Source organism: Gemmatimonas sp. (genome assembly GCF_021298855.1).
Lineage (GTDB): Bacteria > Gemmatimonadota > Gemmatimonadetes > Gemmatimonadales > Gemmatimonadaceae > Gemmatimonas.
Genome location: NZ_JAJTHI010000045.1, coordinates 1 through 57,671, shown reverse-complemented (window position 1 = coordinate 57,671; position 57,671 = coordinate 1). Strand labels below are relative to the sequence as shown.

Genomic DNA, 57,671 nt, shown 5'->3' with positions numbered 1-57,671 from the left:
CGAAGCGCAGATTCTGCGTGGACGAGAGCTGCGTGTTGAGCAGCAGCGAGGGGAGCACGTCGGTGTTGTCGAGCACCGCGCTGGTGGTGAACCCGCCCTGGGTGGAGGCATCCACGGTGATGCGCGCCTGCTCGAGCCGCGCGCCCGCGATCATGCGCACCCGCGACCCGAGGCCGATATCGGACATGAGATAGCCGGCCGCCGTGCGATCGCTCGCCAGGTAGGAGCCGGCCTGTCCGATGGGCTGCACGTTGATGAGGGCGCAGTTGTCACACGCCTGGGCCTCGCCGAAGATCACATCGGGCGTCTGACGCACCACGCTTTCGCCGGCGCGGCTGATGAAGGCGAAGATGGGGGCGTCGGCGGTGCGATCGGTGGTGCGCAGGTAGGCGCCCACCTTGAGCGTGTTCTGCTTCGCCACTTCGCCCAGATTGATCGTATGATCGACCTGGCCGGTGACGTTGTTCTCCTGCAGGTCGAAATAGAGGCGACGGGCGCCATCGAGCGACGCCAGAATCTGATACGGCCCCTCGGGGGTGCGCGCATACACCACATCGGAGCGGTCGGGCTCGCGCCGATCCGTCTGGCCGAACGTCACGGCCCAGGCGGTGCGGTTGCGATCACTCAGCTGGTGCTCGCCCGATCCGGTTACGGTGGCCACCCCGCGTTCGACGTAGCGCAGGGTGGTGCGCTGAATGCTGTCGTTCAGGTTTTCGTCGAAGCCGCGGTCGGTCCGCGCCTCGTTGTCGGCGCTGCGGGTGACCGTCGTGTTGAGGGCGAGGCGCGAGTTGCGCCCCACGAGCGTCGACAGGTTGGCGATGCCGCCCCACGACGCGCTGGCGCGCCCCGTCTGCCCGCGCACTTCGGTGAGGGGCACGACCGTGTTGTTCGCGCCCTGGTTGCCAATGGCATAGCGCTCGTCGGCGCGCACTTCCTCACTGTAGCCGTAGTTGCCGCTCAGGACATACCCGACACGCTTGCCCAGGATGTTGTTGCCGCCGGTGGACATGCCGAACGAGCCGTTCACCCCGCCATTGCGGAGCGACGGGCTCCACACGTTGCGCTGCTGACGCGCCATCTGGTTGTACTGGGACTGCGACACATTCCCCAGGAAGTTCGCGCTGGCGATGGCCGCCGGCATGCGGCGGTTCGCCGACGCATTCCCGAACAGCTCGCCGCCGGCGCGCGGGGCAAAGGGCAGGGTCTGCCCCAGCACGCGATCACCGAAGCCGAAGCTCGTGGAATAGTTCACCTGCCGGCGCGCGGGGAACTCACGGGTGCGGATGTTCACGTTGGCGCCCGCGAAGTCACCCGGCATGTCGGGGGTGAAGGTCTTGGCCGTGGTGACGTCCTGCAGCAGGCTCGCCGGGAACAGGTCGAGCGGCACGACCTTGCGCTCGGGCTCCGGACTCGGAATGCGCGCCCCGTTCAGCGACGCCGTGGTATAGCGCTCGGAGAGGCCGCGCACCTGCAGGTACTTGCCGTCCTGCACCGTCACGCCGCTCACGCGCTGCGCGGCCGCGGCCGCGTCGCCGTCGGGGCTGCGCGCGATCTGTTCGGCGGTGATGGCGTTCACCACGTTCGTGGCGTTCTTCTGCGCGTTGAGGGCGTCGTTCACCGACCCCTTTTCCTTGGTGGCCGTGACACTGACCGCCGCGAGCTGCACGTCGGCACTGCGCAGCGAGATGTCCTGCTCCAGCGCGCCGTTCGCCGGCAGCAGCAGTCCGGTGACGGTCTTGGGGCCGTAGCCGATGCGGCGCACCTGCAGCGTGAGGGTGCCAGCGGGCACGCGCAGCAGGGTGTACCGGCCATCGACCGCCGTCTGCGTGCCGAAGGCGGTGCCCACCACCTGAATCTGCGCCGCAGGAATCGGCTGGCCGGTGACGGCATCCACGATGCGCCCGGTGATCTTGCCGGTCGCCGCCTCCTGCGCGGGGGCAGAGGCAGGAAGAAGAAGAAGAACGGACCCTGCAGCGGGAACGACGGCCACCGTGGTCGCCAGCATCGCGCGACGCGCGGCACGGTATAGCGCGTGTACGGAAATCCGCATGGGATATTCGGAGCTTTGAGGAAGACAGGTCGCGAGGCGCGTGGTGCGCTCCGGACACTGAGCAAGCTCCGTGACTCAGGTTTCGATCATTCGACAGTCGTGCAACGAATTGGTCACGGCCGGTCGTGACAGCCAGGTCCGGACCCGGTCAGCGCGATGGGGCGGTATCCGCGGGCGGGCGATCTGGTGCGAGACAGGTCCGCGCAGTATTGTCGCCCGAGTATGGTCCCGACTGATCCCAATCTTCAGCGGCGCCGGGTCGCCTCCCCGCCGCCAACCGATCCCCAGACACGCGCCGAGGCGCTCACGGTCGCCGCCAAGGCGCTTCGCGCGGCCGAGCACGTGTGCGTGCTCACGGGCGCCGGCGTGTCGGCCGAAAGCGGTATCCCCACGTTTCGCGAAGCGCAGACCGGCACCTGGGCGCAGTTCAGCCCGCAGGAGCTGGCCACGCCTGACGCCTTCGCGGCCCACCCCACACGGGTCTGGCAATGGTATGCGGCGCGGCGCGCCATGGTTCGGGCGGCACAGCCCAACCCGGCGCATGTGGCGCTCGTCACGCTCGCGTCACGAGTCGCCCACTGTACGCTGGTCACCCAGAACGTTGACGACCTCCACGAGCGGGCCGGTAGTCGCGACGTGGTTCGGTTGCACGGCTCCCTCATGCACGCGCGGTGCAGCGCGGGGTGCGCCGGCTCGGTGGCGGTCAGCGACGAGCAGCGCGCCGACGTGCCGACCTGTCCGCAGTGCGGGGCGCTCCTGCGCCCCGATGTGGTGTGGTTCGGGGAAACGCTCCCCATGCCCCCCTTCGAGGCCGCCCGCAACGCCGCCGTGGCGTGTGACGTGTTCATCTCGGTGGGCACCTCCAACATCGTCGAACCGGCAGCCTCGCTGCCGTGGATCTCGGCGACGCACGGGGCCACGGTCATTGTGGTGAATCCCACCATGGAGGGGCAGCGCTCGGGCCCCAGCATCCTGCCCATCGAAGGGCCGGCCGGGGTCATGCTGCCGCGGCTCATCGCTGAAGCGTTTGCCGGTCGCCGCGCCAGACGGCAGGCGGAATCGGCCTGAACGCGGCCGCGCTGGCGGCGTCGCGGCGGGGCGCGAGGTCGCCAGCGGTCCGGTCAGGCGGGCAGTGGGGTGGGGAGCCAGACGGCAATGGTCGTGCCCACCCCCACCGTGCTTTCAGCCCGGACGCGTCCGTGGTGCGCCTCTGCCAGGTGGCGCACGATGGAGAGGCCGAGGCCCGTGCCGCCGGCCTCGCGGGACCGACCGGGATCGGCGCGGTAGAACCGCTCGAAGATGCGCGGCAGATGTTCGGGACCGATCCCCATGCCGGTATCGTGCACCCCCATCCATACCCCGTCCCCCTCGCGTTCAGCAAACACGACCACCCGCCCCGCGGCCGTGTGGCGCAGGGCGTTCTCGGCGAGATTCACCAGTATCTGTCCCGCCGCGGTGGGATCGCACCGGATGAACCGGGCGTTGGGGGCCACGTCGATGCCCAGTGATACTCCCTTGTCATCGGCGCGGGACTGCAACGGGGCGAGGGCATCCGCGGCGAGCTCCTCGACGCGCAGCTCCATTGGCGCCGGACGCCATCCTCCCGACTCGATGCGGGAGAGGTCGAGCAGGTCATCGACGATGCGCTGCATGCGCTGCACGTTGGCCTCCGCCATGCCCAGGAACTGCCGCCGCAGGTCGGGCGGGACATCGTCGTCCTGCAGCGTCTCCACGAATCCGCCAATGATCGTGAGCGGCGTGCGCAGCTCGTGGGACACATTGGCCACGAAGTCGCTGCGCACCGTCTCGAGCCGGCGAACCGGGGTGAGGTCGTACATGGCAAACACGGCGCCCCCGCCACTCAGAGCGCGTACCGTGAGCGCCAGCGTGCGACCGGCGAGCTGGATTTCGCGCACGATGGGCGGGGCCCCCGACAACACCAGCTGCAACGCTTCCTGCAGCTGCGGTTCCTGTGGCAGCTCGTTGGCGGGGAAGGGGAGCGGCTGACGCAAGTTGAGCAGCTGACGTCCGCGCTCATTGATGCGCACCACCCGCTTGCGCGCGTCCACGGCCACGACGCCTTCGTTGAGCGACTCCGTAAGCGCCACCAGGAGCGCTTCCTCCGACTGCATCTCCCAGAGGCGCGTTTCCATCTGCTCGGCCACGCGGCGCAGCGAATCGGCCAGGTCCCCCACCTCGCCGCCACTGATGGACCGCGACGGTCGGGCGGTGAGATCGCCGCCGGCCAGATCCTGCGCCATGTCGCGCAACTCCTGCATGGGGCGCGTCACCTGCCCGGCGAGTCCGCGCGCCAACAGCAGGGCCACGATGAGCGCGATGCCACTGGCAATGAGCACGTCGTTGCGGATGGCCCGCAACAGCGCCTCATCGGCGGCCGCCTCCAGGCTGGCGCGGTCGGCCGGTTGGGCCATCCCCACGGCGACGGTATCCTGCAGCTCCAGCCGGTGCCGTACCCGCCACTCCACAGCCCCCAGAATGATCGCCACCAGTAGCGTGGCGACCACGGCGCTCTGCAGCAGCAGTCGCTGGGTGAGCCGCACTCAGTAGGCGCGCGGCGCCGCGGCGCGCAGGCGGTAGCCGAATCCGCGCACGGTCTCGATGAGGTCGCCGGCGGTGCCCAGCTTGGTGCGCAGTCGCTGCACGTGCATGTCGACCGTGCGGGTCTGAATGTCCGGGGCGGCTTCCCACACGGTTTCCAGCAGGTGCCCGCGTCCCTGGACGCGCCCGCGGCGCTCGGCCAGGGTGAGGAGCAGCTTGAACTCGGTGGGGGTAAGCTCCACGGCCTCGCCGCTCACGTTCACCGTCATGGCCGCCCGGTCGATGTGCAGCGGCCCAATGACCAGGGCATCGGTGTTGCCGGACGGCTGCACGGACCCGGTCCGGCGCAGAATGGCCGCCACCCGCAGCACCAGTTCGGCCGGCGAGAACGGTTTGGTGAGATAGTCATCGGCACCCAGCGACAGGCCGCGGATGCGATCAGGTTCTTCCCGGCGGGCCGTGAGCATGATGACGGCGATGTCGCGCGTACTCTCGTCGAGGCGCAGTTGCTCGAGCACGTCGAACCCCGACATGCCCGGCAGCATGAGGTCGAGCACGATGAGCGACGGGCGCTCACGACGCGCCAACTCGAGTGCGTCCTGCCCCGACGACGCCGTGGAGACGCGATAACCGGTTTTCGCCAGGTGGTAAGCCACCAGGGCGACGATCTCGGTTTCGTCGTCCACGACGAGAATGCGATCAGCGGTGCTCGGAGCAGGGTTCATGCACGGGTCAGTAGGTGCCGGCGTCGGCCGGTTCGGCGTCGGCGCGCGGCACCCGCGACTGGGCGCGGGTGTGCAGCCGACGCTGGATCTTGGCCACGATCATCTCGATCGCGACCGTGTTGCTCCCTCCCCGTGGGACGATGACGTCGGCGTACCGCTTGCTGGGTTCGACGAACTGCAGATGCATCGGCTGCACGGTCGTGAGATACTGGTCGAGCACCGATTCGAGCGTGCGGCCGCGCACGGCCGTATCGCGTCGGATGCGGCGAATGAGGCGGATATCCGGATCGGCATCGACGAACACCTTCACATCGCACTGCGCCCGGACGTTGGGGTCCGACAGGAGCAGGATGCCGTCGATCACGACGACGTCCGCCGGCTCGATGCGCCGGGTGCGACTGCTGCGGGAGTGCGTGGCAAACTCGTACACCGGCATGTCCACCGCTTCGCCGCGGGCGAGCGCCTCGAGGTGAGTCGAGAGCAACTCCACGTCGAAGGCATCGGGATGATCCCAGTTGACGTGATGCAGCTGCTGCAGGGTCAGGTGCCGGAAATCCCGGTAATACGCGTCCATCTCCAGGAAGGCGACGGAGGCGTTGGGGAGGGCTTCTGCCACCTTGCGAGCCACCGTCGATTTCCCCGAGCCGGTGCCGCCCGCGATGCCGATGATGAGCGGTTTCATGAGCGGAGTGACCGGGTCGTCCACGAGGGATGTCTCAAGCATGGACCGCCGTCGTTTCCGGACGGTTACGGCGGTGTAACGAGTAGGTATCGGCAACCGGGGCCGATCGGACCGTGCCACGGGAAGTTCGCGGCGGCAGGGGGGACCCGGCAAGGACGGATTCGGACCGCCGCGTACGCCACTCCAAACGACCCGGGGGACCGACTAGCATTCCCTGATGGGACGTCCATTGTCTTGGCTGTGTGCCGTACTGCTGCCCGCCGGGGGGCTGGCCTCGCTGGCCGCGTTGATGATCGAGCCGCTGGCGGCGCAACGGGCCCCGCGCCGCGTCGAGCTCACGATTGCCGCCACTACCGACGTGCACGGGCGGTTGCGTGGGTGGGACTACTACGCGGGGCGCGCCGACCCGGCGCACTCCCTGGCGGCGGCCGCCACCATTGTCGACTCCGCCCGGCGGGCCAATCCCGACGGCGTCGTGCTCGTGGAAGGGGGCGACATCCTGCAGGGCAACCCGCTGCTCTACGTGGCGGCGCGCGTTCGGCCCACGCCGGTGCACCCCGTCATCGCCGCCATGAACGTCATGCGCTACGATGCCGCCGTGCTGGGGAACCACGAGTTCAACTACGGCGTGCCGCTGCTGCAGAAGGCGATCGCGCAGGCGGGCTTTCCGTTCGTGGCGGCCAACGTGCTGGACGCGCAGGGGAAACCCTGGGTGGCCCCGTATACCATGGTCACGCGACGCGGCGTGCGGGTGGCCATCATCGGGGGGACGACCCCCGGCTCCATGGTGTGGGATCGCGAACATCTCAAGGCCGCGGGGCTGACGGTCACCGATATCGTGCCGGCGGTGCGTCAGCGTGTGCAGGAGGCGCGCCGCGCGAAGGCCGATGTCGTGCTGGTGCTGCTGCACTCCGGGTTGAACGAACCGGCGAGCTACGACACGGTCGCCACGGGGCTCCCGTCCGAAAACGTGGCGGCACGCATTCCACGGGAAATCGACGGCATCGACGTCGTGGTCTACGGGCACTCGCACCGCGAGCTGGTGGATTCCACCATCAACGGGGCGCTCGTCATGCAGCCCCGCAACTGGGCGGGGTCGGTGGGGCTGGGCACGCTCACCCTCGAGCGGCGCCAGGGCCGCTGGAGCGTGGTGGCGCGTACCGGGCGCGCCGTGCGGGTGGCGGGGCATCGCGAGCACCCCGACGTGCTGGCGGCGGCGCGCAGCACACACGAGGCCACCGTTGCGTGGGTCAATGAGCCGGTGGGGCGTACGAGCGTGGCGTGGCGCGCCGACAGCGCGCGCGTCACCGACGCCCCCATCACGGACCTCGTCAACGAGGTCATGCGACGCACCACCGGCGCCGAGCTGTCGGCCACGGCCGCCTTTTCCCTGGAGGCGGCGCTCGATACGGGCGCCATCACCCAGGCCGAGCTGTCGCGGCTGTATCCCTACGACAATACGCTCCGCGCCGTGCGCATCACCGGCGCGCAGCTCCGGGACTTCCTCGAACATGCGGCGCGATACTATCGCACCGTGGGGGCCGATGGCCGGGCCGCCGGGGGCATCCTCGATCCGTCGGTACCGGGCTACAACTTCGATGTCGTGAGTGGCGCGGACTACACGATCGACCTGCGGCGCCCGGTCGGCCAGCGCATCACCCGTCTGCAGGTACGCGGGCGCGAGGTGCTCCCCACCGACAGCTTCACGATGGCCCTCAACAATTACCGGCAGGGGGGCGGCGGCGGGTTCTCCATGTTGGCCGGCGCGCCGCTGGTCTACGACCGGGACCTCGACATCCGGCAGCTGGTCATCGATGAAGTGCGCCGGGCCGGCACGCTCGATCCCGCCGCCTACGCGCAGCGAAACTGGACGTTGGAACCGGCGTCGGCCCGCGAGCAGGCCTACGCCGAGCAGCAGCCGGGGCGCGCGGCCAGCGCCCCTTCCGGATCGCCGACCGTGCGGGTGATCGCCATGAGCGATTTTCACGCGGCGTTGCGTCCGCAGTTCGATCAGGGCAACGCCCCCGTGGGGGGCGCCGTGGCGCTGTCGGCGGCCATTCGGCGCGCCCAACGGGAATGCCAGCCCCCCGCCTGCCAGCATGTGGTGATCGATGCCGGCGACCTGTTCACCGGCTCGCCGGCCTCCGACTGGCACGGCGGACGGCCCACCGTGGACGTGGTGAACCGCCTCGACGTGGCCGCCGGTGCGCTGGGCAATCATGAATTCGACTTCGGTCAGGACACGCTGCGCGCGCGCATGCGCGAGCTGCGCCACGCCATCTTGGGCGCGAACGTGCGTGGCCCCGACGGCGAGCGGCCCGCCTGGCTGCGTGCCGACACGATCGTCACGCGTGGCACGGTGCGAATCGGCATCGTGGGCGCCGCCGGAACGCACACCCCCAACACCGCCAGCCGCCGCAAGGTGGGGCCGCTCACCTTCCTCGACCCGGTCCCGGTGTTCGTCGAGCGCACCCGCGCGTTGCGCGCGGCGGGCGCACAGGTCGTGGTGGCGGTCATTCACGACGGCGGCCGCTGTGAGCGCGATCGCCCCACCGACTGCAGCGGTGCCGGCATCGATATTGGCCGGCGCCTGGGCGAGATGGGGGCGGATCGCCCCGACGTGTACGTCATGGGACACGCCCATGTGAACCTCTCGCTCGACTTCAACGGCATGCCTGCCGTCGAACCCACATCGAGTGGCCGTGGCATCGTGGTGGTGGACGTGCCGGTGGGTGGCGGACCGGCACGCACCGAGGTACGCCCGGTGCGCGGTGATGAGGTGGCCGAGGCTGTGCCGGAGGTCGATTCGATCGTGCGCATGGCCATGGAGCGCGTACGTCCGCAATTGCAGCAGCCGGTGGCCACGTTGGCCGAGCCCATGCGGCGGGCCGGTGCGCAGAACCCGGTGGGGAACATGCTGGCCGACGCTGTCCGCGCTGCTGCCGGAAGCGACGTGGGGATGTGGAACAATGGCGGCGTGCGGGCCGACCTTGCCGCCGGCCCACTGAACTACGGCGGGATCCACTACGTGACGCCGTTCGGCAATCTCGTGGCACGCGTCCGCCTGCGCGGGCGTACGCTGCTGCAGCTGCTCGAAGCCACGGTGGATCGCGGTCGGCCGGACGCACACGTGAGCGGAGTGTCCGTCGAATACGACCCGGCCCGTCCACGCGGGGCGCGGGTCGTGCGCGCGCTCGACGCGGCAGGGCGCCCCATCGAGCCCGATCGGATCTACACGGTGGCCATGAACGATTTCATGGTGGAGAACGACTTCAGCGGGCAGCTGGCCGGAGCCATCGCCACCGAGTTTCTCACGGTGCGCGATATCGACGCCGTACGCGCCTTCCTCTCGCAACAGCCGCAACCGGTGCGTGGCGACCCCACCGAGCGGGTGCGTCCCATCACGGCAGGGAGCAATTGATGTCCAACACGGATGTCCGTGTGTTCGTGAACGAGCGTGGCGTGTCCGTGCCCGCCGGAACGGTGGCACTCGATGCGGTGCGCGCCCTTTTCCCCGACGATGCGGACGGCCTGGCAAGCGGACGGCTGCGCCTCACCGACAGTCGGGGACTGCCCATCGCCGCCGACACGCCAGTGGTGGGCGGCGCGATCTTCCGGGTCGTGACGGCGCGCGAGCGGCTGAGCGACGGTACGCCATGACCCCGACGCTCAATCCCGATTTCGTCGCCCACGTCCGCGCGATGCCCAAGGCCGAGCTGCACTGCCACCTCGACGGCTCCCTGCGTGCGGCCACGCTGCGCGAACTCTCGGCCGCCCGCGGGCTCGCGCTGCCGCATCAGCATGACGCAGCGCTGGCCCGCTGGATGCGCGTCGACGATGCGCACGACCTGGCGGAGTACCTCGCCCGGTTCGAGATCACCCTGGCGGTCATGCAGACGGCGGATGAACTCCGGCGCATTGCACGGGAACTCGTGGCCGATGCGGCCGCCGACGGCATCCGTTACGTGGAGGTGCGGTTCTGTCCCGCGCTGCACACGCGCGAAGGCCTCTCGGCCGATGCGGTCATGGAGGCGGTGCTGGCTGGACTGCAGGCGGGGGAGGCACCGGGGGGCGTCGTGGCGCGGCTCATCGTGTGCGCGCTACGCAGCCTGCCGTGGCCGCACAGCATGGCAATGGCCGAACTCGCCGTGGCCTACCAGCGACGTGGGGTCGTGGCCTTCGATCTGGCGGGTGGTGAACGTGGCAACCCGGCGCGGGCGCATGCCCCCGCCTTCGAGTACGCACGGCACAACAACCTGGCCGTCACGGTCCATGCCGGCGAGGGCGACGGCGCCGCATCCATCCACGAGGCGGTGCACCAGTGTGGGGCCAATCGCATCGGACACGGGACGCGGCTGCGCGAAGACCCGGCGCTCGAGGCCTATGTGGTGGACCGACGCATCGCGCTCGAGGTGTGCCCCACCAGCAACGTGCAGACGCGGGTCGTGCACGTTTTTGCCGAGCACCCCATCGAACGCTATCGCCAGCTGGGCGCGCTGGTCACGGTGAACACGGACAACACCATGATGAGCGGGGTGTCGCTCACCGATGAATTCGTGAGCTGCGCCGTGCACCTCGGCTGGAGCCACGAGACGCTGGCGCAGGTGGCCCTCCAGGCCTTCGATGCCGGGTTTCTGCCGTACGCGGAGCGACAGGCGCTGCGCGCGAGCGCCGAACGCGACCTCGCCCGCATGACATCGCCCTGGCCAGCGCTCTTTCTACCGGCCGGCCATCAGGTGGATGGTGCCGCATGACGACCGCCAGGCAGTCGGCGGGGGGCCCGCACGCGCAGGCCGCGGCGGCGTTCATTCGCGAGCAGGGCGGGGGCGACTGGGAGGCCCCCGTGGCCGGCATCGTGCTGGGGTCAGGGCTCGGGGGGTTGGCGCACCGCCTCGAGCAGGCGCGGGCCATCCCGTTCTCCCATATCCCCGGCTTTCCGGTGGCCACGGTGGCCGGTCATGCGGGGCAGGTGCTGCTGGGACGTCTCGCCGGCCGGCCGGTGGTCATGCTGGCGGGTCGATTCCACATGTACGAGGGGCACCAGGCGTCTCTCGCTGCGTTCCCGGTGCGCGTGCTGCACGCGCTGGGCGCCCCCGTGTACATCGCCTCCAACGCCGCCGGTGGGGTGCGCCGTTCCTTCGCGCCGGGCGATCTGATGCTCATTGCCGATCACATCAACCTGATGTTCCGCAATCCCCTCACGGGGCCCGTCGAGCCGGGTGACGAACGATTCCCCGACATGTCCGATCCGTACGATCCGGCGCTGCGTGCACTCATGCGCGAGGCGGCATCGGCGGTCGGTGTGCCGCTGCAGGACGGGGTGTACTGCGGACTGCTGGGACCGACGTACGAAACACCGGCCGAGGTGCGCATGCTCGAGCGCCTTGGCGCAGATGCCGTGGGCATGTCCACGGTGCCCGAGGTCATCATGGCGCGCGCCATCGGCCTGCGCGTCGTGGCCGTCTCGTGCATCACCAACAAGGCGGCCGGACTGTCGGCTGACCGGCTCAGTCATGCCGAGGTGATGGAGGCGGGGAAGGCCGCCGGCGGCCAGTTCGAGGCCCTGATTACCGAGTTCGTGCGGCGACTCCCCTGACGTTATCGCCGCGGAGCCGGTGAGCGGGGGAGCGCCGCCAACCGTTCCTTGAAGGACTGGAAGCTGCGCGAGTCGCGCGTGAGCGAGCGCAGCACCACCGGGTCAATGCGGTCGATTTCCTCTTCGGTGGTGCGAATGCGGCTTTCTTCGATGGGGTGCGACGCGAACCACGCTTCCACCGATCCCGGATTGCGTTCGCGTTCCCGCAGCAGAATGCGGAACATGCTGGGCATGCCGCGCGGATCGATGCCGGCCCGCGTGACGTACTTCACGCCAAAACGATCGGACTCGGTTTCATCGTCCCGGCTGAACTTGGCAAAGCCGGCCTGCGCCAGCACCGAGACCCCCGTCCCGGCAAGGCCCTGGCAGAAGGAGGGGGCCAGAATGCAGCCGATGCTGAGGCCGTAGTTGGCGCGCTGCGCGGCGGCCATCTGCTTCATGCTGTGCCGCTGCGTCACGTGGGCGATCTCGTGCCCCAGCACGCCGGCAAGCTCCGACATGTTGGTGGTGCGCTCGATGAGCCCGCGGTTCACGTAGATGTGCCCCCCCGGCACGGCGAAGGCGTTGATCTCGGGCTGGTCGACGACGTTGAAGCGCCAGGTGAGACTGCGATCGTCCACGACCCGCGCGATGGAATCACCCAGCACGTTGATGTAGCGCACGATCTCCGGGTCGCGCACCATGGGCAGCTGCTGCTCGATCTGCTGCGCATACTGGCTGCCCATGGCCACCTCCTGGGCCGTGCCGGGAACACAGGCCCCCACGGCCAACAGGGCGCCCACGGCCGCTGCGCGGCGCACACGCGTGGTCACCCTGCCGGTGTCGGCACCGCTACCCCACGCCCCGTTTCCCGCCATATTCCCTCCGCCGTGGCACTTGCCGCTGTTCCGCGCGGCCCGATGGCCGCTGCCGAGCCTCTGTTACGTACTACCCGCGAACTCCGCGAGTTGCCCCCATTTTGGTGAAGCTACTCACACTTGCGCGTGACCTGCAGCGTCGGAAGGGCCGCGAACGGCAGCACCGGTTCGTGGCCGAAGGCGTGCGGACGGTGGAGGCGCTGCTCGCCTCCCCGGTCACCGTAACCGGCATGCTGGTCACCGACGCGCTGCCACGACAGGCACGCGGATTGGCGCTGCAGCAGCAAGCGGAAACGCGCGGGGTGCCGGTGCACGTCGTGACGGAGGACGAACTGGCCAGTGCGAGCGACACCGACGCGCCGCAGGGAGTGCTCGCGGTGGCCGATATCCCCGCGGCGGCGACCCTCGCTCCAGGCGCCGGCGCGCGGTATCTGGTGCTCGACGCCCTGCAGGACCCGGGCAACGTGGGCACCGTGGTGCGCACCGCCGCCGCGCTCGGGGTCACTGCCACCATCGCCCTCCCCGGGACGGTCGACTTCTGGAACGCCAAGGTCGTGCGCAGCAGTATGGGGGCGCTCTTTCATCATCCCGTGGCCACCATGGGGTGGAATGATCTGGCGGGGTTCCTGGCCCAGCATCGGGTGGCGCTCTGGGCTGCCGATCTCGAGGGAGACCCGCTCCCCGAGGTCGCGGCCGGTGCGCTCCCCGAGCGGCTGGCGCTGGTGGTGAGCAACGAGGGGGCCGGGCTGTCCCCCCACGTGGCGGCGGCGGTCGATCGCCGGCTGCGCATTCCCATGGCTGCCACGGTGGAATCGTTCAACGTGGCGGCAGCCGCCGCCATCGTGCTGTACGCGCTGGGCGTGGCGCAGGCGGGCGCTCGGTCGTCCTGACGGCATGCACGCATCGCCCCCGTTTGCCCCCGCCGTCGCCGATTCGGCCGCCCTGAGCGGTCTGTCCACCGGCCCCGCGCTCGCGTCGTTCCCCCTCGCGGAGCTGTTGCTGGTTCTGCTCTCGGCCTTCGTGGTGGGCGCCTGCTTCGGATCGTTTCTCAACGTCTGCATTGCGCGCTGGCCGCTCGAACTGAGCGTGGTGCGTCCGCGGTCGCGCTGTCCGCGCTGCGAACGGCAAATCCGCTGGTTCGAAAACATCCCGGTGCTCAGCTGGCTGCTCCTGCGCGGCCAGTGCGCCGGCTGCGCGTTGCCGATCTCCGTCCAGTACCCGTTGATCGAAGTGATCGTGGGACTGGGGTGGACGGCGGCGGTCTACCACTTCGGGGTCACGCTCGAAGCCGTGCGGGTGGCCACCTTTGCCACGCTGCTCCTGGGGATCGCCGTCACCGACGCCAAGCATTACCTCATCCCCGACGGCTTCACCGTCTCGGGGCTGCTGCTCATGCTGCTCTTTGCCGTCGCCAACGTCTTCGTGGGCGAACCCTCGCACTTCGTCTCGCCCTGGCCGGCCATTCTTGGCGCCTGTGTCGGAGCCGGTGCCATCACGATCATCGGGTGGCTGGCGGAGGTGATCATGAAGCGCGAGGCCATGGGGTTCGGGCAGACGACGCCCATGGCGGTGGTGGGGGCGGCCCTGGGGGCCGAACGCTCGCTGCTCACCATCATCACGGGGGCGTTCGTGGGGGCCGTCACGTTCCTGCTGATCGTGGGACCCATCGTGAAGCTGCGCACGAGTCGGCGCGGTGAGGCGTTCGCCTTCCCGGACGTCCCTTTTGGTGTCTTCCTTGCGCCCGGTGCGTTGCTCACCTTGCTTTGGGGTGATGCGCTGATCCGCTGGTACGTCGAGCGCGCGTTCTCCGCCTGACCTTGCCCATGACCCATTCGCTCCGCCTGCCGCGCATCCGTGCGGCGGCGTTCGTCCTGGTTGCCTCCGTCGTCGCGGCCTGCGGCGACACGCCGAAGAACGGTGAGGGCCCCTATGCCGACCTCGTGGCCGAGTTCGTGCCCAAGATCGAGCGGGAAATGGGGCTGCCCTTCAAGACGCCGCCCAAGGTGGAGCAGCGCTCGCGCGACGAGGTGGCGGCGTTCGTGCGCAAGCAGCTCGAGAGCGAGCGTGGGCGCACGCAAGTGGCCGGACAGGAGGCCGCGTACAAGCTGCTCGGCCTTGTGCCCGACACGATGCAGCTGGGCGTGCTGCTGCAACGTCTGCTGGAGGAGCAGATCGTAGGGTATTACGACCCGGCCACCAAGGTGCTCTACGTGGTGGAAGGGGCGCCCGACGCGCTGCTCAAGCAGACGGTCTCGCACGAACTGGTGCACGCCTTGCAGGACCAGTATGTGAAGGTCGATTCCATTCAGGCCCAGGTGGACGACGGGGATCGCCAGGTGGCGGCGCAGGCGGTGCTGGAAGGCCAGGCGGTGTTCATGCAGTTGCGCATCGACGCCAATGCCGGGCCCATGCTCAAGGCGCCTGGTGGCTGGGATCGCATCCGGGACATGATCCGCGAGGGCTCGGTGGGGATGCCGGTCTTCGCGTCGGCGCCGCGCGCCGTGCGTGAGGGGTTGCTCTTCCCCTACCTCGGCGGGGCTGACTTCGTACGGCGCTTCATCAACGTGCGGCCGGAGAAGGAACTCCTGACCGACCTGCCGGTCTCCACCAAGCAGATCCTCAGCGACTCCGCGTACTTCGGTGGCGGGGCATCCGGGCGTGACCTGCCCGCGCGGGTCACCTTGCCGGCGCCGCGTGCGGGAGAGGTGATCTACAGCAACACCTTCGGCGAGTTCGAAACGCGGCTGGCGCTGGTGCAGCACATCAAGGACGACGAGCTCGCACGGCGCGCCGCCACCGGCGTGGACGGAGACCGCTATGCCGTCATTCGGACGGCGCAGGGCAACGCCCTCGTCTGGGCCTCCGTGTGGGATTCCCCGGCGGATGCGGCGGACTTTCTGGATGCCATGGGCGACGCGGCGCGTCGGCGCTATGCGCTGCCCAAGCCGGAAGTCACGGGCGGAAGTACGACGCGCCGCTACGAGGTGGCCGCCACACCGGTGCGCGGCGCGCGCACGGTGACGTTGAGCGTGGAACAGGTGAACGGAACACCCGTAGTGGTCTACATGGACCTTCCTGCCGCCGTTTCGGCCCCCATCGATCCGTCCCGCATCGTGGTGGACCCCCCGGCCGGCGGCCGCTGACCACACCGACCGGGGACGGGCATGACGTGCCCATGACCAATCCTGCTCCGCTGGGCCCCCCCACGGCCGACCACACCCTGCCGGCGGCGCTGCGCATCACCCCCGACGACGAAGTGCGTCGCGTGCGCCTCGCGCAAATGAAGCGGGCCGCCACCACGATGCTGGTGGTGGTGGCTGCGGTGTTCGTCGCGGCCCGCGTGTACGAGGCGCAGTATCCGTGGCTGGGCTATCTGCGCGCCTTCGCTGAAGCGGCCATGGTGGGGGGCATTGCCGACTGGTTCGCGGTGACCGCCCTCTTTCGCCACCCGCTGGGCATTCCCATTCCGCACACCGCCATCGTGCCCGCGCGCAAGGATCGCATCGGGACGGCGCTGGGCAACTTCGTGCAACGCAACTTCCTCACGCGCGAGGTCGTGGCGAGCAAGCTGGGCGCCATGAAGCTGGGGGAGCGGGCGGCGGCGTGGGTGGCCCGGCCGGAGAACAGCCGCCGCCTGGCGCGCGCCGCCGCGCACGGTCTGTCCGGTGCGGTGGGAGTGCTGCGCGACGAGGAGGTGCAGACGCTTGTGGACCGCGGCATCGTGGCCCGGTTGCGGCGTCTGCAGGCGGCGCCGCTGGCCGCCAAGACGTTCGAGCTCCTCACCGCGGACGGACGGCATCAGACGCTGCTCGACGATGCTCTGCGGCTCGCCGCGCGTTTCCTCGACGAGAACGAGGAGATGATCCGTGCGCGCATCCGGCAGGAGAGCCCGTGGTGGGTGCCGGGCGCCGTGGAGAACCGGTTGGGGGACAAGATCGTGAGTGGTGTGGAGGCGACGCTCGTGGCCGTGGCCGCCGATCCGGCGCACCCGCTGCGGAAGCGCTACGACGAGGCCGTCGAGCGCTTCGTGCAGAATCTGCGCGAGAATCCCGCGACCATTGCCCGTGCCGAGCAGATCAAGCTGGAGCTGCTCGACCACCCCGGCGTGGCCGAATTCTCACGCGAAGTGTGGGGCGACGTGAAGTCGCGTCTGGCGCAGTACGCCGAACGGTTGGCCACCGAGACGGAAGCCGAGCCCGATCAGCTGGAACGGTGGTTGGCGGGGCTGGGCGAGAAGGTACTCGCCGATCCCGCTCTGGCCGACAAGGTGAACGGCTGGGTGGTGGAGCTCGTGACGTACTCGGTGGAGCAGGCGCGCGAGGAGGTGGCCGCGCTGATCGCCACGACGGTGGCGGCGTGGGACGCCGACGCGACCTCGCGCAAGATCGAACTGCAGATCGGTCGCGATCTGCAGTTCATCCGCATCAACGGCACGCTGGTGGGCGGCCTGGTGGGACTGCTGCTGTATGTGGTCGGTCAGTCGCTGAGCTGACCGGCCGACCACCGGTCAGCGCAAGTCGGCAGGTACCGCCCGCGATTTGCGGCCGGTCGGCGTGGCGCGGCGCTCCACCTGATCGGCCGGGTGCCTGGCCGGGTGTGGCAGCAGCGCGAGATGCAGCACCTCGTCCATCGTGCTGGCAAAGGTGAACGCCATCTTCTCGCGCACCTCCTGCGGGACATCGCGCACGTCTTTCTCGTTCCCCTTGGGCAGAATGACTTCGCGCAGTCCGGCCCGATAGGCCGCCAGCACCTTCTCCTTCACGCCACCGATCTCCAGCACCTTGCCGCGCAGTGTGACTTCGCCGGTCAGCGCCAGGTCGCGCCGTACCGGCCGTCTCGACAGGGCGCTGGCCAGAGCGAGCGTGACGGCGATGCCGGCGGACGGACCATCCTTGGGCACGGCGCCGGCGGGGAAGTGCAGGTGCATGTCGCTCTCGCGGAATTCCGCATCGGCAATGCTGAGGGTGGCGGCACGCGAGCGAACGAACGAATAGGCAGCCTCGGTGGACTCCCGCATCACGTCGCCCAGTTGCCCGGTCACGGTGAGCTTGCCCACGCCCGGCATGCGCAGGGCTTCGATGGTCATCAGTTCACCACCGGTGGCCGTCCACGCCAGGCCGGTCACGGCGCCGATCTCCGGCTCCTTCTCGGCTTCCTCCTGCGTGAAGCGCGGCGGTCCCAGCAGCTCCTCGGCCCGCGCGGCACCGATCTCCCAGGTGCTCTCGTCGCCATCGGCCTTGGCGCGGGCCCGCTTGCGCATGAGGGTGGCGATGCTGCGCTCGAACGTGCGCAGCCCGGCCTCGCGTGAGTAGCGACTGGTGATGAAGCCCAGCACCGTCTCGGAGAAATGCAGGTCTTCCGGGGTGAGCCCGTGGTCATCGAGCAGGCGCGGAATGAGATAGCGCTGCGCGATCTCCACCTTCTCCTCGATGGTGTAGCCGGCGATGCGGATGACCTCCATGCGGTCGCGCAGCGGCCCCGGGATATCGAACAGATTGTTGGCGGTGCAGATGAACAGGGTGCTCGACAGGTCGAAGGGCAGATTCAGGTAGTGGTCGACGAACGTCGTGTTCTGCGACGGGTCGAGCACCTCGAGCATGGCCGCGGTGGGATCTCCGGAGGGCCCGCCGCTCGACATCTTGTCGATTTCGTCGATCATGATGACCGGATCGCGCACCTCCACGCGCCGGAGCGCCTGGATGAGCATGCCCGGCATGGCACCCACGTAGGTGCGCCGATGTCCGCGAATCTCCGCCTCATCGCGTACGCCACCCACGGAGATGCGGTAGAAGGCGCGGCCGATGCTCTTGGCAATCGCCTCGCCCAGTGAGGTCTTGCCCGTGCCCGGAGGCCCCACGAGGCAGAGAATGGGGCCCGTGGGATCGCCGCCCCGCAGCTTGCGGACGGCGAGGTACTCGATGATGCGCTCCTTGGCTTCATCGAGGCCGTAGTGCCGCTCTTCGAGCGCGTCTTCCACCTTGGCGAGCAGAATCTCCTCGTCGTTGCCGCTGCGCGTGTGCCACGGCAACGCCAGCACCCAGTCCAGATAGGTGCGAAGCACCTGGTACTCGCTCGAGGCGGGCGACAGCATGCGCAGGCGTTCCGTCTCGCGACGTGCCTCGGCGGCGACCTTCTCCGGCAGGTGCGCCTCGTCGATGCGGCGCAGCAGGTCCACCGACTCCTTTTCGTTCGGATCCGCCTCGCCCAGCTCGGACTGAATGGCGCGCAGCTGCTGGCGCAGGTAGAACTCGCGCTGGTGCTGCTCGATCTTGATTTCCGTCTGCTTCTTCACGTCCTCCATGACACGGGCGCGCGCCACCTCGCGCTCGAGGCGCGAGAGGATGAAGCGGATGCGCTGGCCGATGTCGAGGCGCTGCAGCACCTCCTCCTTGTCGGCGATGCGCAGGTTCATGTTGGTGGCGGCGAGATCGGCGAAGCGTCCCGGGTCGGAGACGTTCATCTTGAGGATCTGCGGCACCTCGTTGGGAATGCGATCGACCAGCTCGGCGAGCGTTTCGGCGGCGGTGACCGTGCGCGCCACCAGCTCGTCGAGTTCGGCCGGATCGGGGGGCGTTTCCCGGGCGCCCTGCACCCGCGCGATGGCGAACGGTTGCACCTGATCGATGGCGTCGATCGTGATGCGGCGGAGCCCCTGCAGCGTGATCTGCACCGTTTCCCCGGGCAGGTTGATGCGCTCGTGGACACGCGCCGCCACCCCCACCCGCCCCACGAACCGCTGCGGGTCGATGGCGTCGTCCCCGTCACCGGAGGCCACCACCAGAGCCACTACCAGCCCCGATTCCTCGTGTGCCCGCAGCAGCGCCAGGTTTTCGGGGGCCCCCATCTGCACGGCGATCGTTCCCAGCGGGTAGACGAGCGTGGAGCGCAGGGCCATGAGCGGGAGCGATGGCGGCAGCTCGGCCCGGAGGATTTCCTCCTTGCGCTGTCCGCGAGGCATCGTGATGGCAGGGTACCGCGGGTTCTGTGAAGACACGGGCTGGCAGGAAGAGTGACAGCGTGATCCGGGAGCGGGCCAATCTAGGGCGCCGAAAAACGGGAGCAACGCGTGATTCCGACGCAAGTTGCGTCACCGGTGGCCCTCTCCGTCACCCCCCGGGAGAAAATGCGGTGCCCGGGGGCACGGACGCGCCGGGAATGCGTCAGGGGCGGCCGTGGGTCCGCCAGCCTCCCGGATCGATTACCTTTCCCGTCTATGTTCGACGAGCTCACAGACAAACTCGGCAACGTCTTCGCCAAGCTGCGCGGACGAGGCGTCCTGACCGAGTCCGATATCAAGGAGGGGATGCGCGAGGTCCGCCGCGTCCTGCTCGAGGCCGACGTCAACTTCGCCCTCACCCGCGAGTTCCTGGAGCGGGTGGAGAAGCAGGCGGTCGGCGTGCTGCAGCTCAAGACGGTGCAGCCGGCGCAGCAGTTGGTGAAGATCGTGCACGACGAGCTCACCGCCATGCTGGGCGAACGGCGCGAGGGGCTGCGCATGAGCACCGTGCCTCCCACCATCATCATGATGGTCGGGTTGCAGGGGTCGGGCAAAACCACCACCGCCGGCAAGCTGGCCCGCAAGCTCAAGCTCGAGGCCAAGAGTTCTCGGCTGGTGGCGGCCGACGTGTACCGGCCGGCCGCCATCGATCAGCTCGAGACGCTCGGCAAGGCCCTCGACGTGCCGGTCTATGCGGATCGCACCACGCAGGATGTGGTGAAGATCGCCAAGGCGGGCATTGAGCAGGGCACCCGCAACCGCGATCGGGTGGTCATCGTGGACACCGCCGGTCGCCTGCAGATCGACGCCGACATGATGGACGAGCTCAAGCGGCTCAAGGCGGCGATCAAGCCCGACGAAATCCTGTTCGTGGCCGACGGCATGACCGGTCAGGAAGCGGTCAAGATCGCGCAGGGCTTCAACGAGGCGCTCGATATCACGGGCGTGATCCTCACGAAGCTCGACGGTGACGCCCGCGGCGGTGCGGCGCTCTCGATTTACGGGGTGCTCAAGAAGCCCATCAAGTACATCGGGGTGGGCGAGAAGCCCGACGCGCTCGAGGAGTTCCACCCCGAGCGCATGGCCGGCCGCATCCTGCAGATGGGCGACATCGTGTCGCTCGTGGAAAAGGCGCAGGAAGCGTTCGACGAAACCGAGGCCAAGAAGCTCGAGAAGAAGGTCCGCAAGGAAGGCATGGACCTCGAGGACTTCCTGTCGGCCATGCGCCAGATGCAGAAGCTGGGGCCCTTCGAGAATCTCCTCAAGCTGTTGCCCGGGGTGAACTCGAAGATGCTGAAGGACGTGAAGATGGACCCCAAGCGCATGAAGCACATCGAGGCCATCGTGCTCTCCATGACGCCGCAGGAGCGGAAGAAGCCCGAGATCATCAACGGATCACGCCGCGCGCGCATTGCCAAGGGGTGCGGGCGGCCGGTGAACGAGGTCAACCGCCTGCTCGAGCAGTTCCGCGAGATGCAGAAGATGATGAAGAAGATGGGCGGCATGCAGGGTGGCGGCAAAGGCGGCATGCCGCGCCTCCCCTTCGGCGGTGGTGGGATGTTCGGGATGCGCTGACGCGCATCCCGACCTCAGCCCTCGGCCGGCACCACGCGGTCCAGCCCAGGCCACGCCGCCAGGTTGTACACCACGAGCGTGCGCAGGTAGTGACGACCCGCGTCACCGTGCGCGGCGAGCACCGCCTCGGCGCCCTTCTTCACGGCATCGGCGTCGGCATAGGGCGCTTCCAGATCCTCGGGGAGCACCCCGTTCTCATGGGCCACACCCATGGTGTCGAGGAACGTGATCTGGTACTGCGGCTCGAGATCGACGTAGAGCAGCTGGAGGAGCTCCAGTTCATCCTGCGGCGTCAGGGCGCCCAGCCGGAGCGCTTCCTTGCCCACCTTGTCGGCGGGCCATGAGACGAGTGTCGACGCGCGGAAGCCGCCGCCCTTGGCCGCGATGCGTTGTGCGTACAGCGCTTTCGCGCTCTTGTGCCTGGCCAGGGCCTGCAGCACCAGCCACTGCCGACGCTCCATGGGGAGCGCCTTGAACGGAGAAGGAATCTTGGGCATGCCCCAACTTACTTCGACGGACCGCCGGACGCGCCTGGCCGCGACAGGCGTTCCATCACACGCTGCGCGATCTGGTCCGCCAACTCGTCACCAGCCAGCACCGGCGTGGACATGCGCCCGAGGATGGGCGGCGGGCCGGCCGGCACCCCCGACTGACGCCGCTGCGCCAATGCATCGGCCGCCTCCTGGCAGTCCACGCCGGTGGCGATCTCCCGCAGCAGCCCTTCGTGGATGTCGTACACCAGGCCGTGCAGCAGGGGGCGCTTCCCCTTGGCCCACGCATTCTGCACGATGGGCGTTTCCGACAGGTGATAGAGCTGCTCCAGCACGTTGAGCTCCACCACGCGGTCGAACCGCGCCTGCTCATCCTCGATCTGCATGAGCTCCGGCCGGTTCCAGCGCACCACGTTGCGGATGGGCTGCAGCCACAGGTCCACGAGCCCGTAGCTGGCGGTGCCCATGGCGGCCTTCACGCCGCCGCAGTTGTAGTGACCGGTCACGATCACGTGCTTCACGTCGAGCACCTCCACGGCGTACTGCAGCACGCTCATGGCGTTGAGGTCGCTCGGGAGCACCACGTTGGCGATGTTGCGGTGCACGAAGAGCTCGCCCGGCTCCGTGCCCGTCACCACGTTGGCAGGCACGCGACTGTCGGAGCAGCCGATATAGAGGAATTGCGGTTCCTGCTTCGCCGCCCGCTTCTCGAAGTAGTCCGGATCGGCCGCCTTCATGGCCGCCGCCCATTCGCGGTTGTGCTGAATGATCTTGCGGAAGTTTTCCATGGCCGATCCGGTCAGTGGGCAGGCGTGAGGGCGGTCTCGGGAATGCCCACGAGCCGGTAGTCGATGTTGCGGGAGCGTGCGGTGTCGCGGAACTCGAGCAGCGCTTCGAGCGCGTCGTAGTCGAAGCGCGTTGTCTTGCGCCCATCGATCTCCACGCGACATCCGGCCGGCAGCGCGTCGAGCGTCTGCATGAGGTTCGACTTGCTGAGGAACGTGACCTGATCGGGGAGCACGTAGCGCGTGAGCACGGCGCCGGGCGGGCTCACCTTGGTAAGGGCCGGCCGACGCATGTGCTCCGCAATGATGAACCCGATGCCCACCACCAACCCCACGGCAATGCCGCGCAGCAGGTCGGTGAACAGGATGGCCACGATGGTGACGGCGAACGGAATGAAATGCGACCACCCCAGCCGCCACGCGCTCTTCCAGAGGGACGGCGTGGTGAGCTTGAAGCCGGTCACGAGCAGCACGGCGGCCAGCGCCGCCAGCGGAATGCGGTTGAGCACCGGGGCGAGCGCCAGCACCGCGATGATGAGCCACACGCCGTGCGCGATGGCCGAGAGACGCGAACGCGCACCGGCATCCACGTTGGCGGAACTGCGCACGATGACCCCGGTGACCGGAAGCCCGCCCAGAAAGCCGGAGAGCATGTTGCCGATCCCCTGTGCGAACAGCTCACGGTTCGCGGGGGCGTCGCGCTTGTCCGGGTCGAGCTTGTTGGTGGCCTCGAGACTGAGCAGGGACTCGAGGCTGGCCACGATGCCCAGCGTCGCCGCCAGCATCCACACCTGCTGGTCACGCAGGGCGCTCCAGTCGGGACGCGCGATCTGCGACAGCACACCCCCCACGCCGGTGGTGGGCAGGGTCACCAGGTGCGTCCCGCGAATGGCAAAGGTCGGCTCCAGCGCCAGCAGCAACTCATTGAGCCCCACGCCAATGGCGACGGCCGCGAGGGGAGCCGGAAGGAGTCGGATCTGCTTCATGGGGGAGCGCGGCCACCATACCATGAGGGCCACACCGATGCAGGCCACGGCGATGGCGCCGGGTTGCACCTGAGCCAGCGCGGAGCCAATGGCGCCGAAGGTGTTCTCACCCGACGCGCCCACGAAGGCGAAGTCGCCCTCGTAATCGGCGTCGTATCCCACCGCGTGCGGAATCTGCTTGAGAATGAGCGTGAGCCCGATGGCGGCCAGCATGCCCTTGATGACGCTCGAAGGGAAGTAGTACCCGATGACGCCGGCACGCGCCGCACCCAGCGCCACCTGCATGGCGCCGCCCAGAATCACGGCCGGCAGAAAACGCGGGAAGCCCCCCACCTGGGTAATGCCGGCGAGCACGATGGCGGTGAGCCCGGCCGCCGGGCCGCTCACCATGAGCGGCGATCCCGACGCAGCCCCCACCACGATGCCGCCCACGATCCCTGCCACGACACCGGAGAGCAGCGGGGCGCCCGAGGCGAGAGCGACGCCGAGGCAGAGGGGCAGCGCCACGAGAAAGACGACCACGGAGGCGGGAAGATCCTCGTGCCAGGCGGCCAGCAGGGCCGGGCTCTCGCCCTGTGGAGCGGAGACGGCTGGAGTACTCATGGCGACAGTGGGGATGCGGGGAGCAAGCCGGGGCGTTCGGTGAGCCTAACGCCGCGATCAACTACGCGCCAAGTTCCTGCACCGCTGGACAACCTATGGATTCCACCCGATTCCCCGGGATTTTCGATGCGTCGACTTCGCCTCTCTCCCGTTTGCCACGCGACATGGCGTCGCCTGTGGCGAGCTGTGCCGCTTGGCTGTGCCCTGGCGCTGGCCTCCGCCTGCGGAGGGAAGCCGGCCTATGATGTCGTGATTCGCGGCGGCACGGTCTACGATGGATCGGGAGGCGCCCCGATGACGGCCGACGTGGCCATCCGCGGCGACTCCATCGTGGCGGTGGGCACGGTGCCCGAGAAGGGGCAGCTGGAGGTGGATGCCACGGGGCTTGCCGTGGCGCCCGGTTTCATCAACATGCTCAGCTGGGCCACCGAATCGCTCATCGAGGACGGCCGCAGTCAGGGGGACATTCGCCAGGGCGTCACGCTCGAGGTGATGGGGGAGGGCGAGTCCATGGGACCGCTCTCCGATACCCTGCGAGCCGAGATGCTGTCGCAGCAGGGGGACATCAGGTATCCCATCACCTGGCGCACGCTGCGTGGCTATCAGGACTCCCTCGTGAAGAAGGGGATCAGCACCAACATCGCGTCGTTCGTGGGAGCCACCACCATCCGCATCAATCACGTGGGGTGGGACAATCGTGAACCCACGCCGGCGGAGTTGGCGGCCATGCAGGCCGATGTGCGGACGGCCATGGAGGAGGGCGCGCTGGGTGTGGGCTCCTCCCTCATCTACGCGCCGGCGTTCTACGCGAAGACCCCTGAACTGGTGGCGCTCATGAAGGCCGCCGCTCCGTACGGGGGCATGTACATCTCCCATTTGCGCAGCGAAGGAGTGCGCTTCGAGGAGGCGGTCGAGGAGCTCCTGACCATTGCCCGTGAGAGTGGCGCGCGCGCCGAGATCTATCATCTCAAGGCGGCGGGCGAGGCCAACTGGCCGAAGATGGCGGGGGTGTTGGCGCGCATCGATTCGGCACGGGCCGCGGGGCTCGAGATCACCGCCGACATCTACCCCTACACCGCAGGTGCCACCGGACTCGACGCCGCCATGCCGCCCTGGGTGCAGGAGGGCGGGTACGCCGCGTGGGCGAAGCGATTGCAGGACCCGGCCATTCGCCGGAAGGTGGCGCAGGAAATGCGCACGCCAACGGACCAGTGGGAGAGCCTGCTGTTGGCGGCCGGTTCGCCGGAGCGCGTCGTGCTGGCGGGATTCAAGGCGGATTCGCTCAAGCAGTACACGGGCAAGACCCTCGCGGCCGTGGCCAAGCTGCGCGGCACGTCGCCCGAAGAAACGGCCATGGATCTGGTGGTGAAGGACGGCACGCGTGTGGGCACCATCTACTTCATCATCAACGAGGACAACATCGCCGCGCAGCTGCGCAAGCCGTGGGTGAGTGTGGGCTCCGATGCGGCCTCCATGGCCACCGAAGGCGCGTTTCTCAAGAGCAACACACACCCGCGAGCGTACGGCACCTTCGCGCGCTTTCTGGGCAAGTACGTGCGCGACGAGCAGGTGCTCACGCTGCAGGAGGGCATTCGCCGACTCACGAGCCTGCCCGCCACCAACCTGCGCATTGCCCGGCGCGGCTGGCTCAAGCCCGGGTACCACGCCGACGTGGTGGTGTTCGACCCCCGAACCATCCGGGACAACGCCACCTTCGAGCAGCCGCACCAGTACGCCACGGGCGTGCGTGATGTGTTCGTGAACGGGGTGCCGGTGCTGAGGGCGGGTGAGCATACGGGGGCTACCCCAGGCCGTGTCGTCCTTGGCCCGGGAGCGAAGCGGTGACGCCGCTCTCCCGCCGCGCGTTCCTCGTGCAGGGCACGGCTGCGGCGTGCGCCGTGCCCGCGATGGGTGCGGTCGGGCCCTTCATTCATGTGCCCGGGAGGCAGGCGCCCGATCTGGTGCTGCGCGGCGGCGCGGTCTTCGACGGGTTGGGCGGGGCGGCCCGCGAGATGGACGTGGCCATGCGCGCCGGGCGCATCACCGCCATGGCGCCACGACTGGCGGTTCGCGGCCGCGAAGAGATCGATGCGCGTGGTCTGGTGGTGGCGCCGGGCTTCGTGGACATCCACTCGCATGGCGACAGCAGCCTGCGCGAGGATCCCCGCGCCGAGTCGGTCATTCGCCAGGGGATCACCACGGTCGTGGTGGGCGCCGACGGGAGCTCGCGCTTCAGCGGCGCCGCCGACCGGTCGTTCAGCGACTGGGAGCGCGACGTGTCGGCCATGGCACCGGCCGTCAACGTGGCGAGCATGATCGGGCTGGGCAGTGTGCGCGGGGCCGTCGTGGGAGAGGCCGACCGCCGCGCCACCGCCGATGAGCTGGCCCGTATGGTGGCCATGGTCGAGCGCGCGTTGTCGGAGGGCGCCTGTGGCACCAGCTCGGGACTCGAATACACCCCCGGAGCCTTCGCCACGACCGATGAACTCGTGGCGCTCTGTCGTCCGCTCGCCCGACGGGGGCTGCCGTACGCCACCCACATGCGCAACGAAGATGATCAGCTGCTCGAAGCCATCGACGAGTCCATCGCCGTGGCGCGTGGGGCAGCCTGCGCGTTGCAGCTGTCGCATCTCAAGCAGCAGGGCACCCGCAACTGGCCCAAGCTCACGGCCTCGCTCGCGCGCCTGCGCGACGCGCGCGCGGCCGGTGTCGACGCGTGGTTCGATGTGTACCCGTACGAGGCCTACCAGACGGGGCTCACCAATCTCTTCCCGGTGTGGGCGCGTGACGGCGGGGATGCGGCCTTCCTCAAGCGGCTTGACGACTCCGCCACGGCACCCCGCATCCGGTCCGAGTCGCTGAGCAAGGTGGAGATGATCGGCGGGTGGGACAACGTGCAGATCGCCCGGGTGCGCAACACCGCCGATCGTGATGCCGAAGGGCAGCGGCTCGGGGCCTGGGCTCGTGCCCGGGGAGCGGATCCCTACGAGGCCGCGGTGGGGTTGCTGCGCCGCAACGAGGCGGATGTGGGCATGCTGGGCTTCGCGATGAGCGAGGAGAACATCGACCAGCTGCTCGCGCACGAGTACGGCATGGTGTGCAGCGATGGCGGTGGCTTTGCGATTGACGGCCCCACACGGCGTGGCAGCCCCCATCCGCGCGGCGCGGGTACCATGCCGCGGGTCCTCGGTCGATTCGTGCGGGAACGCCAGGCGCTGCCGCTGGCCGATGCCATGCACAAGATGACGGCGCGTCCCGCCGATCGGGTGCACCTGCGCGATCGCGGGCGGCTGGCGGTGGGCATGGCGGGTGATGCCGTGGTGTTCGACCCCGCCACGGTGGCCGATCGCGCCACGTTCGCCAATCCGTTTCAGTACCCGGTGGGCATTCGCGTCGTGGTCGTGAATGGGGTGGTGGCCATTCGGGACGGGCAGCATCTCGCCCGCACGGGGCGGGTGCTGCGGGCCGGATAGCCCGCGCCCCCGCGTAGCCCCTCAACCCGAACTTCCGTCACCATGACCTCACGCCGAGACGTTCTGCGTCACCTCACCCTCGCCGGCCTGGTGCTGCCGTTTGCGTCCACCCGCCTGGCGAGTGCCGCCGCGCCACACCGGCCCGCGCGCCGCAGGGTGGGTCAGCTGCGCATCACCATTCTCTCCACCATGCTGGCCGACGAGGGGATCGGCGAGTGGGGGTTCGGGGCACTCGTGGAGGTGGATGGCCGCCGCCTCCTGTTCGACACCGGCGCGCACGACGATGTAGTGGCGCGCAACGCGCGGGAGCTGAAGGTGTCGCTCGACACGGTGCCCGAGGTGGTGCTGAGTCACTTCCACGCCGACCATACGAGCGGGCTCGTGGCCCTGCGGCGCGACGTGGCCCCCCGACAGCCGATGGCGCTGGCGCGGGCCCACGTGGCCGAGGGGATCTTCGCACCGCGCGTACGTGACGGCGACCCCACCGACTACAACGAGATGAACCGCGTGCGACCGCAGTACGAGGCGGCCGGCGGCGCGTTCGTGGTGCACGGGGCGCCCACGCAGATCCACCCGGGCGTGTGGCTCACGGGTCCCGTGCCGCGCCGAAACCCGGAGCGCAACTGGAGCGTCGGTGCGCGGCCGACCCGCGTGCAACGCGGGGGGCAGTTGGCGGAGGATACCGTCCCCGACGACATGGCCATGATCGTCGACACCGACCAGGGCCTCGTGGTGCTCACCGGCTGCGGGCACGCCGGTGTGGTGAACATCATCGAATACGCGCGCGAGGTGGTTCGCCCGGCGCCGGTTCACGCCCTCATCGGCGGTATCCACCTCTTCAACGCGTCCGAGCAGACGCTGGCGTGGACGGAGCAGAAGCTGCGTGGCTTCGGGGTACGCCATCTGATCGGCGCCCACTGCACTGGCGTCGAGACGGTCTACCGGTTCCGGCAGTCGCTCGGACTCGACCGGGCACACTGTGTCGTGGGGGCGGTGGGGCAAGTGTTCGACCTCGCCACCGGCATTCGTGCGGGGGTGATCGCCCGCTAGGCGCCCACGCGGCCCCCGACCGCGACCGGCGGCGGCCTGCGGCGCCGCGCTCAACGCAGGGCGGAATCGGGCGTAGCTTATCAGTGTCCGGCGCCCTGGCCGGCCCCTCCCTCAACCGCCTCGACGCATGATTCGCCGTCCCGCTCCGGTCCTCCTTGCCTTGCTTGGCGTGGCCCCCGCCTTCGCCGGCGCTCAGCCCGCCAAGCCGGCGGCCCGACCGGCAACCGCCCGCGCTGCCACCGCCCCCAAGGCCCCCCTCATGGCGTCGGTCGATCCGGCGCTCTTCCGCGGCATGCAGTATCGCCTCGTGGGGCATTCCCGCGGCGGCCGCGTCACCACGGTCACCGGCGTGCCGTCGCAACCGAAGACGTTCTACATGGGGGTGGCCAGCGGCGGACTCTGGCGCACCACCAATGGCGGCGAGAGCTGGGAGCCCATTACCGATGGCAAGGTGCCGGTCGGGTCGATGGGCTCCGTGGTGGTGGCCGACAGCGACCCCAAGGTGATCTGGCTGGGGACCGGTTCCGACGGGGTGCGCTCGAACGTGTCCACCGGGCGCGGCGTGTATCGCTCCTCCGATGCCGGCGCCACCTGGGAGTTCAAGGGCCTCTACAACGCCGGCCAGATCGGCGCGGTGCGTGTGCACCCCACCAACCCCGACGTGGCGTGGGTGGCGGCCTACGGCGACATCTTCAAGCCCAACACCGAGCGCGGCATCTTCAAGACCACCGACGGCGGCAAGTCGTGGAAGAAGACGCTGTACGTGAGCGACAGCACGGGCGCCATGGACGTGGAGCTGCAGCCCGGCAATCCGAACGTGGTGTTCGCGTGGATGAACCGCATCGAGCGCAAGCCATGGAGCATCATCTCCGGTTCGCGCGAGGGTGGCTTCTACAAGAGCACCGACGGCGGCGAGACCTGGAAGCGCATCCAGACCACCGGCCTGCCCAATCAGCTCATCGGCAAGGGCAACGTGGCCGTGACGGCGGCCAACCCCAACCGGCTGTATGCGCTGGTCGAGGCGCTGCCGGGGGGTGGGCTCTATCGCAGTGACGATGCCGGTGAGAACTGGCAGCTGGTGAACAGCACGCCGGGGCTCATCACGCGTCCCTTCTACTACACGTCGCTCGGGGCCGACCCGACCAACGCCGACGTGGTGTACGGCGGGGCCGAGACCTTCTACAAGAGCACCGACGGCGGCAAGACGGTCACGCCGTTCCGCACGCCGCACGGTGACAATCACGACATCTGGATCAACCCGAAGGACGGCAACACGATGGTGCAGTCGAACGACGGCGGCGCGAACGTCTCGTTCGACGGCGGCAAGACGTGGAGCTCGCAGGATATCCAGCCCACGGCCGAGTTCTACGGCGTCTGGCTCGACAATGCCTTCCCGTACAACCTGTACATGGCGCAGCAGGACAACAGCACGTACATCGTGCCGAGTCTCAACAACCCGTTCAACATGGGCGCCGTGCGCGTGGGCCCGGGCTGCGAAACGGGGCCCATCATTCCGCACCCGTCCGACGAGAACATCATCCACGGCAACTGCAAGGGGCAGTACGCCGTGATGAACGTGAAGGCCGGCGTCACCAAGAACTACTGGATCGGTGCGCAGTCACTCTACGGCAATGACGGCGGCGATCTCATCTTCCGCATGCAGCGCACGACGCCCATGGCGACGTCGCCGCACGATCCCAAGGTCATCTACTACGGGTCGCAGTATCTGCACCGGTCGCGCAACAACGGGGCGAACTGGGAGAAGATTTCGCCCGACCTCACCGCCTTCCCCAAGTGCTGCCAGGGGGGCAGCGGCGAGCCCATCACGCGCGACGTCACCGGTGAGGAGTTCTACAGCACGTTGTACGCCATCGCCGAGTCGCCGCTGGAGAAGGGCGTGATCTGGACCGGCTCCAACGACGGCCCGTTCTCCGTCACGCGCGACGACGGCAAGAGCTGGACGCGCATCACGCCCAAGGGGCTTGGTGAGGGCGGGCGCGTGGCGTGGATCGATGCGTCGCCGCATCGAAAGGGCTCCGCCTACTTCGCCACGTACCGCTATCTGCTGGGCGACTACAAGCCGTACATCTACCTCACCAACGACTACGGCAAGACCTGGAAGTTGCTCACCGACGGCACCAACGGTATCGCCGCGGACGTGCCGGTGCGCGTGGTGCGTGAGGATCCCGTGCGCGAAGGGCTGCTCTACGCCGGCACGGAGTTCGGGCTGTACATCTCGTTCGACAACGGCGGGCACTGGCAGCCGTTCAACCTGAACATGCCCATCATCCCCATCAACGACATCCGCGTGCATCGCGGTGATCTCGTGATCGCCACGCAGGGACGGGCGGCGTGGATTCTCGACAACATCGCGCCGCTGCAGCAGCTGGGCCCCACCACGACCAGCGCCTCGCACACCGTGTTCCGTCCCCGCGACGGCTATCGCACCACGACGGGGCAGTCGATCCTGGGCCCCACCATCGACTACTACCTGCCCACGGCGCCCGCCGATACGGTGCGCATCGAGATCGTGGACGCAGCGGGCAAGGTGGTGAACAGCTTCAAGAGCGGTGTGGCGCCCATTCAGCCGCCCCGTCGGCGCGGCGGCGAAGAGGATGATCCCGACGAGTCGATGATGGCGGGGCGTGGCGGTCGGGCACCCGCGATGGCGGCCGGACCGACGATGAACCTCGTGACGAAGAACGCGGGGCTCAACCGGTTCGTGTGGAACGTGCAGCATCAGAACGGGCTTGGCGCACCGCCGGGGCAGTACACGGCCCGCCTCACCGTGGGCAATGACACCCAGTCGGTGCCGCTCCGCGTGCGCATTGATCCGCGACTGGCGGCCGACGGCACCACCGAAGCCGACCTGCAGGCGCAGTTCGCGCACAACGTGAAGCTGCGCGAGATGGTGGCGGACGTGAATGCCCTGTTGGCCCGTGTCCGCGCGGCGGAGACCCGCTACAAGGGGGCCACTGGGGCCGCGGCCGATACGGCGAAGCAGGTCAAAGAGGTAAGCGAGACGCTCAACACCCAGCCGATCCGCTACGGCAAGCCCGGCCTGCAGGCGCATATCACGTATCTCGCCGGCATGACGGCGCGGGCCGATCAGAAGGTTGGCCAGGATGCCATCGATCGGTACGCCTTCCTGCGGAAGGAGCTGGAAGCGGCCAAGGCCAAGCTGGACCGGGCCATCGGTCCGCAGCGCCGCATGTAAGGCAACGGACCCTCACATGTTCGATGCCCTTCGACGGTTGGTGAGCGACAGCGTCCCCGGAACCCCGGGGGCGCACTCGCGGGTGTACCCGCACGATGTGCGCATTGCCGCCTGCGCCCTGCTGGTGGAGCTCTCGTGCGCCGACGGCACCTTCAGCGATGCCGAGCAGCATCGCATCATGGAGAGCCTGCAGCGGCACTTCGGGGTTGATGAGGCGGGAGCGCGCGAGCTGCTTGCGGAGGCGGCGGCCGCAAACCGGGACGCCGTCGACCACTTCGTCTTCACCCGTCAGGTGGTCAAGGAGTACAGTCTGGCCCAGCGCATCGTGCTGGCGGAGCTGATGTGGCAGGTGGTGCTGGCCGACGGGCACTTCGACGAGCAGGAGGCCTACCTCATTCGCAAGTTGGCCAATCTGCTGGAGTTGGAGCCGGCCTTCCTTTCGCAGGCCCGGCGGTCGGCCGAGTAGCGGCGGGGCGCGGGGAACAACCCACTGGGCGACGGTGATAACATTCAGGCGGCACCCCGGTGGGTGCCGCCTGACGTCTTTCCTCTACCTCACCATTCCTGCCATGACGATCTCTCGCTCGTTGGTCCGCGGTGCCTTTGCGCTCGCTGCTGTTTCGGTGTTCTCCGTGTCGGCCACCGCGCAGGGCGGCATGGGTGGCATGCAGATGGGCGGTGGCCGCGGTCAGGCCCCCGCGTCACCGCGTGACTCGCTGACGGCCAGCGTCTCGGGTGCCGAGATCAAGGTCAACTACGGCCGCCCGTCGAAGCGTGGCCGCGTGATCTTCAACGGCCTGAACGACATGAAGTGGGGCATGGTGTGGCGCACGGGCGCCAACGAAGCTACGCACTTCACCACCAGCAAGGCGCTGGACTTCGGCGGCAAGTCCGTGCCGGCCGGCACCTACACGCTGTTCACGCAGCTCGAAGCGAACGGCAAGTGGGAGCTGATCGTGAACAAGCAGACCAAGCAGTGGGGCACCGCGTACGACAAGGCGCAGGACCTCGTGCGCATCCCCATGACGGTCACCGACAAGAACGCGGTCGTCGAGAAGATGGAGATTCAGGTCAAGCCCGCCGGCAAGGGCGGGGAGATCATCGTGATGTGGGACACCTACAAGGCCGTCGCGGGCTTTGCGGTCAAGTAAGTAATCCGCAACTCGCGACACGAAACACGCCACCCGAAACTCCCCGTCGAGATCGAGTTCTTCTCGATCCACCGGGAGTTTCGGGTGGCGTGTTTCGCGTTCCGGGTATGGCAGCTCAGTGATGCCCGGCGGCCCCCGCGTCGCGATCACGGGGATCCGCAGCGCCAAGGCGAGCCCCCGTGCGCGGATCGATGGCAATGGAATGCGCCGTCCCCTGCTGGCTGCCGATCCGCACCATGTGCCCCTTGGCCCGCAGCGCGTCGAGGGTGGAGGCCGGGAAGCCGTCACGCTCCACGGTGATGGCGTTGGGCAGCCACTGATGATGCAGGCGTGGCGCGTTCACCGCCTGCTGGATGGGCATGTCGAATGCCACCACGTTGAGCACGACCTGCATGACCGTATTGATGATGGTGCGCCCGCCCGGGCTGCCCACCACCGCCACCAGCTTGCCGTTCTTCGCGACAATGGTGGGGGTCATGCTCGACAGCATGCGCTTGCCTGGCTGGGCCACGTTGGGCGCGGTGCCGATCAGGCCGGTGCTGTCGGTGAGTCCCGGCTTGCCGTTGAAGTCGCCCATTTCGTTGTTGAGCAGGAAGCCCGCGCCCTCCACGACTGCGCCCAGGCCGTAGCCGGCTTCAAGCGTGTAGGTCACCGACACCGCCACGCCATCCTTGTCCACCACAGAGTAGTGGGTGGTTTCGTCGCTCTCGTAGCCCTGGCTCACGTCGGCCGGTGACGACGGCGAGGCCTTCGACAGGTCGATGCCCGCCCGCAGGGTGTTTGCATAGGCCTTGCTGGTGAGTCGCTCCACGGGGGGCTTGGTGAAATCCGGATCGCCCAGGTGGACCGCGCGGTCGCGATACGCGCGCCGCATGCTCTCGGCGAGCAGGTGGACATACTGGGGCGAATTGTGCCCGGCAGCCTTGAGGTCGAAGCCCTCGAGGATGTTCAGCATCTCCACCATGGCCACCCCACCGCTGCTTGGCGGAGGCATGGTGATGATGTCGTAGCCCATGAACGTCCCGCGAACGGGGGCCCGCTCCCGCGCCTCGTAGGCGGCGAGATCCTGCTCCGAAATCAGCCCGCCGTGCTTCTTCATTTCGGCCACGATGAGGTGCGCCGTCGTGCCCTTGTAGAAGCCATCGCGCCGCAGGTCGCGAATGCGCCCCAAGGTATTGCCCAAATCAGACAGCCGCATGCGGTCGCCGGCGGCGTACGGCTTGCCGTCGCGATAGTACGCCGCGATGGTCGCGGGATACGCCGCCAGTCGGTCCTGCAGCCGGGGGTTGCCGAGCGACGCGGCCAGACCGGTGGGCACAATGAACCCCGTGTCCGCCATGCGTGCGGCCGGCTCGACGAGCTTGGCCCAGCTCACCTTGCCGTACTTCTGATGCGCGAGATCGAAGCCGGCCACCGTGCCCGGCACGCCAACCGCTTTGTGCGACCCGTGATGGATGCGCGCGGAATAGGCGCCGGTGCTGTCGGTGAACATCGTGGGTGTCGCCGCCGCGGGCGCCCGCTCGCGGAAGTCGATGGTGGTCGCGCGCCCGTCTGGGAAGCGAATGACCATGAATCCCCCACCGCCAATGTTGCCGGCCGTGGGGTAGGTCACGGCAAGGGCGAAGCCGGTGGCGATGGCCGCATCCACGGCGTTCCCGCCGTTGGCCAACACCTCGCGCCCCACCTGACTGGCAATGGCGCTGGCCGACACGACCATGCCCTTGGCCCCCTCGGCGGGGGTGGCGGGCTTGGGCGCGCTCTGGGCCCGCGCCGGGGTGGCAACGAGCCCGGGGGCAAACGACGCGAGGAAGGCGGCGCCGCGGAGCGTGCGCGAGAGGCGAGGGATGACGGACATGGGGCAGGGCAGGTGGCCGCAGGAGGGAGCAACGGTGTGAACAGACTACGCCGGGGGCCCCCGCTGTGCTGCCGGACCGCCCCAGTTCCCGCGGGCCAGGCGCCCCTGAGCCCACCGGCTGGCTGGCCGGGTTGAATACCGCTCCGCCGACCGGCTACATTTCAAGGCTACCCGGGTTTTTGCCCGGGACGGGTGCACGCCGGAAACGCCGGCGATGCGAGGAGCCCGGGGCAGCGCCACGCTGCCCAGCTGCACACACTCCCCGAGAGATTCGCATGGCCGTCAAGATCCGTCTCCGCCGCGAAGGCCGGAAGAAGACCCCGATGTACCGCATCGTCGTTGCCGATTCGCAGAGCCCGCGCGACGGCCGCTTCATTGAAATCCTCGGGCAGTACCAGCCGCGTGGTGGCGAGAACGCCATCAACCTCGACACCGAGCGCGTCAACTACTGGCTCAACGTGGGCGCGCAGCCCACGGACACGGTGCGCTCGCTCATCCGTCGCGCCGGCATCCTGAAGGCGCGCCACGAAGCCCGGCTTGCCGCCAAGCTGCAGTCGGCCGCCGTGGCCCTGCCCTCCGGCGAGGCCTGAGCTGGCCGAGTACATCGTCGTCGGTCGGGTCCGCCGCGCACATGGGGTGCGCGGCGCCTGGGCCGTCGAATCGCTGAGCGGTGCGCCGGACGTGATGCTCGCGTCCGGCGCGTTGCTTTTCGCGGGGGATCGGGAGGGGAATCTCGCTCCCGACGCCGTGGCGCATCCACTCCACGTGGAAGATGGGCGCCCCATGAACAAGGAGTGGCTCGTTCGCGTCACGGAAGTCACCGATCGCGACGTGGCCGACAGCTGGCGCGGGCGCTACCTGCTGGCCGCCGCCGCCACGCTCCCCGAGGCCGACGACGACGAGATCTACGTGGGCGATCTGATCGGCATGCGGGTGGAGGTGGAGGGGCGCGGACTGGTGGGGCATGTGCGCGACGTCTACGATGCCCCCCAGGGGTACATCCTCGAAGTCGAAACGGCGACCGGCCGTCCGCTGGTGCCCTGGAACGATGACCTGGTGCTGTCCGTCGATGAGAGTGCCGGCACGATCGTGTTCGCGCCGCTCGACGGCCTCTTCGACTGAGCGCGCCGCCTGCGATGCTGCGCATCAACATCGTCACGATCTTCCCGGAATTCTTCGCGGGACCGCTGTCCCTGAGCATCCCGGCGAAAGCCGCTGCGGCGGGCGGTGTGGCGTACCAGCTGGTGAACCTGCGGGACTTCACCCACGATCGGCATCGCACCGTGGATGACTATCCATTTGGCGGAGGGCCTGGCATGGTCATGAAGCCGGGGCCGTTCTTCGAGGCCGTCGAATCCCTCGGGGCCACGGCGCCCATCGTCCTGCTCTCTCCGCGGGGCCGCCGCTTCACCCATGCCGATGCCATGCGCTTTGCCGCAGGGCAGGAGCTCACGCTGCTGTGCGGGCACTACAAGGACATCGATGAGCGCGTGGCCTCGCACCTGGCCACCGAAGAACTCAGTCTCGGCGATTTCGTCCTCAGCGGCGGCGAGCCGGCGGCCCTGGCCATCGTGGACGCCACCGTGCGCCTGCTCCCCGGCGCCATGAGCGATCTGGACAGCGCGCGCACCGACTCGTTCTTCGATCGCGGCATCAGTGCGCCCAGCTACACGCGGCCGGCGGAGTACCGTGGCCATTCGGTGCCGGACGTACTGCTGGGGGGCGACCACGCGCGGGTCGCCGCGTGGCGTGAGGCGGAGAGCCTGCGTCGCACGCGAGAGGCCGAAGCGCGCGATGGCGCCGCGTGGGCCGCCCGCGCCCGTGACATCGCGGCCCGCGACGCCCGCCTGGCCGAAGCGGAGCGGCTGGCCGCCGAGAAGGCGGCGAAAAAGGCGCGCGCCAAGGCGGCGCGAGCACGAGCGCGGGCCCGAGACGAGGGGCACGCATGAGCGTTCGCATCATCGTCACCGGCGGCACCTTCGACAAGGAATACGACGAGCTGACCGGCACGTTGCACTTCGAGCAGACGCACCTGCCGGAAATGCTGCAGCGCGGGCGGTGCATGCTCGACGTGCAGGTCGATGTGCTCATGATGATCGACAGCCTCGAAATGAAGGAGTCGCATCGGCAGCGCATCGTGCAGGCCTGCCGCGACGCGCCCGAGTCGCGTCTGCTCATCACGCATGGCACCGATACCATGGTCGAGACGGCGCAGTACCTCGCCGCTGCCGCGCTGTCCAAGACGATCGTGCTCACGGGTGCCATGGTCCCGTATGCGTTCGGCAGCTCCGACGGTCTGTTCAACCTCGGGAGCGCCCTCAGCTTCGTGCAGTGCCTGCCCGCCGGAGTGTACGTGGCCATGAACGGCCGCTACTTCACCGCGGACAACGTGGAGAAGAACCGCAACGTGGGCGTGTTCGAGGAACGGCGCTGACGCGTGCGCGGGACGCGGCAGCGCCGTGTGTCGGTGCGATGGACCTCGGCCAACGCACGCAGTTCGCGCTCCTGCGCCTCGCGGGTGGCCACCAGCTGGGCGGACGGGGCAGGAGCCTGAGCATCGGCCACCGGGACGAGGGCGCCGAGCGACAGCGCGCCGCCCAGCAGGAGACCCAGGCGGCGGCGCCACGCCGGCCGGGGAGGGGGAAAGGGCACCATGGCGAAGTCCTGTGGGAAGAGGAAAGGGCCGCAAAAGTGTACGGTGCGCCCCCCGTCTCTGCCGTTGGGGGTGACCCGACGGCGCCTGCGTTCACCCGGTCGGCCGACTGGCCACGGGCCGGGTCCGCTTCCAGCCCCCTGTTCCCGTCCCCATTTTCCGTTCAGCAGGATTCCACGGCCGCTTCGGCGGCTCAGGCCGCATTCCACCCCCGAATCTCCGGCACTCCCCGCATGGCGAAGATCAAGGTTGTGAACCCCGTCGTCGAGATGGACGGCGACGAGATGACGCGCATCATCTGGCAGTTCATCAAGGACAAGCTGGTGCTGCCGTACCTCGATGTGCAGCTCGACTACTACGACCTCGGGATCGAGCATCGCGATGCCACCGGCGATCAGGTCACCATCGACTCGGCCGAAGCCACCAAGCGGCATGGTGTGGCGGTCAAGTGCGCCACGATCACCCCCGACGAAGCGCGGGTGAAGGAGTTCGGGCTCAAGAAGATGTGGAAGAGCCCCAACGGCACCATTCGCAACATCCTCGGTGGCGTGATCTTCCGCGAACCGATCATCATTTCGAATATCCCGCGCCTCGTGCCGGGATGGACGAAGCCCATCGTGGTGGGGCGCCACGCGCACGGCGACCAGTACAAGGCCACCGACTTCAAGGTGCCGGGGCCTGGTACGGTCACCATCACCTACACGCCTGCCGATGGCAGCGAACCGATGCAGTTCGAGGTCGCCAAGTTCGGCCAGGACGGCGGCGTGGCCATGGGGATGTACAACTTCAACGACTCCATCAGGGACTTCGCGCGGGCCAGTTTCCGCTACGGCCTCCAGCGCAACTTCCCGGTGTATCTCTCCACCAAGAACACCATCCTCAAGGCGTACGACGGCCAGTTCAAGGATCTGTTCGAGGAGGTGTTCGCGGCCGAGTTCAAGGCGGAGTACGACGCCAAGGGGCTCACCTACGAGCACCGCCTCATCGACGACATGGTCGCGTCCGCGCTCAAGTGGGAAGGCGGGTACGTGTGGGCCTGCAAGAACTACGATGGCGACGTGCAGTCGGACATCGTGGCGCAGGGCTTTGGTTCGCTGGGGCTCATGACCAGCGTGCTCCTCACCCCCGACGGCAAGACCATGGAGGCCGAAGCCGCACACGGTACGGTCACCCGTCACTTCCGCGAGCACCAGAAGGGAAACAAGACCTCCACCAATCCCATCGCGAGCATCTTCGCGTGGACGCGCGGTCTCGCCCATCGCGGCAAGCTCGATGGGACGCCCGAGGTAACGGCGTTCGCCGAGACCCTCGAACGGGTGTGCATCGAAGCGGTGGAAGCGGGGGAGATGACCAAGGACCTGGCCATTCTCATCGATCGGAAGACGCCGTACCTCCACACGGAAGACTTCCTCGACGCCATCGACCGTCGTCTGCAGGCGAAGATGGGGTGAGCCTGCGGCTCGAGGCACGGAGAACCGGAGGCACGGAGGGGATTCCCCCACCGTTCCTCCGGTTTCGTTTTGACGGCAACGCGCGACGGCGGTAGCATGGGAGGTCCCCTCCACCTCGAGACCCGTCATGCACCGACCACTCGCCGCCCTGTTGGCACTGGCCGCCCTCCCCGCCGCCCTCGGCGCGCAGCGCCCCGCGCCCCCTTCCCCGCAACCCGCCGTCACGCCGGCGTTGTACCAGGGGCTCACCTGGCGACACATCGGCCCCGAGGGCAATCGCTTCAGCGCGGCGGTCGGCATACCGGGCGATCCGCACACGTATTACGTGGGCGCGGCCTCGGGCGGCATCTACAAGACGACCGACGGTGGGGTGCATTGGAGCGAGATCTTCGATGACATGCCCGTGCAGTCGATCGGTGCGCTGGCCATTGCCCCGAGTGATCCGAACATCGTGTGGGCGGGCACCGGCGAAGCGCACATCCGCAGCCATATCTCGATCGGTCAGGGCATCTACAAGTCCACCGATGCCGGCAAGAGCTGGCAGCTCATGGGACTCGAGAAGACGGGGCGCATTGCGCGCGTGGTGGTGCACCCCACGAACCCCGATGTGGTCCTGGCGTGCGCGTTGGGTACCGCCTACGGCCCGCAGCAGGAACGCGGCGTGTACCGTACCACCGATGGCGGATCCACGTGGACCCGGGTGCTCTTCACCACCCCCGACGCCGGCTGCAGTGATCTGGCCATGTCCCCCGCCAATCCGCGTACGCTGTACGCGGGCATGTGGCACATCGAGATCCATACCTGGGGGCGCCGCAGCGGTGGGCCGGGGAGCGGCCTCTTCAAGAGCACCGACGGCGGCGTGACCTGGACGAAACTCGTCGGCAACGGATTGCCGACGAAGATCACCGGCAAGCACGCGCTGGCGATCGCGCGCAGCAACCCGTCGCGGGTCTACGCCCTCATCGAGACGGGAGACGGCCTGCCCTTTGAGGGAGAGGCCACCGAAAGCGGGCAGCTGTGGCGCACCGACGACGACGGCGCCACCTGGCAGCTCATGACCCGTGACCGCAATGCGATGGGGCGCGCGCACTACTACTCGCGTACCGCCGTGGCCACCGACAACGACAACGAGCTCTACTTCCTTACCGCGAGCTACGCGCGGTCGATCGATGGCGGACGCACGCTCACCACGCTGACCGGCGGCGAAGCACCGGGCGGAGACCACCACGATATCTGGATCGATCCCACGAACGCCAACCGGCAGATCGTGGCGCACGATCAGGGACTCTCCATCACGATCAACCGCGGCCGGACGTGGTTCCGCCAGCGTCTCAGCAACGCCCAGATCTATCACGTCACCGTCGACAACAACGTGCCGTACAACGTGCTCGGCAACAAGCAGGATGAGCCGAGCTATCGCGGACCCAGCAACAGCCGGGTGCAGGGCGGGCGCAGTGCCGGCATCTCGCGTGGCATGTGGCACTCCGTGGGGGGCGGCGAGAGCGGCTGGGCCACCCCCGATCCGGTCGATCCGAACATCATCTGGAGCACGGCCTCCGGCAGCGGCATGGTCGGCGGCATCGTGGTGCGCTTCGAGGAGAACCGACGGCAGTTCCGCAACGTCGAGGTGTGGCCGCAGCAGTCGAACGGTCCGGCCGAGGGGGTGAAGTACCGCTTCGTGTGGGATGCCCCCCTGCTCATCTCGCCGCACGACCGCAACACGCTCTACACGGGCAGCCAGCATGTGCATCGCACGCAGGACGGCGGCAACAGCTGGCAGGTGATCAGCCCCGATCTCACGCGCAACGACCGGTCGCGCATGAAGAGCTCCGGCGGGCTCACGCCCGACAACATCGGCGTGGAGTACTCCGGCGTGGTGTACGGCATCGCGGAGTCGCCCAAGGCCAAGGGCACCATCTGGGCGGGAACCAACGATGGGCTGGTGCAGCTCACGCGGGACAACGGCGCCACATGGACCAACCTCACGCCGAACATTCCCGGCATCCCCTTCTGGGGGTCGGTGCGCTCCATCGCGGCGTCGAAGTGGGATGCCGCCACGGCGTACATCACCGTGGATGCGCATCAGGAGAACGATCGCGATCCGCACGTCTACCGTACCACCGACTACGGCAAGACGTGGACGAAGATCGTCACTGGCATTCCGCGCAGCATGCTGAGCTACGCGAAGATCATCATCGAGGATCCGGTGCGGCCGGGCATGCTCTACCTCGGCACCGAGAACGCGATCTACCTGTCGTACGACCGCGGCGACACGTGGTTGCCGCTGCAGAACAATCTCCCGCACGCGCCGGTGTCGGGCATCATCGTGCAGGAGCACTTCAACGATCTGGTGATCTCCACGTACGGGCGCGGCTTCTGGATCCTCGACGATCTGTCGCCGTTGCAGCAGCTCGAGCCGGCGGTGCTGGCCAAGGGGGCGCACCTGTTTGCCCCGCGCGCGGCCTATCGCTTCCGCCCCATCACGGCGCCCAGCACGACCTACGACGATCCCACCGCCGGCACCGATCCGGAGTACGGCGCCGCCATCAACTACTACCTCAAGGCACCGGCCAAGACGGCGCCGACCGTGGAGATTCTCGACAACGGACGGGTGGTGCGCACGTTGCGCGGCAGCAATCGGGCTGGGCTCAATCGCCTGCATTGGGACCTGCGTGACGAGCCGGGCCTCGAGGTGCGCCTGCTCACGAGTCCGCTGTTCGCGGAGCACATCGTGACGGGACCGCAGGGGCGCGTGGCGCCGGGAACGAATCGCCTGCAGATCCTCATGCCGCCGGGGACGTACACCGTGCGCCTGCGCGTCGACGGCGCAACGCAGGAGCATCCGCTGGTGGTGCGCAAGGACCCGAACAGCGCCGGCACCGAGGCGGAGATCACCGCCCAGGTGCGCGTGCTCATGGCGCTCAAGGCGGAGCTCGACAAGGCGGCCACGGCGGTGGCGCGCGTGGAGAACGTGCGGCTTCAGGTGCAGCAGCTTCTCGCGCAGCTGCAGCGGGGGGGCGGTGATGCCGATGCCGCCACCCGCCTGCGCACGCTCGATCAGCAGCTCATCGATGCCGAGATGGCACTGGTGGACCTCCGACTCACGGGCACCGGCCAGGACGGGGTGCGATTCGGCTCGAAACTCATCGGCAAGATGGGCTATCTCAGCAATGGGGTGGCGGTGGCGGACTTCGCTCCCACGACGCAGCATGTCGAGGTGCAGGGCATTCTTGCCAACGAGCTTGGCGCGGCACTGCGCACGATCGACGGCATCCTGGCCAGCGAACTGCCGCCGGTGAACAGCATGCTCGACGCGAAGGGTTTGCCGAAGATCGTCGACCGGGGCGCGTCGCCAGCCCGCATCGTGCCGTGACGTTGACCCGTGCCCGCAGGTGACCTCCACCGATCGACATGCGGTCGGTGGAGCAAGGCTGGGTGTCTGGCTGGTCGTTGCGGCGGCCTTTCAGTGGGCGCTGTTGGGTCCCGTGGCGCGCGTCGCGTTCGCCGAGGGCATTGCACCGCTCACGGTGGCGTTCTGGCGCGCGACGGTGGCCGCCCTGCTCTTCGCCGCGCACGCCTCGGTGACCCGCGCCCACGCGCTGCGGCAGCAGGACCGGTTGCCGGCCATGCTGCTGGGGGTCGTGGCGGTCGCCGGGTTGTACGTGTCCTACTTCGAAAGCGTACAGCGGGGTGGGGCGGCCCTCGCGGCCATTCTGCTGTACTCGGCGCCGGTGTGGGTGGCGCTGGGGGCGCACTTTGTGTTGCGCGAGCGCGTGCCTGCCCGCGAGGCGGGCGCGCTGCTGCTGACGTTTGCGGGGGTGGTGCTGGTGGCGCTCTTCCCGGCCTCCGGTGCTGCGGACATTGCGGCCACGCCGGCAGCCGTGAGCTGGGGACTCGCGTCGGGGCTGGCCTACGCCATGTACTTCCTGCTGGGGCGGTCGCTGTTTGCGCACAACGCCCCGGCGCGCGTGATGGGGTGGGCGCTGGCAACGGGCGCGGTGGTGCTCGCCCCGTTCGTACAGTGGGCGACACTCACGTGGCGTGCCTGGGCCGCCATTGGCTTTCTGGCCACGGTGGCCACGTACGGCGCGTACCTGTCGAACGCCAATGGCCTCAAGCGCATTGGCGCGTCGCGGGCGTCCACCATTGCCACCCTGGAGCCCATACTCGCCGTGGGCGCGGCGTTCCTGCTGTGGGGGGAGCGGCTCTCGCTCCTGGGAGTCGTAGGCGCCAGCGCCGTGATTGGCGGCGTCGTGTTGGCGGCTACGGCTTCGCGGCGCACAGCCACGTAAGCGCCACATCGGCCACCGACCCCTTCGAGACCGGCCCGAACCCCGGGATCTTCACCTGCCGGTGCATCCCCTCCTTCGTGCCGGCCTCATCGAGGTAGTACCAGCTCTCCTTGGTGGCCACCACGCGCTTGGCACAATCGTACATGCCAATGGTGCGGGAGCTCTTGAGCTCTCCCTTCGGATGCTTGAGCGGGGGCACGAGGGCCACGCGCACGGCCGCCGTCACCACCGTGCCGGCGCGCGATACCGTACCCGGTTCGACCAGCACCGCGGTTGGCGTGCCAATACTGGTGCGGCCGATTTCCTTGGTGGTCTTGCGCCCCTGCGCCGCCAGGAGCGCCGGGGTGCACAACAGCAACACGAGTCGGGCCGAGCCGGCAATCACGGAACGGGACGCGGACCGGGGCAACGCGGGGGCTGCGGTCATCACTTGCGGCGGCGGGCGGTGGAATCGGGGACAAACTCGAACGGCAACTGCATGACCTGCTGCACCAAACGCCCCTTGCGGACCGCCGGCGCAAACCGCTGCTCGCGTACGGCGCGGCGCACCGGCTCCACGAACAGGCGATTGGTCGTGGTGACCGCGCTGAAGGTGTCCATGTTGGGTTCGCCATTCGCGCTCACCACGAACTCCGCCAGCACCCGCCCCGGTGTCTGCGCATCGAAGAGCGAGTCCGGGTAGATGGGACGGACCAGATTGGCGGAGTCGGGGCGCGCGCTGGCGTCCACGTCGTTGGCCACATAGGCCTCTCCCGCTTCGATCATCTGGGCAATACGCATGGCGGGGGTAGGCTCGTCCTTCTTGCGCTTGCGTTCACGCAGCTCGCCGCGCTTCGACCAGAGCACGATGGTCCCGCAGGCGCTGCTCATGCGCTGGTTGCCCTGGAACTCCACCGGAACCGACGCCGCGCCACTGTAGATCTCGATTCCCTCGAACGTTCGCGGGTCGAAGGCGTCGAGGTCCACTTCTCCGGCATAGAGCGGCTGGGCATCGAGCCAGACGAGCGGTGCACAGCGGCTGCCGCGGATGCGTACGGCGTTCTGCAGGCCGCGCGACTCGATGCGCATGCCGGGCACCATCCGGAAGACGTCCGTCATGCGCGCCGCATTGCGGCGTTCGAGGTCGGCCGCCGTGAAGAAACGCCCGCTCCCGTAGTCCATGCGCCGGTAGAAGCCGGCCATGGGACCGTTCACGTCGCGTCGGCCCACAACCCGGACGGTGCTCAGTTCCACGGCAATGCGCTCCAGCTGCACGGTCGCGCGCGCGGGCTCGCCCGCCGTGATCTCCACGGCAACCGAGTCCGGTCGGTAGCCAATGCGTCGGGCCACCAGCCACCCAGACCCGAGCGGCACCCCTGCCGCCGTGAACGTGCCGTTGTCGTCCGACTCCACCGACGTGGTCGTGCCGCGTCCCGGGATGCGAAGGCGCAGCTGCGCGCCGCCAATGGGGAGGCCAAAGGTGGTGTTCACGGTGCCGCGCACCGTCCCGGTGGCTGCGCCAGCCGACTGCGCGCGTGCCCCCGTCGCGCCGAGGCCGGTGAGGGCTATTGCCACCCACAGTGGGACGAGCCGATGCATCGAACGGGACATACGCATGGGGGGCGCGCTCAGGGGCGCGGACTTGTGTGGACGCGCGGGCGGGCTACGATGAATCATGATCCGTGCCTCCTGCGTGGGCAAGCGCCACTGGTTCACGCTCAGTTCCCTCATCTGGGTGCTGTCAGGGTGTACCCCGCTGCGCCGTGCCGTTCCCCCCGAGGCGCTCCCGAAGCGGGTCGTCCTGGCGCTCGACGGCCTCGACTATCGCGATGTGCTCGACGCCCGGCAGCGCGGACGCTTTGCCGCCTTCCATGAGCCCGCGAGGCTCATTTCTACCTTCCCGTCGATCAGCGACATTGCCTGGCACGCCATCTTCGGCGTGAATCCTCCGCCGGGTTACCAGCGGGTGTACTACAGCACGCGGCACCGCCGGGTGCTGGGTGACGCGCTCTCGGCCATTCGCCCCATCGAGTACGAGGAGCGCATGGACCAGGCGTTCGATACCAAGTTCCACCATCTGGGGGCCTATCTCATCTCCTGGCCGGTTGCCAGGAAGGAAGTCGACACCGACGTCGCGCATGTGCTCCGCTCGCGTGGGCGCGAAACCGTGTACCTCTACAATGTCGGTCCGGACGCGCTGCAGCATACGCGCGGCGACATTGCGCGGTACCTCGATCACCTCAGTGATCGACTCGACACCTTGCAGCAACGATACCGGCAGCGCACGGGACGTTCGCTGAACATCGTCGTGCTCTCCGACCACGGCCACAATCGTGCCCGCGACGCGGCGTTCGTGCCCATTGCCGAGGCGCTGGCGGCACATGGATTCGAAACGGCGAGCGCGCTCGATACTCCCAATCGGGTGGCGTTCAGTGTCGACGGCGTCACCACGGGGTTCGGGGTGTTCTGCCATCCCGACTCCGTGGCTCGCGTGGCCGCCTTGCTCACCACCGTACCCGGAGTAGAAGTCGTCACGGCGCACGTGGCGCGCGATCGCTTCACCGTGTCGGCACGGCGCGCCGACGGCTCCGTGGACGACGCGATCATCGAAGAGATGGTGCCGCCTGCCGGGGACAAGGCACGCTACCGATACCTGCCGCAGCGCGGGGATCCGCTGGAGCTGGCCGGTACGGTGCGTCGCCTGCAGGCGGCCGGGTTGCTCGATGCGAACGGGTACGCTCCCGAATCGGTGTGGGTGCGCGAGACCGCTTCGCACCGGTATCCCGCGGCCATCGTGCGCATCGTGCACGGACATGTCGGTGCCACGCAGAACCCCGCGCCCGTGTTGGTGTCCGTGGCCGACGACCATCGCGTGGGGCTGGGCATGGTCTCGGTGGCCAATCGCATGCGGCCGCTGGGCGGCACGCACGGTGCGCTCGGCGCCACCAACGCCCTGGGGGTCGTGCTCAGCAATGGCGTCGTGCCGCATGACGATGTCGCCTGGCGCGTGCGCGAACAGTTTGGCGGCTTCGGGGATCTCAAGCCCCGTCCGTCCTACGACGGCACGTTGCAGGTGGTGACGGGGCAGGAGCTGCGTCGCGATCGCTTCGTGCAACGGGCGTGGCCACAGTGGAGCGCGATGCCGGACACCGGGGCCGTGGTGGTGCTGACGCTCCCCAGGCGCCTGCTCGATGACGACCCGCGTGGTCGCTTCCTGCGCTTCGACGTGCGCGTGCGCGATCAGTCGTCGGTTGACGGACGGCTGGTACGCAGTGTCGCGGTCCCGCTGGCGCAGGCGTGGCGCAGCAGCGAGGAACGGCAAGTGGCCTTGCCGGCGGGCGTGGTCGGCCTCACGGCCCTCGATGTCGCCAGCGATCTCACGCTGCGGGTGGTGCTCGAAGTGCGGCGCCCCGATAAGGATGGCTGGGTGATGGCCCGTGAGCAGACCGTGCTCAGCATGGCGCTGCGGGTGGCCCCCGACAGGATTCCCTGGAGCTACTGACCGGCCCCCCACGACCCTTCTGCCAGTGCCGAGCGCGGCGTAACGTAGACCCGCGGGCAATGGTGTCCGTCCTCACTCGCCAACCGAGCATGTCTCTCCTGCATCGTCCGCGTTCCCGCGGCGCGGCGTTCGGCCTCGCGGCTGCTGTGCTGTTGACCGGCGTTCGTGTCCACGCACAGTCGCCCACCCGGCTGCTCCGCACCCCCAGCGTGAGCAGCCGCCATATCGCTTTTGCCTACGCCAACAACGTGTGGATCGTGGAACGCGCGGGCGGCAGTGCGCGCCGGTTGACGAGCTTTCAGGGGCAGACGCAGAACCCCAAGCTGTCGCCCGACGGACGCCTGGTGGCGTTCAGCGCGGAGTATGCCGGCAACACCGACGTGTACGTCGTGCCGGCGGAGGGCGGTCAGCCAACACGCCTGACCTGGCACCCCGGCGCCGACGTGGTGCAGGGGTGGACGCCCGACGGCAAGCAGGTGATGTTCGCCTCACCGCGCGCCACCTGGGCGCCCAACGCGGCTCCGCGCTTCTGGACGGTGCCCGTGACTGGCGGCGTGGAAGCCGCCCTGCCGCTGCCGCGCGCGTATCAGGGAAAGCTGTCCCCCGATGGGGGACGCATTGCGTACCGCATGCCCACGTCGTGGGACGAAGAACGCCGCAACTACCGCGGTGGGCAGAACAAGCCCATCTGGATCGTCGACCTCAAGTCCATGGCGCTCGACAGCACGCCGTTCACCGGGACGAAGGAGATGGATCCGGTGTGGGTAGGCGATGCGGTGTACTTCCTGTCGGATCGTGATGGCGTCTCGAACGTCTGGGCCTTCGACACCCGCAGCCGTCGCCTGTCGCAGGTTACGCGGTTCACCGATTTCGATGTGAAGTCCATGGACGCCGCAGGCACGACCGTGGTGTTCGAACAGGCCGGGCATATCCACGAACTCGATACGCGGAGTGGCGCGAGCGCGGTAGTGCGCATTACCGCCGCGGGGGATTTCCCGTGGATGATGCCGGCCTGGAAGGATGTGGGTGGGCGGGTCGCCAGCCTCGCGCTGTCGGCCACCGGCAAGCGTGCCGCCATTGAGGCGCGCGGTGAGGTGTTCACGGTGCCCGCCGAGAAGGGCGACGTGCGCAACCTGACCGCCACCAGCGGTGCCGCCGAGATTGCGCCGCTCTGGTCTCCCGACGGCCGATCGGTGGCCTACTTCAGCGATGCCAGCGGCGAGTACCAGCTGGTGACCGCCCCCCAGGATGGCCTTGGGGCGCGCCGCACCATTGCGTTGCCCGAGCCAAGTCGCCCCTATGCGCCCAGCTGGTCACCCAACGGCCGGCACATTGCTTTTCAGGATTCGCACTTCCGCATCTGGCTGGTGGATGTCGCGAGCGGGCAGGCCAAGGTGGCCGACCACGACCCCTACTTCATGGCCGATCGCAGCATCGTGCCCGTCTGGAGTCCCGATTCGCGCTACCTCGCGTACCCGAAGCGGCTCAAGTCGCTCATGCGTGCCCTGTTCGTGTACGATGTGCAGGCCGGCACCGCCCGACAGATCACCGATGGCATGGCAGACGCCACGAGTCCGGCGTGGGACGCGAGCGGCAAGTACCTGTGGTTCTTTGCCAGCACCACCTTCGCGCTCAACTCGTCGCTGCTCGACATGACGAAGTACGAGCGTCCGGAAACCAAGGCGCTCTACCTTGCGGTGCTTGCGAAGGGAGACCCGTCGCCCCTGCTGCCCGAAAGCGACGAGGAAGCGCCGCGCGCGCTCGCGCCGCAGGACTCGGTGGGTCCGGCCGCTCCGGCCGCCGCGCGTCCGCGGGCGGACAGCGCACGTGGCGATGCCATGAGTACGGCCGTGCGACCGGTGCGGATTGACTTCGACGGACTGCAGCAGCGCATCGTGGTGGTGTCGGGGCTGGCCGAACGCGACTACGGGGCGCTCGTGGCCGGGCCGGCCGGTACGGTCTTCTTCCTCGAGCCCATCCCGGCCACGGGCACGTCGGCGGGAAGCGCCGCCGGCGCCGGCAACACGCTGCATCGCTTTCAGCTGTCCGCGCGTCGTGCCCAACTGTTGGCCAGCGGGGTGGCGCAGTACACGGTGAGTGCCGATGGCCGCCGACTGCTCTATCGCACGGCCGGGCAGGCCGGCGGGTTGTACCTGGTCGATGCCGACAAGGCGGTGCCCGCGCCTGGCAGCGGTCGTCTCACGGTCACGCTGCGCGCCTACATCGATCCGCGTGAGGAGTTCCGGCAGATCTTCAACGAAGGGTGGCGCAATCAGCGCAACAATTTCTACGTGAAGAACCTGCATGGGACCGACTGGGCGGCCATGAAGAAGATGTACGAGCCGCTGTTGGCGCACGTGAATCACCGGGCCGACCTGAACTACCTCCTCGACAACATGGGGGCCGAAACGGCGATCGGGCATTCGTACGTACGTGGCGGCGACCTCCCCGATGTGCCCAACGCCAACGGTGGACTGCTTGGTGCCGATTTCACCATCGAGGGAGATCGGTACCGCCTTGCGCGCATTTACGACGCGGAGAGCTGGAACCCGGAGCTGCGGGCGCCGCTGGCCGCGCCTGGGGTGAACGTGTCTCGCGGCGACTATCTGCTCGCCATCAACGGCGTGGAACTGCGCGCGCCCGACAACGTACACCGGCTGCTCGATGGCACGGCCAACCGTCAGACCGTGCTGACGGTGAACAGCCGACCGGACATGCAGGGCGCACGGCTCGTGACAGTGGTCCCCGTCGCCAACGAGCAGGGGCTGCGGACTCGCGCCTGGGTGGAGTCGAATCGTCGGTACGTGGACAGCGTGTCCCAGGGGAGGCTGGCCTATGTGTATCTCCCCAACACGGGCGTGCCCGGGTATACCAGCTTCAACCGGTACTACTTTGCCCAGCAGGACCGGCTGGGAGTCGTGGTGGACGAGCGCTTCAACGGGGGCGGATCGGCGGCCGACTACATCGTGGACCTGCTTGGCCGCGACTTCGACGGGTACTTCAACAATCCCGTGGGCGACCGCTTCCCGTACACCAGCCCGGCCAATGGCATCTGGGGGCCCAAGGTCATGATCATCAACGAAATGGCCGGTTCGGGTGGGGATCTCATGCCCTACATGTTCAAGCGTCGCAAGCTGGGACCGCTCGTGGGAGCGCGCACCTGGGGTGGCCTGGTGGCCACCACCGACACACCACCATTCGTGGACGGCGGGTCGATGATCGCGCCGCGCTTCGGCTTCTTCTCCCGCGAGAACGCCTTCGCCGTGGAGAATGAGGGCGTGGCGCCGGACATTGACGTGGAGAACTTCCCGCGCGAGGTGAACGCGGGGCGTGATCCGCAGCTCGAGCGCGCCACGCAGGAGGCGCTGCGTCTGCTGTCCACCTGGAAGAATCCGCGAGCCACCACGGAGCCCACGCCTCCCGTATGGGGGAAGCGAGGTCGCTGAGCCATGCCCAATCCGCGCATTCTCAATCGCAAGCTCCACCGCTGGGGGGCCATCGCCACCGCGCTGCCGTTCCTGCTGGTCATCGTCACGGGCCTGCTGCTGCAGCTCAAGAAGCAGCTGGCGTGGGTGCAGCCGCCTGAGCAGCGCACCGCGAACACGGTACCGAGCCTCAGCATGGAGCAGATCCTGCGCGCGGCCCAATCGGTGCCCGAGGCGGCCGTCACCGATTGGCGCGACATCGATCGGCTCGATGTGCGCCCCGCCAAGGGCATCGTGAAGGTGACCGCCAACAACCGGTGGGAAGTGCAGGTTGACCTCGGCACGGGTGCCGTGCTGCAGGCCGCGTACCGGCGCTCCGATCTCATCGAGCAGCTGCACGATGGCTCGTGGTTTGCCGATGCCGCGAAGCTCTGGGTGTTTCTCCCCTCGGGGGTGGTGGTGCTCGGCTTGTGGATCACGGGGCTGTACCTGTTTGTACTCCCCTTCCTTGCGCGGGCGCAGAAGCGCCAGCGCGAGTCCTGAGTCCGGCGCGATCATGCCGGTGCGGCATCCCTCGGCGGTCGTGACCTCTCCCCGCGACGTGCTGCGCTGGAGCGTTGCCCGCGCGCGGGCACGATTGCCGCACCCTCCGCGCGGACCCATTGAGCGCGTCGCCCCCGATCTGTCGTACCTGCACGCCAATCGCGACGAGCCCGCCTACACGTGGATCGGCCATTCGTCGGCGCTGCTGCAGATCGGCGGCGCCAACCTGCTGCTCGACCCGGTGTTCAGCCGGACGGCGTCACCGTTCCGCTATCTCGGGCCACGGCGGCATCAGCCGCCCGGACTCACAGTGGAGCAGCTTCCCCATGTCGATGCTGTACTGCTCACGCACAATCACTATGACCATCTCGATCGGTGGTCGGTGCGAGCGGTGGCGCGGCAGGCTGGCGGGGCACCGGCCTACTTCGTGCCGCGCGGGCTGGAACGCTGGTTCGCGCGCAACCTGCCGCGGCGCCGGGGGGTGCTGCCCCATATCGAGGCGTTGGCGTGGCACGAGGGCACGCAGTTGCCGGCGCCGCTCGGCCCAATCGGTCTGCACTTCCTGCCAGTGCAGCACTGGTCGAGTCGCACGGGCTTCGATCGCAACGCTTCGCTCTGGGGCAGCTGGGCGGTGCTGCACGACACCTTCCGCTTCTGGTACTCCGGGGATCTCGGCTACTCGAACGAGCCGCGCGAGATCGGTGAGCGCTACGGCCCCTTCGATGCCGCGGCCATTGCCATTGGGGCGTACGAGCCACGCTGGTTCATGCGCGCCCAGCATGTGAACCCCGAGGAGGCGGTGCAGGTGATGCTGGATGTCCGGGCCGCACAGGCGATCGGCGTGCACTGGGGCACCTTCTCCCTCACCGACGAACCGCTCGATCAGCCGCCGCGGGACCTCGAACAGGCGCTCGACGCGCGTGGCATTGCCCGCGAGCGATTCGTGGTACTGCAGCATGGAGAGACCAGGCGCTTTGTCGCCGTGAACACTCACCCCCACCCACAACCCTGAACCCACGACCCTCGACACTGAACGGGTCCGCTGTCAGTCGCACACGCGAACGCCACGTGGTCAACTGACGGTAACTCCCGTTCAGGGTCGAGCGTCGTGGGTCGAGGGTGCTGGGTGCGTGTACATCCCCAGATACACCAGGAGCGGCGGGCACCCCGTGAGCAGGGTGGCAAACCACCACAGCAGCGAACGATTCGCCCGCCGGATATCGCGCCACAACCAGGTGAGCACGATCGCCGTGAAGATGCCCATGTCGTTCCAGGCCATGAACACCATGGGATCCTGGCGCAGCGTCATCCACGCGTGGGCCAGGCCGGCCGAGGCGGAACCGTGCTGCTGCATCCACGTGTAGAACGCCCACTGTTCGTAGGCGAAGAAGAGCGCCGCAGCGCCATAGAGCAGGGGACGTCGCATCAGCCGGGCGGACGTTCGTACTGTTCGGTGGGCAGAGCGAAGGCCTTCTTGAGCTTCGCATCGCCTTCGATTCCCACGACCCGTTGCGCGATGTAGTCGCCCACCACGGGACCGAACTTGAAGCCTTCCGCCTGCCCGAGGCCGGCGATCCACGCGTTGGTGGCGCCCGGTACGAAGTCGACGATGAAATTCTGGTTGATGCTCGACTCGTAGTGGCACGCACGCGTTTCGAGCAGCGGCGCGTTGGCGAGCAACGGGAACCGCGCGGCGAGAAAGCGACGGGCCCCATCGACCCGATCCTGATTGGTCCACCGGGGGCTGAGGTCGGGATCCTGCAGCGCGGGGTCCGCCGGAGCCGGAGGCGCGGCGGGCGGCGGTGTGGTACCGGCTGGCGGCGGCGGCGGGGCAATGGCGCCGCGCACGCGAAAGCCGCGGCTGTCCACCGGCAGCATCGGCCACCCGGTCACGCCGGGGAAGTTGAAGCTGGGCAGGTTGGGAAACTGGAAGCGCGCGTCGCCAACCGGCACGCCGAAATAGAGGGCGTGGCCAATGGGAATGCGTGCCCGATTCTCCATGTAGGGAAACAGCTTGCGCAGCCATGGTCCGCAGGCAAATACGTAGGCGTCACCACGAACGACGGTGCCATTGTCGAGGATGACCCCGTCCATGCGCCCGTCCACGATGGGGCCCGGGCGCACGCGGCCGATGACCAGCTCTGCACCCATCTTCTGCGCCACCGCGGCCACGGCCTGCGTGGCGGCGCGGCAGCGCACCACGCCGGCATCGGGCTCCGTGATGGCCACGGTGATGTCGTCGGCCTTGATGACCGGCCAGCGCTTCCGCGCTTCGTCGCCGCTGAGCACCTCGTGCGGGACATTGTTGGCCTTCCACAGATCGACCGTTCTGGTGATGAACGGTTCGCGGGTGGCGCGCATGATCACGTCGCCCGTCTCGTGGAAGAAGGACGTGCGGAATACCGGCGCCCACTCCTTTTCGAACAGCTTCCAGCGGGCAATGGCCGTGCGCGCCCATGGGGTCCACAGTTCACCGCTGGCGCGATCGCCGTATGACGAGCGGATCCCGCGCGTTTCGTCGCCACTGGTGGAGCGGGAGTTGCCGGGGCCGTACTGATCGATGAGGGTAACGCGAGCCCCGCGGGCGCGAAGGTGGTACGCGGTCCACCCGCCCCAGGCCCCGGCACCAATGACGACGATGTGCTGGCTGTTGCCGCTCCGGGCCTTGCCGGGTTGCACGCCTGGGGCCGGTGCCGCCGAGAAGGCCGCTGGTGGTGCGCAACCGGCGGCAAGGAAGGCGCCGGCGCCCACTCCGGCGAGGCGGAGAAAATCGCGACGGGGGAGCGTGCCGTCCGCCGTGGTGGTGTCGATCAGCGGGTCGGTGGCGTCGGCATCCGGCTGGGGCGCGGCGCGTTCGGGAACATCCGGGGTAGCAAAAGCGTCCATCGGCCGAAAATGTCGGTCGCACCGGTCCCTCGCAATGTTGGCCGCCCGATTGCCTCGGCGGCGCTCCATCGCGAGGCCGAGAGGCGCGACTTGCCAGCGAAACGCCCCTCTTGCACGTTCATCCGCCATGCCTCGTCTCTTCCGAAATCCCAGCCTGTTTCTGCTTGCCGTCGTGGCGGTAAGCGTCGCCGCGGCCGCCCGCAGCACCGCCCAGTCCCCCCTCGCGCCCGGGCGGGCCGTCCTCAACGACCAGGACACCGTGCCGGTGTACAGCGATTCCCAGGCCACGGCCGGGCAGGCCGTCTGGGGCAAGGCATGTGCCGAGTGCCACGAAACCAAGGATGTGACCGGAGCGGACTTCCGGACGAAGTGGGCGGGGCAGCCGGTGTTCACCCTCTTCGAGCAGATTCGCACCACGATGCCCGACGGCAATCCGGGCTCGCTGCCCAAGGACGAGTATGCGGCGGCCCTCGCGTACATCCTCAAGTTGAATGGGCTGACCGCTGGCGCCACACCGCTTGCCACCGATTCCGTGGCGTTGGCGGGGGTGAAGTTGGTGCTTCCTGCCGCGCCTCCGGGGCTCTAGGGCCGCGCCGCGCGGACGGTTCCCCGCACGCGGAAGACGCGACCTCGAACGCCGGTTCGGGGTCGCGTTGTTCGTTACCCCGGTAGCACTATCCACAGCCATTCCGGGATTCGAAGAAAATCGGCGGGACAATGCCCCCCAAGTATTGACAGCCCGTTCTGCGAGCCGTACCCTCCGGCCACCGATACACCGGAGTCACGGGGCCAACGGAAAATGTTCCGCGTTTGGTCCCAGCTTGTGACGCGGTTCCTGACTCGTGCTGTTGTCGGCGTGTCGGCCCTGCCTGTTCCTCCCGCCTTTCCGCGAGCGCGATCATCCGCGCACGCGCTGCAGTGCCCCAACGAGCTTTTACGGAACGGACGGTTGGTGTGTCCGTTGCCGAGCAAACCAGTGGCCCTGTCACACCCGGTCGACTCGTCGCGTCTCCACACGTGCCGAGCCGCCGGCTGACGCGTGGCCATAACCGGTCACAACATCGGGTGGCCGGCGGGTGATCCTGATACGGGGAGTCACGAGATGCGATTGTTCGTTCCTGCTGCGTTCGCGCGTGGCGAGCGAGGCGGTGTACAGCCCAGCTGTGCCGCCAGCTGCTCGCCACCACACACCACCACGGCCCGTGCGCCGCTGATGCGTCGTCTGGTCACATCCGTTCTTGCGGCCGTTGCGGCCGTGGGCGTGGCGCTGCCATCCGCCCTGACGGCCCAGGGGGCCGGGGGAACCGTCGTGGGACGCGTGACGGACGCCGCCACCGGGCAACCCATCCAACAGGCGCGCGTCCTGGTGCAGGGGACGCAGAACGGCGCGCTGACCGCCGAGAATGGGCGGTACTCGCTTCGCGTAACGACCTCGGGCGCGGTGGTGCTGGAAGTGAGCCGCATCGGCTACGAAGCCAAGCGGGTCACCGTCACCGTCAGCGGCACGGCCCCCATCACGCAGGATGTCGCGCTCTCCCAGGCGGCCTTCTCGCTCTCGGCGGTCGTGACCACGGTCACGGGACAGCAGCGCAAGGTCGAACTGGCCAACACCACCACGCAGATCGCCGTCGCCGAAAAGGTAGCCGAGCTCCCGGTGTCGAACATGGGCCAGCTGCTCTCCGGCCGTGCGGCCGGCGTGCAGGTCACGTCGGGCGGTGCCACCGGTTCCGGCTCGCGTATCCGCATTCGCGGGCAGGCCTCGCTGTCGCTCTCCAATGATCCGGTCGTCATCATCGACGGCGTGCGTATGACGGCGAACGCCGGCAGCTCCTCCATTGGCGTGGGCGGTTCCACACCGTCGCGTCTCGACGACCTCAATCCCGAGGAAATCGAAAACATCGAAGTGGTGAAGGGTCCGTCGGCGGCCACGCTCTACGGCACCGAAGCCGCCAACGGCGTGATCAACATCACGACCAAGCGCGGCAAGGCGGGCAAGACGCGCTGGAACGTGTACACGGAAAACGGCCGGATCACCGATCCGAATACGTACCCGCTCATGTACTACGGTTGGGGCACCCAGCTGAGCGGCGCTACCGCCGGCTCGCGCGTACGCTGCCCGGCCATTTCCATTGCCGCATCGCTCTGTCGCGCCGACAGCCTCCGCGTAGGCAACGCGTTCCTCATCGACAGCCTCTCGCCGGTCGATCAGGGCGCGCGCCAGCAGTACGGCATGCAGGTGTCGGGTGGTACCGATCGCGTGCAGTACTTCGTGTCCGGCGAGACCGAAGTGGAAACGGGCGTCTACCGGATGCCGGAGATCGAAATCAACCGCCTCAAGACCGAGCGCGGCGTTTCGAGCATTCCGTCGTCGCAGGTTCGCCCCAACGCGCTCGACCGCAACAGCCTGCGCGCCAACATCACGGCGCAGCTCTCCTCAAAGGCCACGCTGCAGGTCTCGTCGGGCTTCATCAACAGCCGGCAGCGGCTCCCGCAGAACGAAGACAACGGCAACGGGCTCATGGTGGGCATGCTTGGCGGCGAGTGGCGCGAGGATCTGCGTGACAGCCGTGGCATTCCGCTGCTCGGCTACCGCGCCTTCCCCATGGGCGACATCCTGTCGCGCACCACCAGCCAGTCGATCAACCGCTTCATCAATAGTGTGCAGGTCCAGTACAACCCCATCAGCTGGCTCACCACCCGTGCCATCGTCGGTTCCGACTTCACGGCGCGCAGCGACGTGGGCATCAACCTGTTCGAGCAGGGCCCGCTGGGCGTGAACCGCGCGGGGCAGGTCAGCGCCAACCGGGCCGAAATCAACCAGCAGACGGTGGACCTTGGCGGGACGGCCAACAAGCAGGTGTTCTCGTGGCTGAACTCCAAGACGTCCGTGGGCATGCAGTACATCCGCAACGCCTTCGCCCAGTCCGAAGGCACGGGGCAGGGTTTGCCGCCAGGCGCCACCACCACCTCGGCCGGTGCCATACGCAATGCCTCGCAGTCGTTCGATGAGCGTCGCACGCTGGGCTACTACGTCGAACAGGTGTTCAACGTCAACGAGAAGCTCTTCATCACCGCTGGCTTGCGCCGTGACGCCGCGAGCGCGTTCGGTAAGGAGTTCCGCGCCGTCAACTATCCCAAGATCGGTGCGTCGTGGGTGGTGTCGGACCAGGGCTTCTTCCCTGCCTATAGCTGGCTCAACACCCTGCGCCTGCGCGCCACGTACGGCGCCTCCGGCCAGATCCCGGGGACCACGGACGCCCTCCGCTTCTTCTCGCCCTTCCCAACCACCATCTCCGGCACGGCCGACCAGCCGGGCGTGACGCTCGGTGCGCTGGGGAATGCCACCCTCCGCCCCGAGTACTCGGCGGAAACGGAGGCTGGCTTCGACCTCACCATGTTCGACGGCAAGTCGAACTTCGAGTTCACCTACTACGACAAGAACACCACCGACGCCCTCATCGATCGTCGTGTGGCCCCGTCCCTCGCCGGCGTGACCTCACGGTTCCAGAACATCGGCAATACGCGTAACACGGGGCTGGAGCTGGTGTACAACCAGAAGGTGATCTCGACCGACAATCTCGGATTGGATTTCGTGCTCACCGGCTCCACCCTCCGGAACGAGCTCATCACGCTGGGTGAGGGGGTGAGCCCCATTCCGACCGGCAACCGCAACACGCAGTTGAACACGCCGGGTTTCCCGTTGTTTGGTCTCTGGGGGCGCCCGTACACCTTCAACGATGCAAACGGCGACGGGATTCTGGTGGCCAGCGAGATGACGTACGGGGACAATACGTTCATCGGAGCGACCCTCCCCACCCGCGAACTCGCCTTCACGCCCACGCTCGAGCTGTTCGGCCGCAAGCTGCGCATCTCGGGGCAGATGGATAGCCGGTGGGGCATGAAGAAGCTCAACAACACCAAGCGCCACCAGTGCCAGGGCGGTATCTCCTGCCAGGGCCTCTACGCTGGCGCGCCGCTCGAGGAGCAGGCCAAGGCGGTCGCGGCGGCCGCATCGGTGTTCACCGGCTTCTACGAGGACGGGTCGTTCACCCGCTTCCGTGAACTGTCGCTGTCCTACCAGATGCCGAACGCCTGGGCCAAGGCCCTCAAGGCCGAGCGCTGGAACCTGGTGCTGACCGGCCGCAACCTCGGCGTCTGGACGCCGTTCACCGGTGTCGACCCCGAAACCACGGTTGGCAACGGCGACCAGCGCGGCAACGAGGAGTTCTTCTCCACGCCTCCGATGCGCTACTGGACGTTCCGCATGAACTTCAACTTCTGAGCGAGG

The 57,671-nt window shown here is 68.4% G+C and carries 44 protein-coding genes (1 of these 44 running past the window's edge); 29 read left to right on the top strand and 15 right to left on the bottom strand.

All coding sequences use genetic code 11. From position 1 onward, the window contains the following. A protein-coding gene (locus tag LW840_RS13645) for a TonB-dependent receptor (protein ID WP_291277171.1) crosses the window boundary here: on the bottom strand, window positions 1-2,005 show its 5' portion. Its footprint begins 746 nt before the window's first position; 2,005 of the gene's 2,751 nt are visible here — the first part of the coding sequence; it begins with the start codon at window positions 2,003-2,005; its stop codon lies beyond the left edge, outside the window. Between the two features lie 267 nt (window positions 2,006-2,272). Between LW840_RS13645 and LW840_RS13640 the strand changes: the two genes are divergently transcribed. Next, window positions 2,273-3,118, top strand: coding sequence for an NAD-dependent deacylase (locus LW840_RS13640; protein ID WP_291277170.1), 846 nt, complete (start codon window positions 2,273-2,275; stop codon window positions 3,116-3,118). A gap of 53 nt (window positions 3,119-3,171) precedes the next feature. Here the strand turns inward: LW840_RS13640 and LW840_RS13635 are convergent, their stop codons facing one another. From LW840_RS13635 to udk, 3 genes are read right to left on the bottom strand one after another with little or no spacing between them, the layout of a single operon-like run. Further along, a complete protein-coding gene (locus LW840_RS13635) occupies window positions 3,172-4,611 on the bottom strand; it encodes an ATP-binding protein (RefSeq protein ID WP_291277169.1) in 1,440 nt (479 codons plus the stop codon). Continuing rightward, window positions 4,612-5,334 (bottom strand): response regulator transcription factor, encoded by a 723-nt coding sequence (locus LW840_RS13630; RefSeq protein WP_291261092.1) that lies wholly within the window; start codon window positions 5,332-5,334, stop codon window positions 4,612-4,614. A 7-nt stretch (window positions 5,335-5,341) separates the two neighbouring features. Continuing rightward, a complete protein-coding gene (gene udk, locus LW840_RS13625) occupies window positions 5,342-6,058 on the bottom strand; it encodes a uridine kinase (RefSeq protein WP_291266441.1) in 717 nt (238 codons plus the stop codon). 175 nt (window positions 6,059-6,233) lie between these two features. Between udk and LW840_RS13620 the strand changes: the two genes are divergently transcribed. The 4 genes from LW840_RS13620 to LW840_RS13605 are packed head-to-tail and all read left to right on the top strand — an operon-like array spanning window position 6,234 to window position 11,612. Further along, window positions 6,234-9,437, top strand: a complete 3,204-nt coding sequence (locus tag LW840_RS13620; protein ID WP_291277168.1) for a 5'-nucleotidase C-terminal domain-containing protein — start codon at window positions 6,234-6,236, stop codon at window positions 9,435-9,437. Next, complete coding sequence (locus LW840_RS13615; protein ID WP_291261089.1) at window positions 9,437-9,676, top strand: hypothetical protein; 240 nt, start codon at window positions 9,437-9,439, stop codon at window positions 9,674-9,676. Before LW840_RS13620 ends, LW840_RS13615 begins: the two co-directional genes overlap by 1 nt. Then, on the top strand, window positions 9,673-10,770 hold the full coding sequence (add, locus tag LW840_RS13610) for an adenosine deaminase (RefSeq protein WP_291266439.1): 1,098 nt from the start codon (window positions 9,673-9,675) through the stop codon (window positions 10,768-10,770). The genes LW840_RS13615 and add overlap by 4 nt, the downstream gene beginning before the upstream one ends. Continuing rightward, window positions 10,767-11,612, top strand: a complete 846-nt coding sequence (locus LW840_RS13605) for a purine-nucleoside phosphorylase (RefSeq protein ID WP_291261087.1) — start codon at window positions 10,767-10,769, stop codon at window positions 11,610-11,612. Before add ends, LW840_RS13605 begins: the two co-directional genes overlap by 4 nt. 2 nt (window positions 11,613-11,614) lie before the next feature. Here the strand turns inward: LW840_RS13605 and LW840_RS13600 are convergent, their stop codons facing one another. Beyond that, on the bottom strand, window positions 11,615-12,424 hold the full coding sequence (locus LW840_RS13600; RefSeq protein ID WP_291277167.1) for a M48 family metallopeptidase: 810 nt from the start codon (window positions 12,422-12,424) through the stop codon (window positions 11,615-11,617). Between the two features lie 149 nt (window positions 12,425-12,573). On the opposite strand from LW840_RS13600, the gene LW840_RS13595 reads away from it, so the two are divergent. From LW840_RS13595 to LW840_RS13580, 4 genes are read left to right on the top strand one after another with little or no spacing between them, the layout of a single operon-like run. Further along, entirely contained in the window at window positions 12,574-13,359 is a 786-nt protein-coding gene (locus LW840_RS13595; protein ID WP_291266437.1) for an RNA methyltransferase, read from the top strand. 4 nt (window positions 13,360-13,363) lie between these two features. Then, on the top strand, window positions 13,364-14,284 hold the full coding sequence (locus LW840_RS13590) for an A24 family peptidase (RefSeq protein WP_291277166.1): 921 nt from the start codon (window positions 13,364-13,366) through the stop codon (window positions 14,282-14,284). Between the two features lie 8 nt (window positions 14,285-14,292). After that, window positions 14,293-15,612, top strand: a complete 1,320-nt coding sequence (locus LW840_RS13585; RefSeq protein WP_291261083.1) for a hypothetical protein — start codon at window positions 14,293-14,295, stop codon at window positions 15,610-15,612. Window positions 15,613-15,644: 32 nt separating this feature from the next. Continuing rightward, entirely contained in the window at window positions 15,645-16,961 is a 1,317-nt protein-coding gene (locus LW840_RS13580) for a DUF445 domain-containing protein (RefSeq protein ID WP_291277165.1), read from the top strand. 15 nt (window positions 16,962-16,976) lie between these two features. Here the strand turns inward: LW840_RS13580 and lon are convergent, their stop codons facing one another. Beyond that, complete coding sequence (gene lon / locus LW840_RS13575) at window positions 16,977-19,427, bottom strand: endopeptidase La (RefSeq protein WP_291261081.1); 2,451 nt, start codon at window positions 19,425-19,427, stop codon at window positions 16,977-16,979. Window positions 19,428-19,682: 255 nt separating this feature from the next. Here lon and ffh point away from each other — a divergent pair, with 255 nt between their 5' ends. Beyond that, on the top strand, window positions 19,683-21,041 hold the full coding sequence (gene ffh, locus LW840_RS13570; protein ID WP_291266433.1) for a signal recognition particle protein: 1,359 nt from the start codon (window positions 19,683-19,685) through the stop codon (window positions 21,039-21,041). A gap of 14 nt (window positions 21,042-21,055) precedes the next feature. Here the strand turns inward: ffh and LW840_RS13565 are convergent, their stop codons facing one another. From LW840_RS13565 to LW840_RS13555, 3 genes are read right to left on the bottom strand one after another with little or no spacing between them, the layout of a single operon-like run. Beyond that, a complete protein-coding gene (locus LW840_RS13565; RefSeq protein ID WP_291266432.1) occupies window positions 21,056-21,538 on the bottom strand; it encodes a hypothetical protein in 483 nt (160 codons plus the stop codon). Between the two features lie 8 nt (window positions 21,539-21,546). Then, complete coding sequence (locus LW840_RS13560) at window positions 21,547-22,320, bottom strand: carbonic anhydrase (RefSeq protein ID WP_291268739.1); 774 nt, start codon at window positions 22,318-22,320, stop codon at window positions 21,547-21,549. A gap of 11 nt (window positions 22,321-22,331) precedes the next feature. Then, window positions 22,332-23,906 carry a SulP family inorganic anion transporter gene (locus LW840_RS13555; RefSeq protein WP_291277164.1) on the bottom strand — a complete coding sequence of 525 codons (1,575 nt, stop codon included), beginning with the start codon at window positions 23,904-23,906 and terminating at the stop codon, window positions 22,332-22,334. 126 nt (window positions 23,907-24,032) lie between these two features. On the opposite strand from LW840_RS13555, the gene LW840_RS13550 reads away from it, so the two are divergent. The 6 genes from LW840_RS13550 to LW840_RS13525 all read left to right on the top strand — a co-directional run bounded on the left by LW840_RS13550 (window position 24,033) and on the right by LW840_RS13525 (window position 32,797). After that, window positions 24,033-25,751 (top strand): D-aminoacylase, encoded by a 1,719-nt coding sequence (locus LW840_RS13550; RefSeq protein ID WP_291266429.1) that lies wholly within the window; start codon window positions 24,033-24,035, stop codon window positions 25,749-25,751. Next, window positions 25,748-27,379: an amidohydrolase family protein gene (locus tag LW840_RS13545; protein ID WP_291277163.1), complete on the top strand. Its 1,632-nt coding sequence runs from the start codon at window positions 25,748-25,750 to the stop codon at window positions 27,377-27,379. The genes LW840_RS13550 and LW840_RS13545 overlap by 4 nt, the downstream gene beginning before the upstream one ends. Before the next feature lie 42 nt (window positions 27,380-27,421). Then, window positions 27,422-28,429 (top strand): MBL fold metallo-hydrolase, encoded by a 1,008-nt coding sequence (locus tag LW840_RS13540; RefSeq protein WP_291261074.1) that lies wholly within the window; start codon window positions 27,422-27,424, stop codon window positions 28,427-28,429. Between the two features lie 127 nt (window positions 28,430-28,556). Then, a complete protein-coding gene (locus tag LW840_RS13535) occupies window positions 28,557-31,646 on the top strand; it encodes a hypothetical protein (RefSeq protein ID WP_291277162.1) in 3,090 nt (1,029 codons plus the stop codon). 16 nt (window positions 31,647-31,662) lie between these two features. Then, window positions 31,663-32,112 carry a TerB family tellurite resistance protein gene (locus LW840_RS13530; RefSeq protein ID WP_291277161.1) on the top strand — a complete coding sequence of 150 codons (450 nt, stop codon included), beginning with the start codon at window positions 31,663-31,665 and terminating at the stop codon, window positions 32,110-32,112. Between the two features lie 103 nt (window positions 32,113-32,215). Further along, complete coding sequence (locus LW840_RS13525; RefSeq protein WP_291277160.1) at window positions 32,216-32,797, top strand: DUF2911 domain-containing protein; 582 nt, start codon at window positions 32,216-32,218, stop codon at window positions 32,795-32,797. A 115-nt stretch (window positions 32,798-32,912) separates the two neighbouring features. Here LW840_RS13525 and ggt read toward each other — a convergent pair whose 3' ends face one another. Further along, complete coding sequence (gene ggt, locus LW840_RS13520; RefSeq protein ID WP_291277159.1) at window positions 32,913-34,652, bottom strand: gamma-glutamyltransferase; 1,740 nt, start codon at window positions 34,650-34,652, stop codon at window positions 32,913-32,915. 275 nt (window positions 34,653-34,927) lie between these two features. Here ggt and rpsP point away from each other — a divergent pair, with 275 nt between their 5' ends. Genes rpsP through LW840_RS13500 form a run of 4 tightly spaced genes read left to right on the top strand, consistent with a single transcriptional unit; the run spans window position 34,928 to window position 37,086 of the window. Beyond that, window positions 34,928-35,242, top strand: coding sequence for a 30S ribosomal protein S16 (gene rpsP / locus LW840_RS13515; protein WP_291261069.1), 315 nt, complete (start codon window positions 34,928-34,930; stop codon window positions 35,240-35,242). Next, complete coding sequence (gene rimM / locus LW840_RS13510; protein ID WP_291277158.1) at window positions 35,190-35,774, top strand: ribosome maturation factor RimM; 585 nt, start codon at window positions 35,190-35,192, stop codon at window positions 35,772-35,774. The genes rpsP and rimM overlap by 53 nt, the downstream gene beginning before the upstream one ends. Window positions 35,775-35,788: 14 nt before the next feature. Then, window positions 35,789-36,601 carry a tRNA (guanosine(37)-N1)-methyltransferase TrmD gene (trmD, locus tag LW840_RS13505; RefSeq protein WP_291261067.1) on the top strand — a complete coding sequence of 271 codons (813 nt, stop codon included), beginning with the start codon at window positions 35,789-35,791 and terminating at the stop codon, window positions 36,599-36,601. Continuing rightward, complete coding sequence (locus LW840_RS13500; RefSeq protein WP_291261066.1) at window positions 36,598-37,086, top strand: asparaginase domain-containing protein; 489 nt, start codon at window positions 36,598-36,600, stop codon at window positions 37,084-37,086. The genes trmD and LW840_RS13500 overlap by 4 nt, the downstream gene beginning before the upstream one ends. Here LW840_RS13500 and LW840_RS13495 read toward each other — a convergent pair. Continuing rightward, window positions 37,023-37,307: a hypothetical protein gene (locus tag LW840_RS13495; RefSeq protein ID WP_291261065.1), complete on the bottom strand. Its 285-nt coding sequence runs from the start codon at window positions 37,305-37,307 to the stop codon at window positions 37,023-37,025. The two genes, LW840_RS13500 and LW840_RS13495, sit on opposite strands and share 64 nt — an antisense overlap. 231 nt (window positions 37,308-37,538) lie before the next feature. Here LW840_RS13495 and LW840_RS13490 point away from each other — a divergent pair, with 231 nt between their 5' ends. The 3 genes from LW840_RS13490 to LW840_RS13480 all read left to right on the top strand — a co-directional run bounded on the left by LW840_RS13490 (window position 37,539) and on the right by LW840_RS13480 (window position 43,048). Continuing rightward, window positions 37,539-38,756: an NADP-dependent isocitrate dehydrogenase gene (locus LW840_RS13490; protein WP_291277157.1), complete on the top strand. Its 1,218-nt coding sequence runs from the start codon at window positions 37,539-37,541 to the stop codon at window positions 38,754-38,756. 127 nt (window positions 38,757-38,883) lie between these two features. Further along, a complete protein-coding gene (locus tag LW840_RS13485; RefSeq protein ID WP_291277156.1) occupies window positions 38,884-42,129 on the top strand; it encodes an exo-alpha-sialidase in 3,246 nt (1,081 codons plus the stop codon). Between the two features lie 19 nt (window positions 42,130-42,148). Further along, window positions 42,149-43,048, top strand: coding sequence for a DMT family transporter (locus LW840_RS13480; protein WP_291277155.1), 900 nt, complete (start codon window positions 42,149-42,151; stop codon window positions 43,046-43,048). Here the strand turns inward: LW840_RS13480 and LW840_RS13475 are convergent. Continuing rightward, window positions 43,020-43,433, bottom strand: coding sequence for a surface-adhesin E family protein (locus LW840_RS13475; protein ID WP_291277154.1), 414 nt, complete (start codon window positions 43,431-43,433; stop codon window positions 43,020-43,022). The two genes, LW840_RS13480 and LW840_RS13475, sit on opposite strands and share 29 nt — an antisense overlap. A gap of 41 nt (window positions 43,434-43,474) precedes the next feature. Then, window positions 43,475-44,626, bottom strand: coding sequence for a carboxypeptidase regulatory-like domain-containing protein (locus LW840_RS13470; protein WP_291277153.1), 1,152 nt, complete (start codon window positions 44,624-44,626; stop codon window positions 43,475-43,477). 76 nt (window positions 44,627-44,702) lie between these two features. On the opposite strand from LW840_RS13470, the gene LW840_RS13465 reads away from it, so the two are divergent. The 4 genes from LW840_RS13465 (at window position 44,703) to LW840_RS13450 (ending at window position 51,509) form a co-directional block, all read left to right on the top strand. After that, window positions 44,703-46,529, top strand: a complete 1,827-nt coding sequence (locus LW840_RS13465; protein ID WP_291277152.1) for a hypothetical protein — start codon at window positions 44,703-44,705, stop codon at window positions 46,527-46,529. A gap of 89 nt (window positions 46,530-46,618) precedes the next feature. Further along, a complete protein-coding gene (locus LW840_RS13460) occupies window positions 46,619-49,975 on the top strand; it encodes a S41 family peptidase (RefSeq protein WP_291277151.1) in 3,357 nt (1,118 codons plus the stop codon). A 3-nt stretch (window positions 49,976-49,978) separates the two neighbouring features. Then, window positions 49,979-50,497 (top strand): PepSY domain-containing protein, encoded by a 519-nt coding sequence (locus LW840_RS13455; protein WP_291266415.1) that lies wholly within the window; start codon window positions 49,979-49,981, stop codon window positions 50,495-50,497. A 40-nt stretch (window positions 50,498-50,537) separates the two neighbouring features. Then, window positions 50,538-51,509, top strand: coding sequence for an MBL fold metallo-hydrolase (locus LW840_RS13450; protein WP_291277150.1), 972 nt, complete (start codon window positions 50,538-50,540; stop codon window positions 51,507-51,509). An 81-nt stretch (window positions 51,510-51,590) separates the two neighbouring features. Here the strand turns inward: LW840_RS13450 and LW840_RS13445 are convergent, their stop codons facing one another. Both LW840_RS13445 and LW840_RS13440 read right to left on the bottom strand, forming a co-directional pair. Further along, complete coding sequence (locus tag LW840_RS13445; RefSeq protein WP_291277149.1) at window positions 51,591-51,923, bottom strand: DUF2834 domain-containing protein; 333 nt, start codon at window positions 51,921-51,923, stop codon at window positions 51,591-51,593. Continuing rightward, window positions 51,923-53,383, bottom strand: coding sequence for an FAD-dependent oxidoreductase (locus LW840_RS13440; protein ID WP_291277148.1), 1,461 nt, complete (start codon window positions 53,381-53,383; stop codon window positions 51,923-51,925). Before LW840_RS13440 ends, LW840_RS13445 begins: the two co-directional genes overlap by 1 nt. A gap of 127 nt (window positions 53,384-53,510) precedes the next feature. On the opposite strand from LW840_RS13440, the gene LW840_RS13435 reads away from it, so the two are divergent. Together LW840_RS13435 and LW840_RS13430 are read left to right on the top strand one after the other, a co-directional pair. Then, window positions 53,511-53,969, top strand: a complete 459-nt coding sequence (locus LW840_RS13435; protein WP_291266411.1) for a cytochrome c — start codon at window positions 53,511-53,513, stop codon at window positions 53,967-53,969. A gap of 627 nt (window positions 53,970-54,596) precedes the next feature. Next, window positions 54,597-57,665: a SusC/RagA family TonB-linked outer membrane protein gene (locus LW840_RS13430; protein ID WP_291277147.1), complete on the top strand. Its 3,069-nt coding sequence runs from the start codon at window positions 54,597-54,599 to the stop codon at window positions 57,663-57,665. The last annotated feature ends 6 nt before the right edge of the window (window positions 57,666-57,671 follow it).

Bases quoted from the DNA above. Each gene is read 5' to 3' on its own strand.
- LW840_RS13500 (WP_291261066.1), top strand. From the start codon at position 36,598: ATGAGCGTTCGCATCATCGTCACCGGCGGCACCTTCGACAAGGAATAC.
- LW840_RS13460 (WP_291277151.1), top strand. From the start codon at position 46,619: ATGTCTCTCCTGCATCGTCCGCGTTCCCGCGGCGCGGCGTTCGGCCTC.
- LW840_RS13465 (WP_291277152.1), top strand. From the start codon at position 44,703: ATGATCCGTGCCTCCTGCGTGGGCAAGCGCCACTGGTTCACGCTCAGT.
- udk (WP_291266441.1), bottom strand. From the start codon at position 6,058: ATGCTTGAGACATCCCTCGTGGACGACCCGGTCACTCCGCTCATGAAA.
- LW840_RS13605 (WP_291261087.1), top strand. From the start codon at position 10,767: ATGACGACCGCCAGGCAGTCGGCGGGGGGCCCGCACGCGCAGGCCGCG.
- add (WP_291266439.1), top strand. From the start codon at position 9,673: ATGACCCCGACGCTCAATCCCGATTTCGTCGCCCACGTCCGCGCGATG.
- LW840_RS13540 (WP_291261074.1), top strand. From the start codon at position 27,422: ATGACCTCACGCCGAGACGTTCTGCGTCACCTCACCCTCGCCGGCCTG.
- rpsP (WP_291261069.1), top strand. From the start codon at position 34,928: ATGGCCGTCAAGATCCGTCTCCGCCGCGAAGGCCGGAAGAAGACCCCG.
- LW840_RS13485 (WP_291277156.1), top strand. From the start codon at position 38,884: ATGCACCGACCACTCGCCGCCCTGTTGGCACTGGCCGCCCTCCCCGCC.
- LW840_RS13590 (WP_291277166.1), top strand. From the start codon at position 13,364: ATGCACGCATCGCCCCCGTTTGCCCCCGCCGTCGCCGATTCGGCCGCC.
- LW840_RS13525 (WP_291277160.1), top strand. From the start codon at position 32,216: ATGACGATCTCTCGCTCGTTGGTCCGCGGTGCCTTTGCGCTCGCTGCT.
- LW840_RS13430 (WP_291277147.1), top strand. From the start codon at position 54,597: ATGCGTCGTCTGGTCACATCCGTTCTTGCGGCCGTTGCGGCCGTGGGC.
- LW840_RS13435 (WP_291266411.1), top strand. From the start codon at position 53,511: ATGCCTCGTCTCTTCCGAAATCCCAGCCTGTTTCTGCTTGCCGTCGTG.
- lon (WP_291261081.1), bottom strand. From the start codon at position 19,427: ATGCCTCGCGGACAGCGCAAGGAGGAAATCCTCCGGGCCGAGCTGCCG.
- LW840_RS13555 (WP_291277164.1), bottom strand. From the start codon at position 23,906: ATGAGTACTCCAGCCGTCTCCGCTCCACAGGGCGAGAGCCCGGCCCTG.
- LW840_RS13470 (WP_291277153.1), bottom strand. From the start codon at position 44,626: ATGCATCGGCTCGTCCCACTGTGGGTGGCAATAGCCCTCACCGGCCTC.
- LW840_RS13490 (WP_291277157.1), top strand. From the start codon at position 37,539: ATGGCGAAGATCAAGGTTGTGAACCCCGTCGTCGAGATGGACGGCGAC.
- LW840_RS13580 (WP_291277165.1), top strand. From the start codon at position 15,645: ATGACCAATCCTGCTCCGCTGGGCCCCCCCACGGCCGACCACACCCTG.
- LW840_RS13560 (WP_291268739.1), bottom strand. From the start codon at position 22,320: ATGGAAAACTTCCGCAAGATCATTCAGCACAACCGCGAATGGGCGGCG.
- LW840_RS13565 (WP_291266432.1), bottom strand. From the start codon at position 21,538: ATGCCCAAGATTCCTTCTCCGTTCAAGGCGCTCCCCATGGAGCGTCGG.
- LW840_RS13455 (WP_291266415.1), top strand. From the start codon at position 49,979: ATGCCCAATCCGCGCATTCTCAATCGCAAGCTCCACCGCTGGGGGGCC.
- LW840_RS13440 (WP_291277148.1), bottom strand. From the start codon at position 53,383: ATGGACGCTTTTGCTACCCCGGATGTTCCCGAACGCGCCGCGCCCCAG.
- LW840_RS13620 (WP_291277168.1), top strand. From the start codon at position 6,234: ATGGGACGTCCATTGTCTTGGCTGTGTGCCGTACTGCTGCCCGCCGGG.
- LW840_RS13550 (WP_291266429.1), top strand. From the start codon at position 24,033: ATGCGTCGACTTCGCCTCTCTCCCGTTTGCCACGCGACATGGCGTCGC.
- LW840_RS13445 (WP_291277149.1), bottom strand. From the start codon at position 51,923: ATGCGACGTCCCCTGCTCTATGGCGCTGCGGCGCTCTTCTTCGCCTAC.
- ffh (WP_291266433.1), top strand. From the start codon at position 19,683: ATGTTCGACGAGCTCACAGACAAACTCGGCAACGTCTTCGCCAAGCTG.
- LW840_RS13630 (WP_291261092.1), bottom strand. From the start codon at position 5,334: ATGAACCCTGCTCCGAGCACCGCTGATCGCATTCTCGTCGTGGACGAC.
- LW840_RS13530 (WP_291277161.1), top strand. From the start codon at position 31,663: ATGTTCGATGCCCTTCGACGGTTGGTGAGCGACAGCGTCCCCGGAACC.
- LW840_RS13585 (WP_291261083.1), top strand. From the start codon at position 14,293: ATGACCCATTCGCTCCGCCTGCCGCGCATCCGTGCGGCGGCGTTCGTC.
- LW840_RS13535 (WP_291277162.1), top strand. From the start codon at position 28,557: ATGATTCGCCGTCCCGCTCCGGTCCTCCTTGCCTTGCTTGGCGTGGCC.
- ggt (WP_291277159.1), bottom strand. From the start codon at position 34,652: ATGTCCGTCATCCCTCGCCTCTCGCGCACGCTCCGCGGCGCCGCCTTC.
- LW840_RS13495 (WP_291261065.1), bottom strand. From the start codon at position 37,307: ATGGTGCCCTTTCCCCCTCCCCGGCCGGCGTGGCGCCGCCGCCTGGGT.
- trmD (WP_291261067.1), top strand. From the start codon at position 35,789: ATGCTGCGCATCAACATCGTCACGATCTTCCCGGAATTCTTCGCGGGA.
- LW840_RS13615 (WP_291261089.1), top strand. From the start codon at position 9,437: ATGTCCAACACGGATGTCCGTGTGTTCGTGAACGAGCGTGGCGTGTCC.
- LW840_RS13640 (WP_291277170.1), top strand. From the start codon at position 2,273: ATGGTCCCGACTGATCCCAATCTTCAGCGGCGCCGGGTCGCCTCCCCG.